This window comes from Tistrella mobilis (genome assembly GCF_041468085.1).
Lineage (GTDB): Bacteria > Pseudomonadota > Alphaproteobacteria > Tistrellales > Tistrellaceae > Tistrella > Tistrella mobilis_A.
On sequence record NZ_CP121017.1, the window covers coordinates 4,127,501 to 4,184,014 of the forward strand.

At 67.8% G+C, this 56,514-nt stretch carries 53 protein-coding genes (2 of these 53 only partly in view); 20 read left to right on the forward strand and 33 right to left on the reverse strand.

Annotated elements, in window-relative coordinates:
- Nucleotides 1-63 carry the 3' end of a peptidoglycan DD-metalloendopeptidase family protein gene (locus P7L68_RS24105; RefSeq protein ID WP_372002352.1) on the forward strand. The gene continues 1,311 nt to the left of window position 1, outside the view, so only the last 63 of its 1,374 coding nucleotides appear in the window; its start codon lies beyond the left edge, outside the window; its stop codon occupies nt 61-63.
- 102 nt (nt 64-165) lie between these two features.
- On the opposite strand, the gene clpB is transcribed toward P7L68_RS24105, so the two are convergent.
- Nucleotides 166-2,763 carry an ATP-dependent chaperone ClpB gene (gene clpB / locus P7L68_RS24110; RefSeq protein WP_372002354.1) on the reverse strand — a complete coding sequence of 866 codons (2,598 nt, stop codon included), beginning with the start codon at nt 2,761-2,763 and terminating at the stop codon, nt 166-168.
- A 239-nt stretch (nt 2,764-3,002) separates the two neighbouring features.
- On the opposite strand from clpB, the gene P7L68_RS24115 reads away from it, so the two are divergent.
- On the forward strand, nt 3,003-3,773 hold the full coding sequence (locus P7L68_RS24115) for an MOSC domain-containing protein (protein ID WP_372002356.1): 771 nt from the start codon (nt 3,003-3,005) through the stop codon (nt 3,771-3,773).
- A gap of 99 nt (nt 3,774-3,872) precedes the next feature.
- Here P7L68_RS24115 and P7L68_RS24120 read toward each other — a convergent pair whose 3' ends face one another.
- From P7L68_RS24120 to P7L68_RS24155, 8 genes are all read right to left on the reverse strand, one after another.
- The gene (locus tag P7L68_RS24120; protein ID WP_372002358.1) at nt 3,873-5,102 is read right to left on the reverse strand and encodes a DUF4167 domain-containing protein; all 1,230 of its coding nucleotides are present in this window, start codon (nt 5,100-5,102) and stop codon (nt 3,873-3,875) included.
- Nucleotides 5,103-5,298: 196 nt separating this feature from the next.
- Nucleotides 5,299-6,195, reverse strand: coding sequence for a peptide chain release factor N(5)-glutamine methyltransferase (gene prmC, locus P7L68_RS24125; protein ID WP_372002360.1), 897 nt, complete (start codon nt 6,193-6,195; stop codon nt 5,299-5,301).
- Nucleotides 6,192-7,280, reverse strand: a complete 1,089-nt coding sequence (gene prfA, locus P7L68_RS24130; RefSeq protein ID WP_372006945.1) for a peptide chain release factor 1 — start codon at nt 7,278-7,280, stop codon at nt 6,192-6,194. Before prfA ends, prmC begins: the two co-directional genes overlap by 4 nt.
- Before the next feature lie 10 nt (nt 7,281-7,290).
- The gene (hisS, locus tag P7L68_RS24135) at nt 7,291-8,535 is read right to left on the reverse strand and encodes a histidine--tRNA ligase (protein WP_372002362.1); all 1,245 of its coding nucleotides are present in this window, start codon (nt 8,533-8,535) and stop codon (nt 7,291-7,293) included.
- 95 nt (nt 8,536-8,630) lie between these two features.
- The gene (ispG, locus tag P7L68_RS24140) at nt 8,631-9,770 is read right to left on the reverse strand and encodes a flavodoxin-dependent (E)-4-hydroxy-3-methylbut-2-enyl-diphosphate synthase (protein WP_372002364.1); all 1,140 of its coding nucleotides are present in this window, start codon (nt 9,768-9,770) and stop codon (nt 8,631-8,633) included.
- Between the two features lie 159 nt (nt 9,771-9,929).
- On the reverse strand, nt 9,930-11,183 hold the full coding sequence (locus tag P7L68_RS24145) for a helix-turn-helix domain-containing protein (protein ID WP_372002366.1): 1,254 nt from the start codon (nt 11,181-11,183) through the stop codon (nt 9,930-9,932).
- Between the two features lie 270 nt (nt 11,184-11,453).
- Complete coding sequence (gene ptsP, locus P7L68_RS24150) at nt 11,454-13,724, reverse strand: phosphoenolpyruvate--protein phosphotransferase (protein WP_372002368.1); 2,271 nt, start codon at nt 13,722-13,724, stop codon at nt 11,454-11,456.
- A 213-nt stretch (nt 13,725-13,937) separates the two neighbouring features.
- A complete protein-coding gene (locus tag P7L68_RS24155; RefSeq protein WP_372002370.1) occupies nt 13,938-15,158 on the reverse strand; it encodes an aspartate kinase in 1,221 nt (406 codons plus the stop codon).
- A gap of 220 nt (nt 15,159-15,378) precedes the next feature.
- Between P7L68_RS24155 and ubiG the strand changes: the two genes are divergently transcribed.
- Nucleotides 15,379-16,131 carry a bifunctional 2-polyprenyl-6-hydroxyphenol methylase/3-demethylubiquinol 3-O-methyltransferase UbiG gene (gene ubiG, locus P7L68_RS24160; protein WP_372002372.1) on the forward strand — a complete coding sequence of 251 codons (753 nt, stop codon included), beginning with the start codon at nt 15,379-15,381 and terminating at the stop codon, nt 16,129-16,131.
- A gap of 26 nt (nt 16,132-16,157) precedes the next feature.
- Here ubiG and P7L68_RS24165 read toward each other — a convergent pair whose 3' ends face one another.
- The 3 genes from P7L68_RS24165 to P7L68_RS24175 are packed head-to-tail and all read right to left on the reverse strand — an operon-like array spanning nt 16,158 to nt 19,328.
- Entirely contained in the window at nt 16,158-17,258 is a 1,101-nt protein-coding gene (locus tag P7L68_RS24165; protein WP_372002374.1) for an ABC transporter substrate-binding protein, read from the reverse strand.
- On the reverse strand, nt 17,255-18,643 hold the full coding sequence (locus P7L68_RS24170; protein WP_372002376.1) for a sensor histidine kinase: 1,389 nt from the start codon (nt 18,641-18,643) through the stop codon (nt 17,255-17,257). Before P7L68_RS24170 ends, P7L68_RS24165 begins: the two co-directional genes overlap by 4 nt.
- A 10-nt stretch (nt 18,644-18,653) precedes the next feature.
- Nucleotides 18,654-19,328, reverse strand: a complete 675-nt coding sequence (locus P7L68_RS24175; protein WP_372002378.1) for a response regulator transcription factor — start codon at nt 19,326-19,328, stop codon at nt 18,654-18,656.
- Between the two features lie 308 nt (nt 19,329-19,636).
- Between P7L68_RS24175 and P7L68_RS24180 the strand changes: the two genes are divergently transcribed.
- Genes P7L68_RS24180 through P7L68_RS24190 form a run of 3 tightly spaced genes read left to right on the forward strand, consistent with a single transcriptional unit; the run spans nt 19,637 to nt 22,667 of the window.
- On the forward strand, nt 19,637-20,638 hold the full coding sequence (locus tag P7L68_RS24180) for a Bug family tripartite tricarboxylate transporter substrate binding protein (protein ID WP_372002379.1): 1,002 nt from the start codon (nt 19,637-19,639) through the stop codon (nt 20,636-20,638).
- A 4-nt stretch (nt 20,639-20,642) separates the two neighbouring features.
- Nucleotides 20,643-21,110: a tripartite tricarboxylate transporter TctB family protein gene (locus P7L68_RS24185; protein WP_372002380.1), complete on the forward strand. Its 468-nt coding sequence runs from the start codon at nt 20,643-20,645 to the stop codon at nt 21,108-21,110.
- 15 nt (nt 21,111-21,125) lie between these two features.
- Complete coding sequence (locus tag P7L68_RS24190; RefSeq protein ID WP_372002381.1) at nt 21,126-22,667, forward strand: tripartite tricarboxylate transporter permease; 1,542 nt, start codon at nt 21,126-21,128, stop codon at nt 22,665-22,667.
- Between the two features lie 40 nt (nt 22,668-22,707).
- Here the strand turns inward: P7L68_RS24190 and P7L68_RS24195 are convergent, their stop codons facing one another.
- The 3 genes from P7L68_RS24195 to P7L68_RS24205 all read right to left on the reverse strand — a co-directional run bounded on the left by P7L68_RS24195 (nt 22,708) and on the right by P7L68_RS24205 (nt 25,469).
- Nucleotides 22,708-23,208: a DUF1178 family protein gene (locus P7L68_RS24195; protein ID WP_372002382.1), complete on the reverse strand. Its 501-nt coding sequence runs from the start codon at nt 23,206-23,208 to the stop codon at nt 22,708-22,710.
- 56 nt (nt 23,209-23,264) lie between these two features.
- On the reverse strand, nt 23,265-24,440 hold the full coding sequence (locus tag P7L68_RS24200; RefSeq protein ID WP_372006947.1) for an MFS transporter: 1,176 nt from the start codon (nt 24,438-24,440) through the stop codon (nt 23,265-23,267).
- A 144-nt stretch (nt 24,441-24,584) separates the two neighbouring features.
- Nucleotides 24,585-25,469, reverse strand: coding sequence for a LysR family transcriptional regulator (locus P7L68_RS24205; RefSeq protein ID WP_372006948.1), 885 nt, complete (start codon nt 25,467-25,469; stop codon nt 24,585-24,587).
- 101 nt (nt 25,470-25,570) lie between these two features.
- Between P7L68_RS24205 and P7L68_RS24210 the strand changes: the two genes are divergently transcribed.
- Together P7L68_RS24210 and P7L68_RS24215 are read left to right on the forward strand one after the other, a co-directional pair.
- Nucleotides 25,571-25,978 carry a CidA/LrgA family protein gene (locus tag P7L68_RS24210; protein ID WP_372002383.1) on the forward strand — a complete coding sequence of 136 codons (408 nt, stop codon included), beginning with the start codon at nt 25,571-25,573 and terminating at the stop codon, nt 25,976-25,978.
- Entirely contained in the window at nt 25,965-26,666 is a 702-nt protein-coding gene (locus tag P7L68_RS24215) for an LrgB family protein (RefSeq protein ID WP_372002384.1), read from the forward strand. Before P7L68_RS24210 ends, P7L68_RS24215 begins: the two co-directional genes overlap by 14 nt.
- A 27-nt stretch (nt 26,667-26,693) precedes the next feature.
- On the opposite strand, the gene P7L68_RS24220 is transcribed toward P7L68_RS24215, so the two are convergent.
- From P7L68_RS24220 to P7L68_RS24230, 3 genes are all read right to left on the reverse strand, one after another.
- Entirely contained in the window at nt 26,694-27,524 is an 831-nt protein-coding gene (locus P7L68_RS24220) for a carbon-nitrogen hydrolase family protein (protein WP_372002385.1), read from the reverse strand.
- The gene (grxC, locus tag P7L68_RS24225; protein ID WP_014743878.1) at nt 27,521-27,781 is read right to left on the reverse strand and encodes a glutaredoxin 3; all 261 of its coding nucleotides are present in this window, start codon (nt 27,779-27,781) and stop codon (nt 27,521-27,523) included. The genes P7L68_RS24220 and grxC overlap by 4 nt, the downstream gene beginning before the upstream one ends.
- A 103-nt stretch (nt 27,782-27,884) precedes the next feature.
- Nucleotides 27,885-28,775 carry a double zinc ribbon domain-containing protein gene (locus P7L68_RS24230; RefSeq protein WP_372002386.1) on the reverse strand — a complete coding sequence of 297 codons (891 nt, stop codon included), beginning with the start codon at nt 28,773-28,775 and terminating at the stop codon, nt 27,885-27,887.
- 87 nt (nt 28,776-28,862) lie between these two features.
- On the opposite strand from P7L68_RS24230, the gene P7L68_RS24235 reads away from it, so the two are divergent.
- Nucleotides 28,863-29,774 (forward strand): methyltransferase domain-containing protein, encoded by a 912-nt coding sequence (locus tag P7L68_RS24235; protein ID WP_372002387.1) that lies wholly within the window; start codon nt 28,863-28,865, stop codon nt 29,772-29,774.
- A 4-nt stretch (nt 29,775-29,778) separates the two neighbouring features.
- Here the strand turns inward: P7L68_RS24235 and mutT are convergent, their stop codons facing one another.
- From mutT to P7L68_RS24250, 3 genes are all read right to left on the reverse strand, one after another.
- Nucleotides 29,779-30,258, reverse strand: coding sequence for an 8-oxo-dGTP diphosphatase MutT (gene mutT / locus P7L68_RS24240; protein WP_372002388.1), 480 nt, complete (start codon nt 30,256-30,258; stop codon nt 29,779-29,781).
- 5 nt (nt 30,259-30,263) lie between these two features.
- Nucleotides 30,264-31,502: a bifunctional glutamate N-acetyltransferase/amino-acid acetyltransferase ArgJ gene (gene argJ / locus P7L68_RS24245; protein ID WP_372002389.1), complete on the reverse strand. Its 1,239-nt coding sequence runs from the start codon at nt 31,500-31,502 to the stop codon at nt 30,264-30,266.
- An 82-nt stretch (nt 31,503-31,584) separates the two neighbouring features.
- The gene (locus tag P7L68_RS24250) at nt 31,585-32,511 is read right to left on the reverse strand and encodes a peptidylprolyl isomerase (RefSeq protein WP_372002390.1); all 927 of its coding nucleotides are present in this window, start codon (nt 32,509-32,511) and stop codon (nt 31,585-31,587) included.
- Between the two features lie 367 nt (nt 32,512-32,878).
- Between P7L68_RS24250 and secA the strand changes: the two genes are divergently transcribed.
- Nucleotides 32,879-35,554, forward strand: coding sequence for a preprotein translocase subunit SecA (secA, locus tag P7L68_RS24255; protein WP_372002391.1), 2,676 nt, complete (start codon nt 32,879-32,881; stop codon nt 35,552-35,554).
- Nucleotides 35,555-35,803: 249 nt separating this feature from the next.
- Here secA and P7L68_RS24260 read toward each other — a convergent pair whose 3' ends face one another.
- From P7L68_RS24260 to P7L68_RS24270, 3 genes are all read right to left on the reverse strand, one after another.
- Nucleotides 35,804-36,640, reverse strand: coding sequence for a ChaN family lipoprotein (locus tag P7L68_RS24260; protein ID WP_372002392.1), 837 nt, complete (start codon nt 36,638-36,640; stop codon nt 35,804-35,806).
- The gene (locus tag P7L68_RS24265; RefSeq protein WP_372002393.1) at nt 36,637-37,590 is read right to left on the reverse strand and encodes an acetyl-CoA carboxylase carboxyltransferase subunit alpha; all 954 of its coding nucleotides are present in this window, start codon (nt 37,588-37,590) and stop codon (nt 36,637-36,639) included. Before P7L68_RS24265 ends, P7L68_RS24260 begins: the two co-directional genes overlap by 4 nt.
- A 184-nt stretch (nt 37,591-37,774) precedes the next feature.
- On the reverse strand, nt 37,775-38,758 hold the full coding sequence (locus P7L68_RS24270) for a CoA ester lyase (protein WP_372002394.1): 984 nt from the start codon (nt 38,756-38,758) through the stop codon (nt 37,775-37,777).
- A gap of 169 nt (nt 38,759-38,927) precedes the next feature.
- Between P7L68_RS24270 and P7L68_RS24275 the strand changes: the two genes are divergently transcribed.
- Nucleotides 38,928-39,701, forward strand: coding sequence for an IclR family transcriptional regulator (locus P7L68_RS24275; RefSeq protein ID WP_372002395.1), 774 nt, complete (start codon nt 38,928-38,930; stop codon nt 39,699-39,701).
- Here P7L68_RS24275 and P7L68_RS24280 read toward each other — a convergent pair.
- From P7L68_RS24280 to P7L68_RS24290, 3 genes are all read right to left on the reverse strand, one after another.
- Nucleotides 39,698-40,645 carry a tyrosine recombinase gene (locus P7L68_RS24280; protein WP_372006949.1) on the reverse strand — a complete coding sequence of 316 codons (948 nt, stop codon included), beginning with the start codon at nt 40,643-40,645 and terminating at the stop codon, nt 39,698-39,700. The two genes, P7L68_RS24275 and P7L68_RS24280, sit on opposite strands and share 4 nt — an antisense overlap.
- Nucleotide 40,646: 1 nt before the next feature.
- On the reverse strand, nt 40,647-42,182 hold the full coding sequence (locus P7L68_RS24285) for a hypothetical protein (RefSeq protein WP_372002396.1): 1,536 nt from the start codon (nt 42,180-42,182) through the stop codon (nt 40,647-40,649).
- Between the two features lie 394 nt (nt 42,183-42,576).
- Nucleotides 42,577-42,726, reverse strand: coding sequence for a hypothetical protein (locus tag P7L68_RS24290; RefSeq protein ID WP_372002397.1), 150 nt, complete (start codon nt 42,724-42,726; stop codon nt 42,577-42,579).
- Nucleotides 42,727-43,081: 355 nt separating this feature from the next.
- On the opposite strand from P7L68_RS24290, the gene P7L68_RS24295 reads away from it, so the two are divergent.
- The 5 genes from P7L68_RS24295 to P7L68_RS24315 all read left to right on the forward strand — a co-directional run bounded on the left by P7L68_RS24295 (nt 43,082) and on the right by P7L68_RS24315 (nt 47,977).
- On the forward strand, nt 43,082-43,636 hold the full coding sequence (locus P7L68_RS24295) for a shikimate kinase (RefSeq protein ID WP_372006950.1): 555 nt from the start codon (nt 43,082-43,084) through the stop codon (nt 43,634-43,636).
- A gap of 64 nt (nt 43,637-43,700) precedes the next feature.
- Complete coding sequence (gene aroB, locus P7L68_RS24300; protein WP_372002398.1) at nt 43,701-44,930, forward strand: 3-dehydroquinate synthase; 1,230 nt, start codon at nt 43,701-43,703, stop codon at nt 44,928-44,930.
- Between the two features lie 39 nt (nt 44,931-44,969).
- Nucleotides 44,970-46,283, forward strand: coding sequence for an HlyC/CorC family transporter (locus P7L68_RS24305; protein ID WP_372002399.1), 1,314 nt, complete (start codon nt 44,970-44,972; stop codon nt 46,281-46,283).
- Nucleotides 46,280-47,179, forward strand: a complete 900-nt coding sequence (locus P7L68_RS24310) for an AEC family transporter (RefSeq protein WP_372002400.1) — start codon at nt 46,280-46,282, stop codon at nt 47,177-47,179. Before P7L68_RS24305 ends, P7L68_RS24310 begins: the two co-directional genes overlap by 4 nt.
- Before the next feature lie 162 nt (nt 47,180-47,341).
- A complete protein-coding gene (locus P7L68_RS24315; RefSeq protein WP_372002401.1) occupies nt 47,342-47,977 on the forward strand; it encodes a DUF2889 domain-containing protein in 636 nt (211 codons plus the stop codon).
- Here P7L68_RS24315 and P7L68_RS24320 read toward each other — a convergent pair.
- Complete coding sequence (locus P7L68_RS24320) at nt 47,940-48,326, reverse strand: ribbon-helix-helix domain-containing protein (protein WP_062761138.1); 387 nt, start codon at nt 48,324-48,326, stop codon at nt 47,940-47,942. The two genes, P7L68_RS24315 and P7L68_RS24320, sit on opposite strands and share 38 nt — an antisense overlap.
- A gap of 164 nt (nt 48,327-48,490) precedes the next feature.
- On the reverse strand, nt 48,491-48,772 hold the full coding sequence (locus P7L68_RS24325) for a BolA family protein (RefSeq protein WP_372002402.1): 282 nt from the start codon (nt 48,770-48,772) through the stop codon (nt 48,491-48,493).
- A gap of 567 nt (nt 48,773-49,339) precedes the next feature.
- On the opposite strand from P7L68_RS24325, the gene P7L68_RS24330 reads away from it, so the two are divergent.
- The 4 genes from P7L68_RS24330 to cobT all read left to right on the forward strand — a co-directional run bounded on the left by P7L68_RS24330 (nt 49,340) and on the right by cobT (nt 53,544).
- On the forward strand, nt 49,340-49,708 hold the full coding sequence (locus P7L68_RS24330; RefSeq protein WP_014743857.1) for a helix-turn-helix domain-containing protein: 369 nt from the start codon (nt 49,340-49,342) through the stop codon (nt 49,706-49,708).
- A 184-nt stretch (nt 49,709-49,892) separates the two neighbouring features.
- On the forward strand, nt 49,893-50,504 hold the full coding sequence (locus P7L68_RS24335; RefSeq protein ID WP_372002403.1) for a J domain-containing protein: 612 nt from the start codon (nt 49,893-49,895) through the stop codon (nt 50,502-50,504).
- Between the two features lie 164 nt (nt 50,505-50,668).
- Nucleotides 50,669-51,658: a cobaltochelatase subunit CobS gene (gene cobS / locus P7L68_RS24340; protein ID WP_041605292.1), complete on the forward strand. Its 990-nt coding sequence runs from the start codon at nt 50,669-50,671 to the stop codon at nt 51,656-51,658.
- Nucleotides 51,659-51,663: 5 nt separating this feature from the next.
- Nucleotides 51,664-53,544 carry a cobaltochelatase subunit CobT gene (cobT, locus tag P7L68_RS24345; protein WP_372002404.1) on the forward strand — a complete coding sequence of 627 codons (1,881 nt, stop codon included), beginning with the start codon at nt 51,664-51,666 and terminating at the stop codon, nt 53,542-53,544.
- Between the two features lie 82 nt (nt 53,545-53,626).
- On the opposite strand, the gene P7L68_RS24350 is transcribed toward cobT, so the two are convergent.
- The 4 genes in view from P7L68_RS24350 to P7L68_RS24365 are tightly spaced (at most 13 nt apart) and all read right to left on the reverse strand, a layout consistent with a single transcriptional unit that may run on beyond the window.
- Entirely contained in the window at nt 53,627-54,886 is a 1,260-nt protein-coding gene (locus P7L68_RS24350) for an amidohydrolase family protein (RefSeq protein WP_372002405.1), read from the reverse strand.
- Nucleotides 54,887-54,899: 13 nt separating this feature from the next.
- Nucleotides 54,900-55,604, reverse strand: a complete 705-nt coding sequence (locus tag P7L68_RS24355; RefSeq protein WP_372002406.1) for an ABC transporter ATP-binding protein — start codon at nt 55,602-55,604, stop codon at nt 54,900-54,902.
- Nucleotides 55,601-56,410, reverse strand: coding sequence for an ABC transporter ATP-binding protein (locus tag P7L68_RS24360; protein WP_372002407.1), 810 nt, complete (start codon nt 56,408-56,410; stop codon nt 55,601-55,603). The genes P7L68_RS24355 and P7L68_RS24360 overlap by 4 nt, the downstream gene beginning before the upstream one ends.
- A gap of 3 nt (nt 56,411-56,413) precedes the next feature.
- Nucleotides 56,414-56,514, reverse strand: partial view of a branched-chain amino acid ABC transporter permease gene (locus P7L68_RS24365; protein ID WP_372002408.1) — the 3' portion only. Its footprint extends 805 nt past the window's final position; the window shows 101 of its 906 coding nt (coding positions 806-906); its start codon lies off the right edge, out of view; its stop codon occupies nt 56,414-56,416.

The window sequence follows — 56,514 nt, forward strand, 5'->3', positions numbered from 1 at the left end:
CGCAGCGCCTCGGCCACCCTGGCCAGCACCACCACCTCGACGCCGGGGCGCTCCACCGAGTGAGCCGGCCGCTCCTCGCGGAACCATCCCGGACAGACGAGAAAAGCCCCCGCCTGATCACTCAGGCGGGGGCTTTCTTAATCCGCAGGTCGGGTCGGATGCCGGTCAGGCTGCCGCCGCCTCCGGCCTGGTGGTCTCGAAGACCAGCGCGCCGTCACGAACATCCGTCCGCACCGTCGAGCCCTCGGGCAGACGGCCTTCCAGCACCATGCGGGCGAGCGGGTTCTGCACCTCGCGCTGAATGGTCCGCTTCAGCGGCCGGGCACCATAGACCGGGTCATAGCCGGCATCCGCCAGCCAGTCCCGGGCAGCCGGGCTCAGTTCGAAGCCGATCTGACGCTCGGCCAGCCGCTTGACCAGATCGGCGATCTGGATGTCCACGATCCCGCCCATATGTTCACGGCCAAGCCGGTGGAACAGGATGATCTCGTCCAGCCGGTTGAGGAATTCCGGACGGAAAGCCGCGCGAACCACCGCCATCACCTGCGCCCGGACATCTTCGGCCGGGGCACCGGGCTCCTGGCCCGCCAGCACCTCGGCGCCCAGATTGCTGGTCAGGATGATGACCGTGTTGGTGAAGTCGACCGTCCGGCCCTGACCATCGGTCAGCCGGCCGTCATCCAACACCTGCAGCAGAACGTTGAACACGTCCGGATGGGCCTTCTCCACCTCGTCGAACAGGATCACCTGATAAGGCCGCCGACGCACCGCCTCGGTCAGCACACCGCCTTCGTCATACCCGACATAACCCGGAGGAGCGCCGATCAGCCGCGAGACGGCGTGCTTTTCCATGAACTCCGACATGTCGATGCGCAGCAGCGCCGCATCATCGTCGAAAAGGAACTGCGCCAGCGCCTTCGACAGTTCGGTCTTGCCGACACCGGTCGGGCCAAGGAACAGGAAGGAGCCGATCGGCCGGCGGGGATCCTGCAGACCGGCGCGGGCACGCCGCACGGCTTCGGACACTGCCGCCACGGCCTCCGCCTGGCCGATGACCCGCTCACCCAGCACCTGCTCCATGCGCAGCAGCTTGGCGCGTTCGCCTTCCAGCATCTTGTCCACCGGCACACCGGTCCAGCGCGACACGATCGCCGCGATATGGCCGTCGCTCACCGCCTCGTCGAGCAGCCGGCTCTTCACCTGCTCCTCGGCCGCCTTCAGCTTCCGCTCCATCTCAGGGATCCGGCCATAGGCCAGTTCGCCGGCCCTGGCGAGATCGCCCCGCCGCTGGGCATTGGCTAGTTCCAGCCGCAGCTGATCCAGCTCCTCCTTCAGCTTCTGCACATCTTCGAGCCGCCCCTTCTCGGCCTTCCACGAGGCGGTCATGTCGGCAGTCTGCTTCTCCAGCCCGGCAATCTCGCCCTCAAGCTTGACCAGCCGGTCCTTCGACGCCTGATCGCTTTCACGCTTCAGCGCCTCACGCTCGATCTTGAGCTGGATGAGCCGGCGGTCGAGCTCATCGATCGCCTCGGGCTTGCTCTCGATCTCGATGCGCAGCCGGCTCGCCGCCTCGTCGACCAGGTCGATCGCCTTGTCGGGCAGGAAACGGTCGGTGATGTAGCGGTTGGACAGCGTCGCCGCCGCCACCACCGCGGCATCGGTGATCCGCACGCCGTGATGAAGCTCATACCGCTCCTTCAGGCCGCGCAGGATCGAGATGGTCTCGGCCACCGTCGGCTCTTCGACCATCACCGGCTGGAAGCGCCGGGCGAGGGCGGCATCCTTCTCGATATGCTTGCGATACTCGTCAAGCGTGGTGGCACCGATGCAGCGCAGTTCGCCGCGGGCCAGCTTTGGCTTCAGCAGATTGGACGCATCCATCGAGCCTTCGGCCGCGCCGGCCCCGACCAGGGTGTGCAACTCGTCGATGAACAGCACCACTTCGCCCGCCGCCGCATCGATCTCCTGCAGCACGGCGCGCAGCCGCTCTTCGAACTCACCCCGATATTTGGCACCGGCGACCAGCGCCCCCAGATCCAGCGCCAGCACCTTCTTGCTGCGCAGGCTCTCAGGCACGTCGCCATTGATGATCCTGAGTGCCAGCCCCTCGACGATGGCCGTCTTGCCGACGCCGGGCTCACCGATCAGCACAGGGTTGTTCTTGGTGCGGCGGCTGAGCACCTGGATGGTACGCCGGATCTCTTCGTCGCGGCCGATCACCGGGTCGAGCTTGCCGTCCCGGGCCGCCTGGGTGAGGTCGCGGGCATATTTCTTGAGCGCGTCATAGCCCTGCTCCGCCTGTGCGCTGTCGACCTTGCGGCCTTTGCGCATGTCGCGGATCGCAGCTTCAAGAGCCTGGGGCTTCACGCCGGCCGAAGCCAGCGCCTTCTGCGCCTCTGTCCGGTCGACGAGGGCAAGCGCGAGCAGAAGGGTCTCGGCCGCGACATACTCGTCTTCCAGCCGCTTGGCCAGCGCTTCCGCTTCGGCGAACACCCGGCCGGTATCCGGCGCCAGATACAGCTGACCGGCACCGCTGCCTTCAACCTTGGGCAGGCGGGCAAGTGCACGCTCCGCCGCCTCGCGCAGCTTCGCGGGATCGCCGCCCGCAGCCTGCACCAGACCCAGCCCCACGCCCTGCTCGTCATCGACCAGGACCTTCAGAAGATGTTCGGGCGTGAACTGCTGGTGCCCCCGGCCCTGCGCCAGCTGCTGGGCGGCCTGGAGGAAACCTTTTGCCCGATCGGTATAGCTCTCGATATTCATGCCGTGGCGTCCCTCGACGATCGTCCGATGGAATGGCGCACGTCCCTGCATTCGTGGCGACGGCACCGACCGACCTGACCCGGCGATCCTCCGCTGCTGCGGCCGGCCGCCGGGCGGGCCGGTTGCCCCCGGCCCACATCCCATGTGGTGAACCGGCAACAGTCGTGCAAGATCGCCTCGCACCATCTTCACGCATCGCTATGATGCGGATCTGACCTGCCCTTCCAGGAGACCGAGGGATGGCCGACGGCGCCTTGATCGACATCAACCGCTTCCCCGTGAAGAGCCTGTCGGTGGACCGGCTGGCGGAAGCCCGGCTGGAGACCGGTGCCGGCCTGCCCGCCGACCGCCGCTTTGCCTTTGCGAAGATCGGCACCCAGCCCAACCCCTTCCAGCCCGAATGGCGGCCGAAAGCCGCCTTCCATGTGATGGTGACCGAAGCGCGCATGGCGGCGATCGCCTGCCGCTACGACACCGCGACCGATCGCCTGGTGCTGACCCTGCCGGATGGCGAGGCGATCGCCGGACAGGGTGATGATCCGGATTTCGCGATCCGTGCCGGCCAGCTGGTCGCGCGCCATCTGGAACTGGCCCCGGCGAAGGCGCCGATGCTGGTGAAGGCCCGGGCGGGCTCGTTCACCGACAAGGAACGCCAGATGCTTTCGATCACCAATCTGGCAAGCGGCCGGGCACTGGCCCATGCCATGGAACTTGCACCCGACGCCCTGGATCCGCTGCGCTTCCGCAACAACCTGGTCGCCGATTTCGGCGAGCCCTGGATCGAACGCGACCTGATCGGCCGCACGATCGACATCGGCGAGGTGGCTGTCGAGGTGGTGGCGCCGGTCATCCGCTGTGCCGCCACTCATGTCCGCCCTGGCACCGCCATCCGGGATCTGGAGGTCCTGCCGGCTCTCTCTGCCACTCAGGGTCACAAGGAGTTCGGCGTCTTCACCGTGGTGACCCGGCCGGGCACGATTCGCGCCGGCGATGCGATCACGATCCGCTGAGCCTTCCCCGGCAACAACCCGCCCCGAAACACGAACGCCGCCGTCGGGACAACCGACGGCGGCGTTCGTTCAGGCGACAATGACAGCAGACCAGGCTCGTCAGCCGGCCTCACCCTCATCCGCATCGGTCGCCTTGCGGCGGGTGCGGGTGGTGGTGGTCGCACGCTTGCGGACCGGCTTCTCGGCCACCGCGGCACCCTCGGCGGCCGCTGCTTCCGCGGCCGCTGCCATCTCCGCCTTGGTACGGCGGGTACGGCGCGGCTTGGGCGCCTCTGCCTCGCCGGCATCTGCCGGCGCGGCCTCGGCGGTCCTGGTGCTCCGGCGACGCGGCGCGGGAGCCGGCTCGGCCGGCTGATCGGCCGCCGGTGCCGAAGCGGCAGGGGCTGACGCCGCGGGGGCCGGGGTCACGGGTGCCGGGGCGACGGGCGCAGGGGCGACGGGCGCCGGAGCAGCAGGCGCCGGAGCGACCGGCGCAGCGGCAGGCTTTTCAACCGGCATCGGCTTCTCGACCACCGGAGCCGGCGCGGGCTGCTCGACAACCGGCTGCGGTGCCGGCACCGGGGGCAGGTCACCCGCCGGGCGCCGCTCACGCAGCTGCTCGCCACCGAACAGGTCGCTCTCTCCGCCCCGCTCGGTCTCGCGATCCTCGCGGCCCTCGCCACGATTGCCACGACGACCACGACGGCGACGACCGCCACGCTCGTCATCCCGATCACTACGGTCCGGCCGATCACTCCGTTCAGGCCGATCACCACGGTCGCCGCGCTCGGGACGGTCACCGCGCTCGGGCCGGTCGCCACGCTCAGGGCGGTCGCCGCGCTCGGGACGGTCGGCACGCTCAGGGCGCTCACCGCGTTCGGTGCGGTCGCCACGATCGAAACGGTTGCCACGTTCGAAACGGTCACCGCGCTCACGATCACCGCGGTCGAAGCGGTCACCCCGGGCCTGGCGCTCCACCGGTTCCACGGCCTCGTCGTCACCCTCGGCGTCGCCGCTCTCGGTGTCGTCTTCGTCGGACTCGGTTTCCGTTCCCGGACGCGAGAACCGATCCTGGACCGGGATCCGGTCGGTACGGTTTTCGTCCTGGGTGCCGTTCATCAGGCGCAGATAGTGTTCGGCATGCTGCAGGCAGCTTTCCGCCAGCACCCGGTCGCCCGAACTCGACGCATCACGGGCTGCGGCAAGATAGCGGTCGATGACCTGGGACAGGTTGCCCTTGATCTTGCCGGCGGGGCCGTTGCTCTCAAAGATCCGGTTGCGGTTGACCGGCTGCTGCGGCCGGGGGCGGCCGCCGCCGCCACCACCGCCGCCACCCTGCTGCCGTCCCATGCGCGTCCGCTTGGAATTCGGGCCGTTCCTCATGTCAGTCCAAGCCGTCCTATCTGTTCTGTGTTACGGCCGAACGGGCCGTCGATGTGCCAGGTGGCAAATACTTTTGCGCCCTCTCCGCAGGGCTGTCATGACCGGGCCAGAGACCGGAAACCGCCGGCCGATCGCAGGCGACGCAGCCGAAGTCCCGTATCGCTCAGGGCGCCACCGCTGCGGCGTGCCGCGCAGTCACGCAGCGTCCGATGCGGCCCAGATCATTCCTGACGGATGTCGTCAATCCCAGGTCGCCGAAGAGGCGCTCCACATCCCGCGCCTGTCCTCGTCCGACTTCCACACATGCGAACCCGTCGGGGTGCAGCAGGCGTGCAATCACGGGCACCAGGGCCCGATATGCCTCAAGACCATCATCGCCGCCATCAAGGGCAAGATGTGGCTCGTGCCGCGCAACCTCCGGATCCAGGGTCCGGATTTCATTGGTAGGTATATAAGGCGGGTTCGAGACGATCAAGTCGAATACGTGGCCGGGAGCAGCCGAAAGCGCGGTTGCCCAGTCACCGACGATCACCGCCGCCCGGCCGGGCGCGATCCGCGCCAGATTGCCCTGCGCCACCCGCGCGGCCGCCTGGGAACGGTCGACCGCAACCGCGCGAGCCTCGGGCAGTTCGGTGAGCAGAGCCGCCGGCAGACAGCCCGAACCGGTGCCGAGATCCAGAATCCGCCAGGGATGACCACGTCCTCGACCATCGTCATCGACGAAATCCAGCACGGCTTCGATCAGCGTCTCGGTATCGGGCCGGGGGGTCAGCACATCGGCGGTGACATCGACGTCGATGGTCCAGAAGCCACGGGTGCCGAGGATCTGGGAGAGCGGTTCACGGGCGAGCCGGCGCGCAAGCATCGCTTCGGCCGCGCTGCGCGCGCCCGGCGAAACCGGCAGATGGCCACGGGTCAGCAGGCCCGCCGCGTCCAGCCCCGTCACCCGCTCCACGATCAACCGCGCTTCAAGGCCGGCATCCGCGCCGGCGATGTCTGCCAGCCGGACCGTCAGCATCCGACGCAGGGCATCCGCGTCACCGCCGCCTGCCCCGTTCATGCGCCGGTCTCGTCCAGGGCCGCCAGCCGGGCGGCCTGATCCTCGGTCACCAGTGCCTCGATCAGCTCGCCCAGCGCCTCACCCGCCACCACCTTGTCGAGCTTGTAGAGGGTGAGACCGATGCGGTGATCCGTCACCCGGTTCTGCGGGAAGTTGTAGGTTCGGATCCGCTCGGATCGATCGCCCGATCCGACCAGGCCGCGCCGCTCTGCCGCACGTGCCTCGGCCGCCGCATCTCGGGCCTGCTCGAACAGGCGCGCCCGCAGGATCTTGAGCGCCTTGGCCCGGTTCTTGTGCTGGGACCGCTCATCCTGCTGCACCACGACGATGCCGGTCGGCAAATGGGTGATGCGGACCGCGCTGTCGGTGGTGTTGACGTGCTGGCCGCCGGCACCGCTGGACCGGAAAACGTCGATCTTCAGATCCGCCGCGTCGATGGCGATGTCGACCTCTTCCGCCTCGGGAAGGACGGCGACCGTTGCCGCCGATGTGTGGATGCGGCCCTGGGCTTCGGTCTCGGGCACGCGCTGCACACGATGGACACCGCTCTCGAATTTCAGCCGGCCATAGACGCCTGCGCCCTCAATCTCCGCGACGACTTCCCGGAAGCCGCCCAGATCGCTCGCGGTCGCCTGCAGCAGCGAGACCCGCCAGCCGGCCTCCTGGGCGTAGCGCTGGTACATGCGGAAGAGGTCAGCCGCGAACAGGGCCGCCTCCTCACCGCCGGTACCGGCCCGGATTTCAAGGATGGCGCTGCGGTCATCGGCCTCGTCGCGCGGCAGCAGCATCACCCGGACGGAGCGGTCGAGCGCCTGGCATTCGGCTTCCAGGCTGCGGCACTCCTCTTCGGCAAGCGCCCGCATCTCGGCATCGGCAGCCGGGTCGCCGGCCATCGCACGGGTTTCGGCCAGTTCGCGCTCGGCCTCACGCTGCCGGCGCACCGCCTGGGCCAGCTCATCCAGTCCGGCGAATTCACGCGACAGGCGCACATAGTCGCCCGACCCGGCAACGGCCGGGTCGGCGAGCCGCGCCGCCAGTTCCTCATGGCGGCGCAGAACCTGATCGAGCTTGGCCTGAAGCGACATGACCTGAAGGTCAGCCCCGGGCAGCGAGACGATCGACGAGATCGGCCAGCGCCACCTCGGTCTGCGCACCGTCGTCCAGGCTCTTGAGCTTTGCGGCCCCCCGGGCGAGTTCGTCATCGCCGAAGATCACGGCCCGCGCGGCACCGACCCGGTCTGCGCGCTTCATGCGCTTCTTCAGATTGCCGCCATAGCCGAGGTCGACCACGATACCCGCCTTGCGCAGGCGGCGGGCCAGAACCATGGCCTCCGCTTCGGCAGCGGGCCCCAGCGGCACCAGCGCCACCGGCCGGACGGTGGCGGCCGGCGGCTCTGCCAGCAGCGACAGCCGCTCGACGCCGGCCGCCCAGCCGACACCGGGGGTCTCGGCGCCGCCCATCTGGCCGATCAGGCCGTCATAGCGGCCGCCGGCCAGGACCGTGCCCTGGGCACCCAGCCGGTCGGTCACGAATTCAAAGGTTGTGTGGCAGTAATAGTCGAGCCCGCGCACCAGATAGACATTGCGGCGGTAGGGGATGCCCAGCCGGTCGAGCCCGGCCAGCACGGTTGCGAAGAAATCGGCCGCATGGGGCGTCAGATAGTCGTCGAAACGGGGGGCGTTCGCCACCACCTCGCGATCGCCGGCATCCTTGCTGTCCAGCACCCGCAGCGGATTGCGGTGCAGCCGCTCGCGGCTGTCGTCGGACAGGCGGTCGATATGGCCTTCCAGATAGGCGACCAGGGCGGTCCGATAGGCGTTGCGGCTCTCCATATCGCCGATCGTGTTGATCTCGAGCATGGTGTCGCCCAGCACGCCCAGCCGATCGAGGATGTCGGCACCAAGTGCGATGACCTCAATGTCGCCGGTCGGCTCCGGCACGCCCAACAGTTCGACGCCGATCTGGTGGAACTGGCGCATCCGGCCCTTCTGCGGGCGCTCGTAGCGGAACATCGGGCCGCGGTAGAAATATTTGAGCGGCACCTGCTGCAGCAATCCGCCCGAAATTGCCGCCCGGGCGACACCGGCCGTGCCTTCGGGACGAAGCGTCAGCCCCTCGCCGCCGCGATCGGCGAAGGTGTACATCTCCTTGGTCACGACGTCCGATGTGTCGCCCAGGGTACGTTTGAACACCTCGGTGAACTCGAAGATCGGGGTCGCGATCTCGCCATAGCCGTAGGTGGTGCCGACATCGGCCACCGCATCGAAGACGTTGCGATAGCGCGGCATCTCGTCGGGCAGGATGTCGTGGGTGCCGCGCACCGGCTGCAGCTTGGCCAAGGCTGGGGTCTCCGTCAGGCAGGTTCTGGACTGTCTTCGAGGGGAAGCGTCGCTTGAAGGGAAAGCGTCGGGCTTGGGCGTCGGGCTTGGAAGGATCAGCCTTCGGCTGCGACCTTGCGCTTCAGCGTGGTCATGGCGGTATCGCCGGCGGCAATCGCCTCGGCGCGGGCCTCGACCAGTTCGACGATATGATCGATCAGCCGGTCGTCATTGACCTTATGGTCGGGCGCGCCGTTGATGTAGACCAGATGATGGCCGCCACCGCCGGTGACACCGATCTCGGTCTCGCGCGCCTCTCCCGGTCCGTTGACCACACAGCCGATCACCGACAGCGAGATCGGCACGGTGATATGGCCAAGCCGCTCTTCCAGCTTCGCGACGGTATCGATGACCTGGAAACGCTGCCGGGCGCAGGAGGGACAGGAGACGATCGTCACCCCCCGCCGGCGCAGCCCCAGGCTCTTCAGGATGTCGTAGCCGACTTTCACCTCTTCGACCGGATCGGCCGACAGCGAAACCCGGATGGTGTCGCCGATACCCGACCAGAGCAGCATGCCGAGGCCGATCGAGGATTTGACCGTCCCGGACCGCAACCCTCCCGCCTCGGTAATGCCCAGGTGCAGCGGGTAGTCGCAGGCCTCCGCCAACCCCTGATAGGCCGCAACCGCCAGAAAGACGTCGGAGGCCTTCACGCTGATCTTGGTCTCGAAGAAATCGTTCTCTTCGAGGATGCGGATGTGGTTGAGCGCGCTCTCGACCATTGCCTCGGGGCAGGGCTCGCCATAGCGCTCCAGCAGCTCCCGCTCCAGGCTGCCGGCATTGACGCCGATGCGGATCGAGCAGCCGTGATCCTTCGCCGCCTTCACCACCTCGCGCACGCGGCTGGCCGAGCCGATATTGCCGGGATTGATGCGCAGACAGGCCGCCCCCGCCTCGGCCGCCTCGATGGCGCGGCGGTAGTGAAAATGGATATCGGCGACGATCGGAACCGGGCTGCCGGCCACGATCTGCTTCAGCGCCGCGGTCGAGTCCTCGTCAGGGCAGGACACCCGCACGATATCGGCGCCGGCCTCTGCCGCCCGACGGATCTGATCGAGCGTGCCGTCCACATCCGGGGTCTGGGTGTTGGTCATGGTCTGCACCGAAATCGGTGCATCGCCGCCGACCTCGACCGGACCGACCCGGATCTTGCGGCTCTGGCGCCGCTCGATATGGCGATAGGCTCTGACGGTCATGATGGCTTCCGTCGCTGATCATGGCCCGCGGACGGCAGAGATGGCCGCGGATGCCGGACGTTGAAGGACTTATCAGCCGCAGCCATGCCCGGCAAGGCTCATGGACGTGAGGCCAGGGATGCAGGCCGCGGAGGCGGAGCCGACACGAGGACCGGCCGATCAGCCCGCCGATGCCTGCAGCGCCTGCCGGTCCAGGACGATGTTGCGCTTCACCACGCCGGCCGCACCAAGCGGCGGCAGGGCACGGCCGTCGACCTGAATCTCGATGCCGCCGGCATTGCCGGTGATCATGCTGGCGCCCATTGCATCGGCCGGCAGGTCATAGGTCTCACCGGCCCGCAGGATGCGGCTGAACACGGTGGCACCACCGGGTGCGCGAATCTGCAGCCAGCTGTCGGCGGTGGCAACGATCCGGATGCCGCTGCCTGACGTCGGCGCGGCAGGCCCCGTGGCCGGCGCTGCGGGCGCAGGGGTGGCCTGGGCCGCAGGGGGCTGCGTCGCAGGCGACGGGGTGGAAGGCGGCTGGGCGGCGGAAGGCGACGAGGCCGTGGCAGTCGGCGCGGTCGGCGCAGCCGTGGCAGGCGCCGGGGTCTGGGCCGCAGGCGCCCGGCCAGCGGGTGCCTGCGGGGTCGGTGCCTGAGTGGTCGGTGCCTGAGTGGTCGGTGCCTGAGTGGTCGGTGCCTGAGTGGTCGATGTCCGGGCGGCGGACGGCGCCTGGGCCGCCGGAGAAGATGTCACCGGTGCCGATGCCGAGGGTGCCGCCTCGGTGGCTTCCGTCTCTTCGGTCTGACGATCGGTCACCTCGGCGGCGGCGCGGTCGTCGGCGGTGGTCGCCGTCTGACCTGCCGTCGTGCCGGCACCGACCTGGGCAGCGTCACGCCCTTCACCACCCGACTGGAGCAGATAGGCCGGAACCTCGGCGACGGTGTCGGCGATCTGGTTCGGGGTCTCGCCGAAATAGCGCCAGCCGCCATAGGCGATCACGGCCAGCACGACCGCGACCACGATCACCGTGAAGCGCGGCATCTGGCCTTCTTCGGCCGGCGTCGGAAAATCGAGCGTATTGGCCTGGGGCACATGCTGCCCTTCGGCCTTGTAGCGCCGCAGCAGCTCCGGCACATCCAGGCCGAGAAAGGCACCATAAGAGCGCAGGAAGCCCATCACATAGGCGGGCGCCGGCAGCTCGGCATAGCGCCCCTCTTCCAGTGCCTCCAGATAGAGACGGCGGATGCGCAGCTGGTCTGCAACCTGAGCGATGTCGTGTCCCTGACGCAGGCGCTCGCGTTTCAACAGCGCGCCAACGCCGGCGTAATCGCCGGATCCGCCGGTGGGGCCACCACCGGACCCGCCGGCCTCTCCGGCGTTCACGTCGTAGAGGTGCAGGCGGCTGCTGTTGGACGTTTGGCGCGCCATCGGCTGTCTCGATCGCTCCGGTCGCAGGGTCAGGATGCAGGCGGCACCCGCGCGAATTTCAAGGTGGGGCAGGGGCAGGCGGCCGTCAATGCGGACGTCATCGCCGCCGGCGCGGCCGGATGGCGGTGCGCAGCGGACGCACCCTCTGTTTTTGCGGTGCCGAATTGCGCAGACCCTACTCCCCGTCGCGCCCGAGCGCAAGGGGAGGCCTCGGATGCCGGGCCGGCTGCCCCGAAGCTCAAGCCTGGGATAAACCAGCGGAAACCGCTCTCAGATCGCGATACCGTGATCGTGGGCAAAAGCCATCAAGCGGTCGCGGACGGAGTGGTCGGGCAGATCGATCAGCGTATCCATATAGGATGCCAGCTGGCCACGGTCGAGGCTGCGGACCATCGCCTTCACCGGCCCGATCGCACCGGCCGGCATCGACATCCGGCGGAAGCCCAGGCCGATCAGCGCCATCGCCTCCAGCGGCCGGCTGGCCATTTCGCCGCAGAGCGACAGCTCCACATCGGCACGGGCGCAGGCACCGACCAGATTGCGCAGGAAACCCAGCACCGCGGGTGAGAGCAGGTCGTAGCGATCGGCCAGTTCCGGATTGCCGCGGTCGCAGGCGAAGAAGAACTGGAGCAGGTCGTTGGAGCCCACAGAGATGAAGTCCACCCGCTCCAGCAGCGGCTTCAGCTGCCAGGCCAGGGCCGGCACTTCCAGCATGGTCCCCACACGCACCTGCGAGGGCAGGCGCTGGTGCTGGCGCCGGGCCCGCGCCACTTCCATCTGCACCAGCCGGCGGGCCGCATCGAATTCCGCCACCTCGGCCACCATCGGGAACATGATGTTCAGCTGCCGGCCGGCGCTCGCCATCAGCAGCGCCCGCACCTGGCGGCGCAGCATCGCCGGGCGATCGAGCGTCAGGCGCAGCGAGCGCCAGCCCATCGCCGGGTTCTCTTCCGGACGGTGGTTGAAATAGGGCAGCTGCTTGTCCGAGCCGACATCGAGGGTGCGGAAATAGACCGGCTTCTCCCCGGACTGGTCGAGCACGCGGGCGTAGAGATCCGCCTGTGCTGCGACATCGGGGATCTGCGATCGCACCATGAAGAACAATTCGGTGCGATAAAGGCCGATGCCTTCCGCCCCGCTTTCGGCCAGCATGCCCATATCGGCAAGCAGACCCGCATTCATCAGCAGGTTCACCCGCACATCGTCGCGGGTGATCGAAGGCATGTGGCGCAGGGCGGCGAAGGCAGCCTTCCGTTCCGCGCGGGCAGCCAGCGTCAGCTGCACCGCGTCGACCACATCCTCACCCGGCCGGATGATCAGCTGGTTGTTGTCCGCATCGACGATCACCGGATCGCCGGGCGTGATCCGGCTGAGCGCCCCGTCGACCCGGCCAAGAACCGGGATGTCGAGCGCGCGGGCCACGATCGCGACATGGGCGGTGGCCGAGCCTTCCTCCAGCACCAGCCCGCGCAGACGGGTCCGGTCGTAGTCGAGCAGCTCCGCCGGCCCCATGGCGCGGGCCACGACCACCATGTCGTCGGGCAGCTGACGGGTCTGGGGCTCCGGCTCGCCATTCAGCAGGTTGAGCAGCCGGCCGGCAATGTCTTCCAGGTCCAGCACCCGCTCGCGCAGATAAGGATCGCCCGAGGCGTTCAGCCGGACACGCATGTCGTCGAGCGTGCGCTTGACCGCAGCCTCGGCAGTCAGGCCGTTGCGGATCGCATCATTGATCTTCGAAATCCAGCCCCGGTCATGGGCGAACATCCGATAGGTCTCAAGCACCTCGCGATGCTCGCCGCCGATGGCGATATCCGGCCGCGCCAGCATGCGGTCGACCGAGGCTCTGAGCCGCTCCAGCGCATCGGCAAGACGCTCCGCCTCGACATCGGGGTCTTCGGCCACCAGCTGGCGGACCTCGATCGCCTGGCGATGCAGCACCGCGATGCCCATCGCAACACCATCGGCCAGCCGCACGCCTTCGGCGCGCTGCGGCAGGGTGGCATTGCCTTCAGCCTCCAGAAACTCGGATGGGTTGACCAGATCGCCGGCGCCGATGAGCTCGGCCAGGACCATGGCGACGGTCTGGAGGGCCTCAAGCTCCTCCTCGGCATAGTTGCGCCGGGTGCGGTTCTGGACCACCAGCACACCGACCACCCGCCCGGAGCGCAGGATCGGCACCCCCATCAGGGAGTGATAGATCTCTTCGCCGGTCTCGGGCCGGTAGGCGAAATCGGGATGGGACTGCGCGTCGGAGAGCGAAAGCGCGGTCGCCTGGGCGGCGATATGACCGACCAGGCCCTCGCCTACCCGCAGACGGGTCTTATGGACGGCTTCGGGATTGAGGCCTTCGGTCGCGAAGAGTTCGAGCACGTCGCCCGCGCGGCGGACGTAGATCGAGCACACTTCGGCAACCATGTCGGCGGCAATGACCAGCACGACCTGGTTCAGACGGGACTGCGCGGTCCCGGGCGCGGCCATGACGTCGCGCAGCCGCCTGAGCAGGCGGCGCGGTCCCGGGATGGCCGACGCCGGCGCGGTCATGTTCCGTCCGCAAGTATCAGGCGGTCGCCGCCACGGGCAGCCAACCGACGTGCCGGCACCGGGAGGTGCACGGAAATTTGCGACACGGCACCGAAGGCGCGCGCAGGGCACACCTTCCCGGACGCCGTGTCGCGGCGCCACATCTGGTCAAGCCTTGAGCGGCCCCGATTCTCGCCGCGGGTCATCTCCGCGTCGGGCCGCGCGGCCGGCCGATCAGGCGGCATCCAGACCATACTCCGCATGCAGGGCGCGCACCGCCAGCTCGGTATACTCCTCGGCCACCAGCACGCTGATTTTGATCTCGGAGGTCGAGATCACCATGATGTTGATGCCCTTGCGCGCCAGCGCGTCGAACATCTGCGAGGCGATGCCGGCATGGCTGCGCATGCCCACGCCGATGGCCGAGACCTTGGCGACGTTGGGGTCGCTGTCGATGCGCTCGCAGCCGATCTCGGCACGGGCGTCGTCCAGCACCTTCAGCGCCCGCTCCATATCGGCCTTGCCGACCGTGAAGGTCAGGTCGGTCGCACGGCCGTCTTCCGACACGTTCTGGACGATCATGTCGACATTGACGCCGGCTTTGGCAAGCGGGCCAAAAACATGCGCTGCAATGCCCGGATGGTCGGGCACACGCACCAGGGTGATCTTGGCCTCATCGCGGCTGTACGCGATGCCGCTCACCAGCTTCTGTTCCATGATCTCGTCCTCGTCAACGACCAGGGTGCCGGGCGCGTCCGAGAAGGTGGAGCGAACCTGTACGCGTACACCATGCTTCATGGCCATCTCGACCGAGCGGGTCTGCAGGACCTTCGCTCCGAGAGAGGCCATCTCCAGCATTTCCTCGAACGTGATCTTATCAAGCTTCCGCGCCTTCGCAACGATGCGCGGATCAGTTGTGTAGACGCCGTCGACATCGGTGTAGATGTCGCAGCGGTCTGCCTTGAGGGCCGCAGCCAGCGCCACGGCCGACGTGTCGGAGCCGCCACGGCCGAGCGTGGTGATGCGGCCGGTGGGCGACACGCCCTGGAAACCGGCGACCACCGGCACCTCGCCGCGGCCCATGCGGGCGATCAGCTCGCCACCCTCGATCGCCTCGATCCGGGCGCGGCCATGGGCATCATCGGTGCGGATCGGGATCTGCCAGCCCAGCCACGACCGGGCATGGACGCCAATCGCCTGCAATGCGATCGACAGCAGGCCGACGGTCACCTGCTCGCCCGAGGCGACCACGGTGTCGTATTCGCGGGCATCGTGAACCAGATCGGCCTCACGGCACCAGGCGACCAGCTGATTGGTCGTCCCGGCCATTGCCGAGACCACGACGGCCACCTCGTTGCCGGCATCGACCTCGGATTTGACGCGCCTGGCGACATTCTTGATCCGCTCGATGTCGCCGACCGAAGTGCCGCCGAACTTCATCACGATGCGCGCCATGTGGGTCCGCTCCGTCGTGTCGGCCGATCCCGCCGGGCAAGGCAGGAGATCAGGGCCGTTTTCTGGTGTGAGGGCCGTTTTTTCGGGCCGTTTCCGCGAATGCCGCCGCCGTCAAGCCCTTGTCGCTTGCAGGGCGCATATTCATACTCTCCCCTGCCGGGCCGTGCAAGGATGCGCACCGGTGATCCAGCCGATGCCGAGCCCGAGGAAAATTCAGGTCATGACCTCTGCCCCCGCCGCCGGAACCGTCGACGCCCGCGAGATCGACACCTTCACCCGGATGGCCGAGGAATGGTGGGATCCGGCGGGTCCCTTCGCGCCGCTCCATGCGCTCAACCCCGCCCGGATCGGCTATATCCGGGACACGGTCTGCAAGGCGCTGAACCGGCCGGCCGACGGCATGCGCCCGCTCGACGGCCTCGCGATCATCGATATCGGCTGCGGCGGCGGTCTGGTTTCGGAACCCCTGGCACGGCTTGGAGCGACGATGACCGGCCTCGATGCCGGGGCGCGCAACATCGCCGTCGCCGCCGCACATGCAGCCGATGCGGGCCTCGCTATCAACTATCGTGCCGCGGCCGTCGAAGACCTGGTCGCCGCAGGCGAGACCGAAGCCTTCGACGTCGTGCTCACCCTCGAAATCGTGGAGCATGTCGCCGATCCGGACCTCTTCCTCAACAGCGCCGCCCGCCTGCTCAAGCCCGGCGGCGTGCTGATCGCCTCGACGCTCAACCGCACGCCCAAAAGCTTCCTGGGGGCGATCGTGGCGGCGGAGTATGCGTTGCGCTGGGTGCCGCGCGGCACCCATGACTGGCGCAAATTCCTGCGCCCCTCGGAGCTCGCCCGTGGCCTGCGCAATGCCGGTCTCAGGCCGTTCGAGGCGGTGGGGCTGAATCGGGATCCAGTGGCAGGCTGGCGGACCGGCGGATCGCTCGGCATCAACTACTTCATCGCCGCTCGCAAGCCGGGCTGAACGCCGGCGGCCCGTCACATCACGGATCATGGCGCAGGCGGCACCCCCATCTCGACCATCGACCGGCTCCAGTCGCGGATGAAGCGGCGACGCTGCGCCGCATCCTGCACCGCAAGCAGGGCCGGACCGATCCGGATCGGCCGGGCAACGCCACCGTCGTCGAGCGCCCGCGGCCCGACGACGCCCTCGGGCATCGGCCCCGCCTCGGAGAAAAAGAAGGCTTCGTTCCGCACCACCTCCTGACCGCGGGCCGACAGCAGGTAGTCGAGGAAGCGCCGGGCGAGATCCGGCCGTGCGCCATGTGCGGGGATCAGGGCGCCGCGGGCCAGCACCAGCGCATAATCCGTCGGCACCACGACCCGGATCGACGGATCGGCCCGGGCCGCGGCATAAGCGTAGGAGCCGAGCATGTTGTAGCCGATCAGCAGCCGGCCCGATGCCACCTCTCCCACCACCTCGGAGGTACAGCAGCGCACCACCGCAGAGGCCCGCCCCAGGCTTTCCAGCAGCCGGCCGAAGATTGTGGTGGTCTGTCGGGCATCGTTGAAGGCGAAGAGATAGCCGATGCCAGAGACCCGGATGTCATAGGTGCCGACACGGCCGGCATAGCGGTCGATCCGCCGGCGCAGAAGATCGGCCAGTTCGACATGGGTGTGCGGCACCTCGGCCTCGGGCACCAGCCGGGCGTTGTAGACGAAGACCGCAGGCTCGATCGAGAAGCCGAAGACCTCGTTGCGCCAGTTGGCCCAGTCGGGCACCCGCTCAGTCTCGGGCGAAAGATGGGCGAGCGCGCAGCCGTCATTGGCAAGCTTCAGCAACTGGTCGACCGAGGGTGAAATCAGCAGGTCGCCGAGTGGTTCACCGGCCGAACAGGCTGCGATCGCCGCCGCCTGCAGATCATTGCTGACGTATTCGATATAGTCGACCGTGATGCCGGGATTGCGGGTCTGAAAATCCCGGATCAGCGGCGTCATCGCCGTCACATCCGTCGCGGCATGGATCACCAGCCGGTCGGTCTCAACCGTCGGGGCGGCAAAGACCACCGTCTCGCCTTCAAGGGCCGCCGCCGGCACAGCGGCGAGCAGAGCCCAGGCCAGTGCGGCAATCGCAGACGCCCGGCGGATCATGCCTGCCCTCCCTTGCCCGGCAGCAGCGGCAGGGCCGCGACCACCACGAAACCGCCGGCCTCCACCCGGCGGAAACCAAGCTCTCCGCCATGGGCCGCCATCACCTCGGCGGCGATGGCAAAGCCGAGGCCGGTACCGCCATCGCCGGCGCGGGTGGTGGCGAAGCGCTGGAGCATATGCGGCCAGTCCTCTTCCGGAATGCCCGGGCCGTCATCCTCGACCTCGATCATCGCCCGGCCGTCGCGGGCCACAACCCGCACCTCCAGCCGCGAGACCACGCCATGCGTCAATGCATTGTCGATGCAGTTGGCCACCGCCTCGCGCAGGCTGACCGGATCGCCCAGCACCATCACGGGCCCCTGGGGCGCATCGAAAGAGACGAGCGTGTCATGATCGATGGTGATCGGGATCGCCGAGCGGAAGGCGCGGCGGGCCACCTCGGCCAGATCCAGCGCCTTCAATTGCACCACGTCGGCACGATGAATGACCATGGCATGGCTGAGCAGCTGGTTGGTCAGCCGCGACAGCTCGCGCAGCCGGTCCTGCACCCGGGCGAGATGCCGGCGCCCGTCCTCTCCTGCGACCGCGGGCTCCAGCAGGTCCAGCTGCGCCGAGAGTGCCGTAAGGGGAGTGCGGATCTGATGGGCGGCATCAGCGATGAAACGCTGCAAGCCGCCCACCCGCTGATCCAGCCGTCCCATGAAATGGTTGATCGATCCCACGAAGGGCGCAAGTTCGCGCGGCACCTCGGGCGAGAGCGGTGTCAGGTCATGGGGATCGCGCTGGCCCAGCGCCTCGCCCATGCCCCGCACGGGGCGGAGCGCATAGCGAATCGCCAGCATGGTGGCCGCCACCGCCGCCACCGCCATCACCACCACCAGCCCGACCACCCGAAGCGTGAGTTCACGGGCGAGGTCCCGGCGGGCCCGCTCGGTCTGCGCCACGACCACCCGCGCAGTGCCGCTGATGGCAGAATCGGTCAGGCGACGCACGGCCACCGCCATCCGCACCGCTTCCCCGCCATGGCGGCCGCCGGTGACCAGTGGCTGATCACCCGCGACCTCCGCGGCGGCGGGCGGCAGCGTCAGGTCGTCATAGCCGGTCAACGTGCGGCCGTCGGTATCGATCACCCGATAGAAGATCCGGTCCTGGCCGGCCAGCCCCAGCAGTTCGAAGGCCGAAACCGGCAGGGAGACGGTAAGCTCGCCCTCTTCCACCGCAAGACTCTCGGTCATCTGCAACACGGCACCGACCAGCAGCCGGTCATAGGCGTCATCGGCCGCCGCGCGGGCATAGTACCAGGCGGCGGTGACCAGAATGACCGCGCCGGCCGCCAGCAGCACGCCGATGCGCAGCATCAGTCTGGATGCGAGAGAGGGGCGCATCTCCCCCGTCTCAGACCTGGTCATCGGTCACCAGCTGATAGCCGGCCCCCCGCACGGTTACGATGCGCACCTTCGCCCCCTCCAGCTTCTTGCGCAGGCGGCCGACATACAGCTCGATGGCATTGGGGTTCGCCCCCTCGCCGAAGCCGAACAGCTGGTCGAGCAGTTCGTCCTTGCCGAAGACCCGTCCGGGCCGGGCGGCGAAGAGTTCGAGCAGGGTCATCTCCCGCCGTTTAAGGGGGATTTCGCGGGTGCCGAGCCGGACCTGCCGGGCGGCACGATCGATGATCACGTCGCCACAGGTGAGCAAATTCGTCGCCTCACCCGCCGTACGGCGCATCAGCACGCGGGCCCGGGCTTCGAGTTCGCGGAAATCGAACGGCTTCACCAGATAGTCGTCGGCGCCGAGATCGAGCCCGCCCACCCGGTCCTCCACCTCGGATCGCGCAGTCAGCAGCAGCACCGGCGTGGTGTTCCCGGCCCGCCGCAGCCGCCGCAGGATCTCGAAGCCGTCGAGCCCGGGCAGCATCACATCCAGGATCACCAGCGCATAGTCGGTGAAGTCCAGGATCTCGGCCGCCGCCGCACCATCGATCTCCCAGTCGACGCTGTGACCGATCGCTTCGAACCGCCGGCAGATCGCCTCGCCGACGTCGTGGGTGTCCTCCACCAACAGGATACGCATCGCGCTCTCCCTTGCCGCGAGAAGCACTGACCTGCCTTGGCTATCTCCGGTGTCAGACAGGATCCTGACAGCTTCGCCCGCCATCATGCGGAACAATCCGCAGAGACGGATCCGTCAGAAGATGAAGGGGAGGATATCATGTTGCCCGACGCGGCAAATATCTAGTTTTCCGAAAAATCGCAAATCAAAGCACCTGAAGTCCTGTCATTTTCAGGACGGCATTTGCCTCGTCATGCCTCAATCTCTTCATAATCATGAAGAGAAACGGCTCCTTTTGGCCAAAAATCCGAATAATCGGAGACCGGAAGATGCACCGCAACGCCCCGCGCCGCCAGATCACCACCCTGCTGTCCTCTCTTGGCCTCGGTCTCGCCATCGCCGCGACGACCATGCCCCTGCCGGCCATGGCCGCGCCCGACCGGCCGGAATGCCTGGCCGGCGCCAAACCGGGCGGCGGCTTCGATCTCACCTGCCGGCTGATCGCCAATGCGATGCTTCAGGCAAAGCTGATCTCCAAGCCGATGATCGTGACCTATATGGAAGGCGGCGTCGGTGCCGTGGCCTACAACCACGTGATCGGCAAGCGCGCCACCGACGGCAACCTGGTTTCGGCCGCATCCTCGGGCTCGGCGCTGCTGCTTGCCCAGGGCAAGTTCGGTCGCTATGACGAAACGGCGGTGCGGTGGGTGGGCGCGCTCGGTACCGATTACGGCGTCCTGGTGGTGACCGCCGACTCGCCCTACAAGACCCTGGCCGAACTGATCGCCGCCTATGCCAAAGATCCGACGAAATTCCCGGTCGCGGGTGGCGGTGCCGTGGGCTCGCAGGACTGGATGAAGGGCGTGATGCTGGCCAAGGCGGCCGGCCATCCGGCCCGCGACATGCGCTATGTGGCGCTGGAAGGCGGCGGAGCGGTGCTCACGGCGCTTGAAGGCGGCCATGTCGCCATCGGTGCCGGCGATGCGGCCGAAATGGCCCGTCATCACGCGGCGGGCAAGGTCCGCATCCTGGCGGTGATGGCACCGGAACGCCTGCCGGGGGAACTGGCCGGGGTGCCGACCGCACGCGAGCAGGGCATCGACATCGAATGGCCGGTCTGGCGCGGCTACTACATCGGCCATGATGTGTCCGAAGACGACTATCGCTGGTGGGTGGATCAGTTCGCGGCCCTGTCGAAGACCCCCGAATTCGAAGCGGAACGCACGGCCCGCGGGCTCTACCCCTTTACCCTGCTGGGCGCAGATTTCGAAAAGAAGGTTCAGGCCGACGTCGCCCGCTTCAAGCAGATCGCCGCTGAAGCCGGGATGTGACGTCATGAGCGGTGCAACCGGTTCCGGCCGCGGCCACCTGCCCACCGGCAGGGTCGCTGCGGCCTGCCTTTTCCTCCTGGCCATCGCCTATGGCCTGATCGGCGCGCGGATCGACTATGCCTTCGCCTCGGATCCACTGGGCCCCAGGGTCTTCCCCGTCGCGCTCGCCATCGCGCTTGCCGTGCTGGCCCTGCTGTTCGCACGCCGGCCTGAAGGCGCCGAGGACCTGCCGAAGGGGGCCCTGCTCGGCCGCACGCTCGCCATCCCGATGCTGGCGGTTTCGGCCGTGCTGCTGATGGAGCCGCTGGGCTTCCCGGTCGCCATCTTCATTCTCACCACCGGCGTCGCCCGCGTCTTCGGCGCCGCATGGATCAGGGCGGCCTTCGGCGGCCTGCTGCATGCGGCCCTCTGGTGGGCGGTGTTTGTCGCGGCGCTCGAAGTCTATCTGCCGACCGGCACCATCTTCGGCTGACGGGAGTTCGTCACCATGTCCTTCGACTATCTCTGGGACGGGTTCTCGGTTGCGCTCAGCCTCCAGAACCTGCTGATCGGCCTGATCGGCTGCTTTCTCGGCACCATGATCGGCGCCCTGCCGGCGATCGGCCCGATCAACGGCATCGCCCTGCTGCTGCCCATCGCCTATACGATGGGCCTGCCGCCCGAGAGCACCATGATCCTGCTCGCGGCCATCTATTGCGGCGCCGAATACGGCGGACGGATCTCCTCGATCCTGCTCAACGTGCCGGGGGATGCCGGTGCGGTGATGACGGCGCTCGACGGCTATCCGATGGCCCGCCAGGGACGCGCCGGCGAAGCGCTGATGTTGAGCGGCCTCGCCTCCTTCACCGGCGGCATGATCGGCGCCACCGGCCTCGCCCTGTTTGCCCCGGTACTGGCCGGTCTCGCCACAGGCTTCGGCCCGGCGGAGTACTTCGTGCTGATGGTCTTCGCTTTTGCGACCCTGGGGTCGATGATGGGCGCCCGGCCGGTGAAGACCCTGATCGGCTGCGTGCTCGGCCTGATGCTGGCAACGATCGGGCTGGATGCCACTTCGGGCGCCTATCGTTTCACCTTCGGCGAGCCGGAACTGGGTGACGGCATCGAATTCGTCGTGCTGGTGATCGGCCTGTTCTCGATCTCGGAAGCGCTGATCCTGCTGGAGAAGCAGGCGGCCGGGGCCGAGATCATCCGCAGCCTGGGGCGGATGACGGCGCGGCTTTCGGACATCCGTCGCAGCATTGGCACGGCGCTGCGCTCCAGCGGCATCGGCTTCGTGGTCGGCGTACTGCCGGGCACCGGTGCCTCGGTCTCAAGCGCCATCGCCTACATGACGGAGAAGCGGATCTCGGACCGCGAGGGCAGTTTCGGCAAGGGGGACCCGCGCGGGCTGGTGGCACCGGAAGCCGCCAACAACGCCACCTCCTGCGGCGCCTTCGTGCCCATGCTGACACTGGGTGTGCCGGGATCCGGCACCACGGCGGTGATGCTGGGGGCGCTCATGCTCTACAACATCCAGCCGGGCCCGACGCTGATGACCGACCGGCCGGAGATCGTCGGCGGGCTCATCGCCTCGCTCTTCATCGGCAACATCCTGCTGCTGGCGCTGAACCTGCCGCTGGTCCGGATCTTCACCCGCGTGCTGACGGTGCCCAACTGGGTGCTGGTACCGGGAATCCTGGTGCTGTCCATCGTGGGCGTCTACTCCACCCACGCCTCCGCCTTCTCGGTGCTGCTGATGCTGGGCATCGGCATGGTCGGCTGGCTGCTGCGCAAAACCGGCTTCGATATGGCGCCGATCATCCTGGGCTTCGTGCTCGGCCGGGTGATGGAGGTCAATCTGCGCAATGCGCTCGCCATCAGCGGCGGCGACCTCGGCATCCTGTTCGAGAGCACCATCTCGATCGTGCTCTGGATCGCGGCTGCCCTGGTCGCGGTACTGCCGCTGGTGCTGGGCCGACGGCTGAAACGGGCGACCGCCCCCAAAGCACCGGGAACGGACACACCGGCAACCGAGGGGCGGCCGGCCTGATATCACCAGACGAAAGCCTGAGATCACGAGACGGAAGCGGTCACCCGTCTTCGCGCGGCAGCCAGGGGATGGCGGCGAAGGGCACGCCATCCTCGCGCAGGCTTTCCGCTTCGGCCTCGGTGGTCTGGCCATAGATCGGACGGGCCGGGGTCTCGCCCAGATGCATGCTGCGGGCCTCTTCAGCAAAGCGGTCACCGACGAAGTCGCAATTCGCCTCCACCTCGCGGCGGATCTCGCGCAGCCGCTTCATCACTTCGCCCTGAACGGCCATCAGCCGCTCGGTGGCCGGATCGGCCGGCGCAGGCGGCTGCACGGGCGGCACCTCCGCAGCAGTCGTCGGCACGGGCGCAGGTGCGGCCTCGTCGCGGGCATGGGAACGCACATTGAGCCGGGGGGCCATCAATGCCTTCTCGACCTTCTGGTCACCGCAGACCGGGCACGCGACCTCACCTGCCGCAGCCTGGGCCGTGAAGGTGTCGCTGTCCCTGAACCAGGCCTCGAAACGATGGCCCGCGCTGCACTTGAGGTCGAAGACGATCATGCCGCCGATCCGCTCTCCCGCTCTTCTTCTCCCACGGATTGTGGGACAGATGGGGTTTAGATGGCACGAGCGGGGTCTTCAGGCAAGAGCGGCATGCGATCCAGCCGATGTGACACCACCGCGAGCCCCATGCCGGCCGCAGCCAGCCCGACACCGATCCAGGGGATCTGAGCATAGGGCAGGCCGTGGGTGATGGCGACACCGCCGGCCCAGGCGCCGATGGCATTGCCGAGATTGAAGGCGCCCTGGTTCAGGGTCGAGGCCAGGTTGGGGGCGCCGCGGGCCTCGTTGACCACCCGCATCTGCAGCGGCGAGACCAGCGCGAAGGCCACCGCGCCCCAGAGGATCACGCAGATCACCGCCGGCACGACGGCATGGACGCCGATGGTGAAGGTGCCGAGCACCGCCATCACGGCGGCAAAGAGGCCGATCACCGCCGGCATCAGCCGCCAGTCACCCAGCCGGCCGCCGATCAGATTGCCGATGGTCAGCCCCACGCCCAGCAACAGCAGAACGATGGTGACCCGCGCCGGCGCGATGCCGGTCACATCCTGCAGCATGGGGACGATATAGGTAAAGACGCTGAACAGGCTGGCCGATGCAAGCACGCTGATCGCCATCGCCAGCAGCACCTGAGCACGCCCCAGGCTGCGCAGCTCCCCCAGGAAGCCGGCCGAGCCGGTGCGCAGCCCCTTGGGCAACCAGGCCCAAAGGCCTGCGGCCGCGAAGATGCCGATCGCGACCACCGCCCAGAAGGTCGCGCGCCAGCCCAGCGCCTGGCCGAGCGCCGTGCCGAAAGGCACACCCAGAACATTGGCGAGGGTGAGGCCCGAGAACATGATCGCGATCGCCTGCGCCCGCTTCTCGGGTGCGACCACCTGGGCCGCGACCACGGCGCCGAGGCCGAAGAAGGCGCCATGGCAGAAGGCGGTGACCACCCGCGCCGCCATCAGCAGCGCATAATCGGGCGCGATCGCGCAGAGCAGATTGCCCAGGATGAAGATACCGATCAGCAGCAGCAGCGCCGTGCGCCGCTCCAGCCGCGCGGTCGAGATCGCCAGCACCGGCGCCCCGAAGGTCACCCCCAGGGCGTAACCGGTCACCAGCAGCCCGGCGGCCGGAATGTCGACCCCCAGATCACGGGCGACATCGGGCAACAGGCCCATGATGACGAATTCGGTGGTGCCGATGCCGAAGGAGGCGATCGCCAGCGCGATCAGGGGCAGCGGCAGGGACAGGCGGCGGGCCATAGGCTTTGGTCTTCCTGTGGGTCTGGGGCGGCTTGTCGCCTGCACCCTGGCCGTTCACAGTGCGCCGCAGCAAGTCCGGTTTAAAATGAATTGTTCGAATACGACCCATGCCCGGTGGGCATGCGGTCAGCCGTGTCCGTGAACCTCGCGGGTCAGCGCCAGCCAGGCCCGCGCCGCATGGGAGAGATAGCCGCCGCGGCGCCAGATCAGCGCCATGTGCCACTGCGCTTCCGGATCGTCGAGCGGCACCAGGCGCACCGCCGCATGGCGGCGCTGCTCGGCGATCATCCGCGGCAGAAAGGCGATGCCGAGGCCGGCCGCGGCCAGTTCGACGATAAAATCGATCTGGCCGCTGCGTGCGGCGATGTTGGGACGGAAGCCGTGGCGCCGGCAGCCATCCAGGATGATCTTGTTCAGCGCAAAGCCGCTTTCGAACAGGATCAGCGGGTGCTCGGCCAGCATGGACAGGTCGATCCTGGGTGCCTCGGCCAGCGGATGGTCGAGGGCGAGCAGCGCCGTAAGGGGTTCGGCGCGGATGGCCTGCCAGTCGAATTCTTCCGAGACCGGCAGCAGGGACGCAGCCATGTCGACCTCACCCGCCAGCAGCACCTCTTCCAGCCGCTTGCTGCCATGTTCCACAAGCCCGATGTCGATACCCGGATAACGGCTGCGGAAGATTGCGAAGAGCGGTGCGAAGAGGGTCGCGGAGCCGAGCGGCGGCAGGCCAAGACGGAGCGTGCCGCGCTTCAGCCCGCGCAGCTCATCCAGTTCAGCGATCATGTCGTCGCGTTCGGCGAGCATCGACAGGGCCCGGCGATAGACGATCCGCCCCGCCTCGGTCAGCTCGCTGCGATGACCGACCCGGTCGAGCAGCGGCGTGCCCAGATCGTCCTCCAGCTGCTTCACCGCCTTACTGATGGTCGGCTGGGTGGTGTTCACGACCTTGGCCGCCTGGGAGAAGCCTCCCTGGCGGACCACCTCGACAAATGCTCTGAGCGTGCGCAGTTCCATGGGCATTCCTTATACGCATCCTTAGGATGCAATCAATTCATTTTCGCCATGCCGCAATGCAGCATAGACTGTCCCTCGTAAACCCATGGAGGGTCCGTCCCATGCGTCGCCAGCGTCTCGCCGCCGCCATCCGCCTCACGCTCCACCGCAACCGCCTGGTGCAGATCGCGCTGCTGGCCGGTTTCTGGGCCATGGGCGAGACTGCGGTGCGCCAACTGGCGCTGCCGGTGCCGGGCGGCATTCTGGGCATGGCCGCGGTACTGGTTCTGCTGGCGACCCACCGCATCCGGCCCGACAGCCTGGGCCGGGGCGCGAAATGGCTGCTGGCCGAGATGCTGCTGTTCTTCGTGCCTGCGGTGATGGCCGTGCTCGACCATCACGAGTTCCTGGGCACGCTGGGCCTGAAGCTGCTGGCCGTGATCATGACCGGCACGCTGATGGTGATGGTCTCGACGGCACTGACCGTCGAACTCTTCTTTCGGATGAGGACGCGCCATGACCCTGCCTGAGGATCCGGCGACCCTGCTCTTCTGGCCGGCAGCCACCGTCGCCTTTTATATCGGCGCCCGCGCCCTGAACCGCATCCGGCCGCGCTGGTGGAGTTCGCCACTGCTGGTCACCCCCGCCCTGCTGATCCTGCTCGCCACCATCATGCAGGCGGGATATGGCGACTACAACCGCGGCAGCCACTGGCTGACCCTGATGATCGGTCCCGCCACGGTCGCCTTCGCCCTGCCGATCTGGGAACGGCGGGCAGTGATCCGCCGCTATTGGCCGATCCTGACGCTGGGTGTGGTGATCGGCAGCGCGATCGCCATGGCCAGTGCCTGGGGCATGGCCCATCTGCTGGGCCTGTCGGACCAGCTGGCGCGCAGCCTGATGCCGCGCTCGGTGACCATGCCCTTCGCCATGGCGGTCTCGGGCGATATCGGCGGCCTGCCCGATCTGACGGCGGTGTTCGTGATCCTGACCGGCGTCTGCGGTGCCGCGATCGGCGAGATCATGCTGACCTGGCTGCCGCTCCGCTCCAGTCTTGCCCGCGGCGCGCTGTTCGGCATGGGCGCCCATGGCGCCGGCGTCGCCAAGGCGCACCAGATCGGCACCGAGGAAGGCTCGATCGCCGGCCTGGTGATGGTGCTGGCAGGATTGTTCAACGTGCTGATGGCGCCGGTGCTGGCGGTGATGCTCGCCGCCTGACTGTCCGCACAGCCGCCTTGCCTTGGGTCAGGGGCCGGTGAAGCGGCGCCGGTTAGCGAGCGAGGGCACCTTGCTGCGCGCCGCCGTTACCGCATCGGTATCCAGCTCGGCCAGGATCACGCCTTCGCTCTCCCCATCGGCCTCTGCCACCACCTCGCCCCAGGGCGAGACGATCAGGCTGTGGCCATAGGTGCGGCGGCCGGGATAATGCTCGCCGGCCTGGGCAGGGGCCATCACCCAGCAGCCGGTCTCGATCGCCCGTGCCCGCATCAGCGCATGCCAATGGGCCCGGCCGGTCGGCACGGTGAAGGCGGCAGGAATGGCGAGCACGCTTGCCCCGGCATCGGCCAGCGCCTGATAGAGATGGGGAAAGCGCAGATCATAGCAGATGCTGAGCCCCATCCGGCCGGTAGGGGTGTCGATCACCCTGGCCTGATCGCCCGGACGATAGCGGTCGCTTTCGCGATAGCTCTGGCCGTCGGCCAGATCGCCGACGTCAAAGAGGTGGATCTTGTCATAGCGGGCGACGATCGCCCCGGTCTGGTCGAAAACCAGCGTCCGGTTGGCGAGCCGGTCATCGCCTGCGGCCGGTGCGCCGACCGCGATCGATCCGCAATGCAGCCAGATCCCCGCCTCTCGTGCCATGCGCGCAAAGGCCGCTACCGCCGGATGCTCCGCTTCGGCCAGGGCGGCCGCGCGTTGTTCGGGGCCGGGGGCCAGCATCGCCGACATTTCGGGCAGCATCACCAGCCGGGCGCCCTGGCCTGCCGCATCGGCCACGAAGCCGGCGATCCGGTCGAGCCCCGCCGCCATGTCGGGCGTTGCCGTGGTCTGGATGCAGGCGACGCGGGTGATCACGCCGCCCCCAGCATCGGATCCAGCTTGCCGGCACGCTCCAGCGCATAAAGATCGTCACAGCCGCCGACATGGGCGCCGTCGATGAAGATCTGCGGCACGCTGGTCCGCCCGCCGGCCTTCTCGGTCATTTCCGCACGGAGCGACCGGTCGCCATAGACGTCGATATCGGTGTAGCTCACGCCCTTCCGCTCCAGCAGCGCCTTGGCGCGTGCGCAATAGGGGCAGATCGGCGTCGAATAGATAATGACCTCGGCCACGATGAACCTCGGATCCCTTCGGCAGATGGACGGGAAGCCGCACGCGCAGCAGCGCCCGCGACCATTGGAAACGTTCCAATGATATAGGGATGATCGCGCCGTCTCAAAGCCTCTCGGATGCCTCTCCCTCGGCCGACAGCGTTGCAGGATCCACCATGTGGCGGATCCCGTCGCCGGGGGCCGGCACCCGGGCCGCGGCGATGACCACCACACCGGCGGCGCCGGCACGGATCAGGGCACGGCTGCAGGCATCCGCCGTGGCGCCCGTGGTGAGCACGTCGTCGACCAGCAGCACCCGCGCACCCGCCAGCCGCGCCCGCAACGCCCTTCCCGTCGGCACCCGCATGGCGCCGGCGACATTGCGGGCCCGCGCCTCGCGGCCCTTGTTGCCCTGGGATGTGGTGAAGCGCGCCCGTCGCAGCAGCCGGGGTTCGTGGGCCAGCCCCAACTCACCCGCCAGCGCCCGGGCCAGTACGGCCGCCTGATTGTCTCGACGCTTCAACCGCCGCCGCCAGTGCAGGGGCACCGGCACCACCAGATCAACCGCCCCCAGCCCCCGCGCCGACGGTGCCATCAGCCGGCCGAGCATCGGCGCCAGATGCCCGGCATCTCCATGCTTCAGCGCCAGCACCAGCCGCTTCGAGGTTCCCTCGTAGATCAGCGGCGCCCGGGCCATGGCAAAGGCCGGCGGTTTCGCCGCACAGCCGCCGCAGACGGCCGGGCCACCCGGATCCGACGGCAACGGCACGCCGCATCTTTCGCAGACCGGGCCGGTGACGAAGACCAGTCCGGACCAGCAGGCGCCGCACAACCCCGGACGATCGACGGGTGCGCGGCACAACCCGCAGAGCGGCGGCAGGGCCGCATCCAGCAACACCCGCCCCACCCCGGCGAGCAGGCCGACCATCCGGCGGGCCAGAGCCGTGGCCCGCGTGCCGTCACCGACCGCCTCCTCAACCACGGCATCACCTCCCTCAAGGATATTTATCGCCATGCGATCATGATGCCCGGCACATGCGCGCGCAAGTCTCATCCCGCACCGGCTGTTGCCGCCGCCGGCCGGCCATGCCATATAGCGGCCATGACCGATCCCATCCGCCTGTTCGACCGTGCGCTCCTGCGCCGCCGGCGCGACCGCGCCGCCCGCGCCGGCGGTGATCACGGCTTCCTTGTTCGTGAAGTCGCCGAACGTCTGGCCGAACGGCTGGACGATGTGCTGCGGGATTTCCCCCGGGCGCTGATGATCGGCTCACGCGATGGCGCAAGCCGCGACGTTTTTCAGGGGCGGCGGGGCATCGAGACCCTGATCGGGCTGGACCTCTCCCCAGCCATGGCTGCCGCCGACCCGGGACCGGTCGTCGTGGCCGATGAAGAGCTGCTCCCCGTTGCCGACGGCTCGATGGACCTGGTGCTCGGCCTGTTTTCGCTGCACTGGACCAACGACCTGCCGGGCGCGCTGATCCAGATCGAACGCGCCTTGAAGCCCGACGGACTGTTCCTGGGCGCCATCGCCGGCGGCTCCAGCCTCAAGGAACTGCGCGAGGCGCTGACCATGGCCGAGATCGAGATCGACGGCGGGCTCTCGCCCCGCGTCTCGCCCTTCGCCGAACTGCGGGATGCAGCCGGGCTGATGCAGCGGGCGGGCTTTCAGCTGCCGGTGGTCGATGTCGACACCATCACGCTGACCTATGCCCATCCGCTGAAGCTTCTGACAGAGCTGCGGATGATCGGCGCCACCAACGTGCTGCACGATCGACGCCGGGCGCCGATGAAACGCGCCACCCTGATGCGGGCGATGGAGATCTATGTGGAGCGTTTTGCCCGCCCCGACGGTCGGGTGCCGGCAACGCTGGATCTGATTCACCTGGCCGGCTGGAAGAAGGCCGCCGGCCAGCCCCAGCCGCGCCGCCGCGGAACAGCCGATACGGCCATGAGCGACATGCTGGCACGGCTCAGGGCAGAGCTGCCCGGCGCAGACGGCAAGACAGGCTGAGAGATCAGCCGCCGATCATGTCGCGGAGCATCGCGATCAGCGGCAGATCGGCCGGCGGCATCGGATAGTCGCGCAGCTTCGAGATCCGCACCCAGGCGAGTTCCTGCCCTTCACGCGGGATGGGCGTACCGCGCCATTGCCGGCAGACATAAACCGGCATCAGCAGGTGGAAATCCGGATAGGCATGGCTCGCGAAGGTGGCCGGCGCCAGACACGAGGTGCTGGTGTCGATGCCCAGCTCCTCGTGCAGCTCGCGCACCAGCGCCGCCTCGGGGCGCTCGCCCGGTGCCACCTTGCCACCGGGGAACTCCCACAGCCCGGCCATCGCCTTGCCTTCCGGGCGTTTGGCGATCAGCACCCGGTTGTCGGCATCGAGAAGTGCGACCGCAACCACCAGAAGCAGCTTTGCCGGACCGGCCGGCAGAGCCGGTGCCGCGGCACAGCCGTAGAGCTCTTCATCGCCGGCAGGTTCGGTCGCCGCCATGCCGCTCAGCTCCGGTAGTCGGCGTTGATGTCGATATAGCCGTGGGTCAGGTCGCAGGTCCAGACCGTGGCCACGCCCTCGCCGATACCGACATCGACCGCAATGTCGATCTCCTGTCCCTTCATATAGCCGGCGACATAGGCCTTCTCGTCATAGTCGGGATGAACCGCGCCGTTCTCGGCGACCAGCACGCCGCCGATATGAATGCGCAGCCGGTCCTCGGCCACCCGCTCGCCCGATCGGCCGAGGGCTGCCACGATGCGGCCCCAATTGGCGTCGGAACCGGCGATGGCGGTCTTCACCAGGGGCGAGTTGGCGACAGTCAGGCCGATGCGGCGGGCGGCGCCGTCATCCTCGGCGCCGGTGATCTTCAGGGTGACGAATTTGGTCGCCCCTTCGCCATCGCGCACCACCTGGCGGGCGAGGTCCGAGAGCACGGCCTCCAGCGCCTCGGCGAAGGCCGCGCCGTCCGCATCCTCTTCGGCCAGCACCGGATTGCCGGCGGCACCGGTCGCGAACAGCATGACGCAGTCATTGGTCGAGGTATCGCCATCGACCGTGATGGCGTTGAACGAGCGATCGACACCGCGGGCGAGCAGGCGCTGCGCCAGCGTCGCGCCGATCGCGGCATCGGTGAAGACGAACCCCAGCATGGTCGCCATGTTCGGTGCGATCATGCCGGACCCCTTGGCGAAGCCCACCACCGTGACGCTGCGGCCGCCGATGGTCACGGTGGCGGCCGCGCCCTTCGGGAAGGTGTCGGTGGTCATGATCGACTTCGCGGCCGGCGCCCAGGCATCGGCCGCATCGCTGGCGCGGCCCGACAGATCGGCCATCATATCGACGATCGGCTTCGGATCGAGCGGCACGCCGATCACGCCGGTCGAGGCCACGAAGACCTCTTCGCGGGCGCAACCCAGCACGGCCGCGGCACCATCGACTTCGGCTGCAACCGCACGGGCGCCGGTCGGCCCGGTGAAGGCGTTGGCGTTGCCGGCATTCACCACCAGCGCCCGGGCACGACCACCCGCGAGTGCGGTCTCGCACCAACGCACCGGCGCGGCACGGGTCGACGAGGTGGTGAAGCACCCGGCCACGACCGTGCCGGGGGCGAATTCCGCCCAAAGCAGGTCGTCGCGGCCCTTGTAGCGCAGACCGGTCATGCCGGTGGCGAGACGGACCCCCGCAACCTGGGGCAGATCGGGGAAGGCGGCAGGGGCCAGCGGCGACGTCTTGGCGCTCATGGGCAATCTCTCCGGACGGTATGACGGCGGAGGATGATGTCATCCCCCGCCGTGTGGATCGGCAGACTGAAGATGGCGCGCGTCAGCCCTGGGGCTTCGCGGCCGGGGTCTGGGCGGCGGGCGCCTCGGATGCGGGCGCTCCGGCGGCAGGGGCGGCAGCCGCGGGGGCCGCCTCCTCGACACGCTCGATCTTCGCATCCTTGCGCAGCGCCTCAAGCGTCTGATCGACGGTCTTGCGCTGCAGCTCCATCTCCAGCTCCTGCTTCTTCTCGTCGAAGGAGGGGACCGGCTGCTTGCGGCGCTCTTCCAGCTTGATCAGATGCCAGCCGAACTGGGTCTGGACGGGGCCGGAAACCTCGCCCGGCTTCATCGCGAAGGCGGCATCGGCGAAGGGCTTCACCATCCGGTCGGCGGTGAAGAAGCCGAGATCGCCGCCATTGGCCGCTCCGGGGTCGGTCGACTTCTCCGACGCGAGCTTGGCGAAATCCGCCCCCTTGTCGAGTTCGGCCTTGATCGCCTTGGCCTCGTCCTCGCTCGCCACCAGGATATGGCGGGCATGAACCTCGTCCTCGGGCTGGAAATCCTTCTTGAAGGCTTCGTATTCGGCCTTCAGCGCATCCTCGGTGACCGCATCATCGATCAGCTTCGTCAGATACGACTCGGTCAGCACCCGGTCGGCGGCGCGCTGGATGCGGGTCTTGATCTCCGCATCCTCTTCCAGACCCTGCTTGCGGGCGGCTTCGACCATCAGCCGGCTGCTGATCACATTGTCGAGCAGCGTATCATAAAGCTGCGCGAAGGGCAGCGAACGATAGGGCGGCGGCAGGGTTTCGTACGCCGCGACCACGTCCGAGCGATGGATCTCGGCGCCGTCGACGCGGGCAACCACCGGATCGTCGGCTGCGGGCTTCGCCTCGTCGGCGCGCAGCGCCGGGACATGGGTGACCGAGGCGAGAAGCAGGGCGGCGAGGGCGGCAGTGATCGGCCGGCGCGCGCTGCGGATGAGCATGCGGACAGTCTCCCTAAGGGTCGGTCGGGGCGCGGGGATCGGGCAGAGGTCGCCGGCCCGTCAGGACGCCTGCCGACGACTTCGCCGCCAGCAGATCAGGACGCTCATGATGCACAGGCCAACGCTGATCACAAGTGCCGAAAACCCATGACCTTGCAAGCGTGCAGCGCCATCGGCGACGAAGCGCCGGCCGCACCCCCCGCGTGATTGACAGGGCACCCACGACCCCTTATTTGAGGAACGTTCGTGGAGGCGGGTTCCGCTCGCATCCATGTTCAGTCGCGCGCATGATGACGTCGCCGTCCGCACCCCGCATGCTCCGGTCCGGACGGTCTCGCGTGTTTCGTGGAGCAGGTCAGGGGATTACATGTTCGGCGCTCTTGCCCGGCGGGTTTTCGGAACCGCCAACGATCGGACGGTGAAGTCGCTCCAGCGGGCGGTGCAGGCCATCAACGCCAAGGAGCCCGAGGTTCAGGCCCTCGACGATGCGGCGCTGCGCGCGCGCACCGACCAGTTCCGCGAGCGTCTCGCCAAAGGTGAGACGCCCGACTCCATTCTGGTGGATGCCTTCGCAACCGTGCGCGAGGCCGCGCGACGGGTACTGGGCCAGCGGCATTTCGACGTCCAGCTGATCGGCGGCATGGTTCTGCACCAGGGCAAGATCGCCGAGATGAAGACCGGCGAAGGCAAGACCCTGGTTTCGACGCTTGCCGCCTACCTCAATGCGATTGAGGGCAAGGGCGTGCATGTCGTGACGGTGAACGATTATCTGGCCCGGCGCGACTCGCACTGGATGGGTCAGGTCCATCGCTTCCTGGGCCTGACGGTCGGCGTGATCCTGCCCGGCATGGACGACCATTCCCGCCGGCTCGCCTATGCCGCCGACATCACCTACGGCACCAATAACGAGTTCGGCTTCGACTATCTGCGCGACAACATGAAGTACGGTCTGGACCAGATGGTCCAGAGGCCGTTCAACTTCGCCGTCGTCGACGAGGTCGACAGTATTCTGATCGACGAGGCACGCACGCCGCTGATCATCTCGGGGCCGACCGAGGACAATTCCGACCTGTACCGTCTGGTCGACACCTTCATTCCCGGCCTGGGCGATGAGGATTTCGAAAAGGACGAGAAGCAGCGCACGGTGATCCTGACCGAGGCCGGCCAGGAGCGGATCGAGACCGGGCTGCGCGAGGCCGGTCTGATCCAGGGCGGGCTCTACGACGTCGAGAACGTCGCCATCGTCCATCACGTGAACCAGGCGCTGCGCGCCCACAAGCTGTTCACCCGCGACGTGGACTACATCGTCAAGGATGACAAGGTCATCATCATCGACGAGTTCACCGGCCGCATGATGGACGGACGCCGCTATTCCGAGGGCCTGCACCAGGCTCTGGAAGCCAAGGAGCGGGTGACGATCCAGAACGAGAACCAGACGCTGGCCTCGATCACCTTCCAGAACTATTTCCGCCTCTATCCGAAGCTGTCGGGCATGACCGGCACGGCGCTGACCGAGGCGGGCGAGTTCGGCGAGATCTACAAGCTTGAAGTCGTCGCCATCCCGACCAACCGGCCGGTGCAGCGCAAGGATGCCGATGACGAGGTCTACCGGACCGAGCGCGAGAAGATCCAGGCGATCGTCGCCGAGGTGAAGCAGGCCTCGGCCAAGGGCCAGCCGGTGCTGATCGGCACGGTCTCGATCGAAAAGTCGGAACTGATCTCGCGGCTGTTCACCGAGGCCGGCGTGCCCCATCAGGTGCTGAACGCCCGCTATCACGAGCAGGAAGCCCAGATCGTCGCCCAGGCCGGCCGCCCGGGTGCCGTGACCATCGCGACCAATATGGCCGGCCGCGGTACCGACATCCAGCTCGGCGGCAATCTTCAGATGCGGGTCGAGGTCGAACTGGCCGACGTCACCGACGAGGCGGAGCGCACCCGCCGCACCGCCGAAATCGCAGCCCAGCTCGAAGAGGCCAAGGCGAAGGTGATGGCGGCCGGCGGCCTCTACGTCATCGGCTCGGAACGCCATGAAAGCCGGCGCATCGACAACCAGCTCCGCGGCCGGTCGGGCCGTCAGGGCGATCCCGGTGCGTCGAAATTCTTCGTCTCGCTCGAAGACGACCTGATGCGCATCTTCGGCTCGGAGCGCATCGACGGGATGCTGAAGCGGCTGGGTCTGGAAGAGGGTGAGGCGATCACCCATCCCTGGATCAACAAGGCGCTGGAAAAGGCCCAGCAGAAAGTCGAAGCCCGCAACTTCGACATCCGCAAGAACCTGCTGCGCTATGACGACGTGATGAACGACCAGCGCAAGGTCGTCTACGAACAGCGCCGCGAGATGATGAATGCCGAGCGCGTCGACGACACCGTGCTGTCGATGCGCCACGAGGTCATCGGTGAGATCGTCTCGGAATACGCCCCCGAGAAGTCTTACCCCGAGCAGTGGAAGGTCGACGATCTGACCGAGCGCTGCCGCAAGGTGCTGGCGGTCGACCTGCCGATCAAGGACTGGGCGGCAGAGGAAGGCATCGATCCCGACATCCTGCGCGAGCGGATCACCCAGGCATCCGATGCCGTGATGGCGCAGAAGATCGAGGCCTATGGTGCCGAGACCATGCACCGGGTCGAGAAGAGCCTGCTGCTTCAGATCATCGACCACCATTGGAAGGAGCATCTGCTCCAGCTGGACTATCTCCGCCAGGGCATCGTGCTGCGCGCCTATGCGCAGAAGGATCCGCTGAACGAGTACAAGCGCGAGGCCTTCTCGCTGTTCGAGGCGATGCTGGATCGCATGCGCGAGACCGTGACCCAGGTGCTGTCGCATCTGGAGATCCGCATGGCCGGCGCCCAGCCGCAGGAAGCGGAACGGCCGATGCAGCCGACCGCCGAAAGCCTGCCCGGCCCGGCGGCCGTGACCGATGCCCCGGGCGAGGATGCCCCGCCGGAGGCCCTGCCCGCCGGCTGGGAGCGCACGCCCCGCAACAGCAACTGCCCCTGCGGTTCCGGCAAGAAGTTCAAGCACTGCCACGGCCGGCTGGTCTGAGACGGATCCGCTGCAGACGACGCGCAAACGCCCGCGGCATCATGGATGTCGCGGGCGTTTGCGTTGGAAGAGCCGCCCGTCCACCGTGGCGAGGGTGAGCAGCAGTGCCCAGGCCCTGCCATCGAGTGCGGGGGGAGCGGAAGACATGGGGCGCGCGCACCTCGGCGATGGTTGAAACCACCACAAGCTGTCACCCGAAACCGTGGATCCCGCCATCCGCGGGCGGACGGCACATCCGGCGGATCCGGATCAGGCGTCGAAACGCCAGACCGCGTCCGCCGCGCCAGGGGCCAGGGCAAACGGGTCTTCTGCAGAACCGGTCATCAGAACCGCGGTGTCATGGATGCCCAGATCGGCCAGCTGGTGGGGCGTGCCGTTGCCGAAGGCGAGATGGCCGCGACCGATGATGCCCAGCACCACCGCCGGCGGCTCCGCATCCCTCAGCGCCCGGGCGATATTGCAGGCGAAGGCCCGATCCCAGACCTGCTGAGCCATGACGAAGCGATCAAAACGCCGGGCAGCTTCGGGATCAGCTGCCGGATCGGCCATGACACGGCCGGTCATGGCGGCAAGCTGGCGCCGGTAGGGATCAGAGGCGGGCGCCGGACGGGAAATGCCCTCGGCCGCAGCAAATCCTGCGGCGGCATCCCACCCCTCGCGCCCCACCTGCCGCACCAGATCGCGCGGACAGTTGAGCGCCAGCATCCTGACACCCGGCCTGCGGCAGAAGCGGATCAGCGGCCGATAGAGTTCCGGATCGAACCCCCAGACCGCCTTCCAGTCCACTTCCTCAAGAAAAGCTTCGAAGCTGGGGATCGCCCCGCGCGTCCAGGCATCGAGCACGGGCTGGACGCGGGTCGGAAACATCTCAAAGCCCACCGCCATCCGGCCCGCACGATCACAGCCGTGGCGGTCGTACAGCAGATGGCCGAGATAGGCCTGCCAGTGATGAATGGCGGCATCGTCATGGCGCTCTCCGGCGAGCACCACCCTGGCCCGCCCGATCCGGTCGAGCAGGGTGGCTTCGCCCAGCGGCGCACCGGTCGCGGGATCGACCCAGTCGCCGGGAACCAGCCGCGTACTCAATCGAGATCGCGGCCCATGGCGATGAACTTGTCGCGGCGCAGATTGCGCAGCTCGTCGCCACTCTTCGTTTCCAGATCGGCCAGCGCCGCCTCGATCGCGCGACCGACGGACGCCATGGCGGCGGCCGGGTCGCGATGGGCGCCGCCCATCGGCTCGTCGATGATCTGGTCGATCAGCTTCAGGCGGAACAGGTCCTGCGCGGTCAGCTTCAGCGCCTCGGCGGCATCCCTGGCATTCTCGCCCGAGCGCCAGAGGATCGAGGCGCAGCCCTCGGGGCTGATCACCGAATAGATCGAGTGCTCCAGCATCATGACCTTGTTGGCGGCCGCAAGCGCGATCGCGCCACCGCTGCCGCCCTCGCCGATCACGACCGCAATCGCCGGCACCCGCAGGTCCAGGCCGACCTCGATCGAACGCGCGATCGCCTCTGCCTGGCCGCGCTCTTCGGCGCCGACACCCGGATAGGCACCGGCGGTGTCGACGAAGGTCACCACCGGCAGGCCGAAGCGGTCGGCCATGCGCATCAGGCGCTGGGCCTTGCGGTAGCCTTCCGGACGGGCCATACCGAAATTGTGGCGCACCCGGCTCTCGACGTCATGGCCCTTCTCCTGGCCGATGACCATCACCGCCCGCTCGCCGATCCGGCCGAGGCCGCCGATCACCGCCTGGTCCTCGCCGAAAACCCGGTCACCCGCAAGCGGGGTGAAATCCGTCACCAGCGCCTGGAGGTAGTGGCTGAAATGCGGCCGTTCCGGGTGACGGGCGACCTGGGTCTTCTGCCAGGGGGAGAGCTTGGCGTAGATCTGGCGCAGCAGCCGGTCGACCTTGGTCTCGAGCTTGCCGACCTCCTCGACGATGTTGACCCCGGTCTCGCCCGACAGATGGCGAAGTTCCTTGATCTTCCCTTCGAGCTCCGCGATCGGCTTCTCGAAATCCAGGAAATGGTTCATGGAGGGCTCTCGGCTGGTGGCTGGGACGTCGCGGCCATACATGCCCCCTCAAAACGGGAGCGACAAGGGTTGAGACGGCCGGAAACGACGGTTTCCCGATGTCGGGCGGCACCTTAGCCCAAAAAAAACGGCGGTGCCAGATCCGGCACCGCCGCAGAAGCCTGCCCCCGGGGCCGGCAGGGGCTCAGCGCCCGGCGATCTGATCAGCCTTGGCGACGATACCCTGGGCCTGACGGATCGAAGCGATGTCGATCAGCTTGCCGTCGAGGGTAACCGCACCGCGGCCTTCCTTCTGGGCCTGCTCCATCGCTTCCAGGATACGGCGGGCCTTGGTGACGTCCTTCTCCGACGGCGACATCACCTCGTTGGCGATATCGACCTGCGACGGATGGATCGCCCATTTGCCCTCGCAGCCGAGCGCCGCCGAACGCAGCGCCTGGGCGCGATAGCCGTCCGGGTCCGAGATGTCGCCGAACGGGCCGTCGATCGGGCGCAGACCGTTGGCGCGGGCGGCAACCACCATGCGCGAGATGGCATAATGCCACTGATCGCCCCAGTGATAATCGCGCTTGCCCGAAGCGTCGGCCTCCGTCAGCACACCGTATTCGGCATTGGCACCGCCGATATTGGTGGTACGGGCACGGGTAGAGGCGGAGTAGTCGGCCACGCCGAAATGCAGCGACTCAAGACGCGGGCTGGCCTTGGCGATCTCGTTGATGTTGGCCATGCCGAGCGCGGTCTCGATGATCAGCTCAAAACCGATGCGGTGCTTGATGCCCTTGGCCTGCTCGATCTGGGTAACCAGCATGTCCAGCGCATAGACGTCGCCGGCGGTGCCGATCTTCGGGATCATGATCAGGTCGAGGTTGTGGCCGGCCTGCTCCACCACATCGACGACGTCACGATACATGTAATGCGTATCGAGGCCGTTGATGCGCACGCTCATCGTCTTGCCGTTGCCGCGCCAGTCGATGTCATTCAGGGCCTGGATGACGTTCTTGCGGGCCTGCTCCTTGTCGTCCGGCGCCACGGCATCTTCAAGGTCCAGGAAGATCACATCCGACGGGCCCTTGGCCGCCTTCTCGAAGAATTTCGGGCTCGAACCCGGCACGGCGAGTTCGCTGCGGTTGAGGCGCGGGGTCGCCTCCTTGACGATCGTGAAGCTCATGGGTCTCGCTCTCCGGATGTTCGTGTCCGGGCGCCCGGCAAGTGAGAGGGGAGAAACGCCGCGCCCGTTGTCGCGGTGCACCATAACAAAGCCCCTGCGCCCCTGCAAGAAAATGGAAGGCCTTTCCATTCTATGGAAAACACGGCAAGGACGTGCTATGGCTTGGAGCATGACCACGCCCCCTTCTCTCACCTCCGCCGCAGATGCGCCTTCGGCGCCGGGTCCTGACGGGGCCGGCACTGCCGGCGGCGTGCAGGCCGTGCTGCGCGCGCTCGACCTGATGGCGGTACTGACGGCCATGCCGGACGGCATCGGCCTGTCCGATGCCGCGCGCCGCGCGGGTCTTGCCGCCTCCACCGCGCATCGACTGCTGAACACGCTGGCCAATCGCGGCTGGGCGCGGTTCGACAGCGGCTCCGGCCTCTGGCAGGTCGGCCCCGAAGCCTTCGTCACCGGCCAGGCCTTCGATCCGGCCCGCCATCTGGTCCAGACCGCCCGGCCGGTGATGCAGCGGCTGATGGAACGATCCGGCGAAACCGTGAACCTCGCGATCCGCGCCGACGACCGGATGCTCTATCTGGCCCAGGTTGAATGCGCGGAGATGATGCGTGCCTTCGCCCGCCCGGGCGCGCGGGTACCGATGGTCTCGACCGGGGTCGGCAAGGCCCTGCTCGCGGCCGGCTCCCTTCCCACCCCCGCCGGCGCAGATGCGATCGGCACCGAGCTGGATCTGATCCGCCGCCGGGGCTGGGCCCTCGACGACGAAGAGCAATCGGTGGGCCTGCGCTGCGTGGCGGCGGCCATCCCCGCCGGCCGTGCCGGCGGCACGCCCAAAGCCGCGATCTCGATCAGCGGCCCGACGGCACGGATTTCGGATGACCGGCTGGATCTGCTGGGGCGCATGGTCGGCGACGCGGCAGCAGAGATCGGGCGGGCGCTCTAGCTTTCCAGGTCACCCGTCGCAAGCGGATGCGCCCGCTCGATCGCCCGGCGCAGATCTGCATCCAGCACATGGGTATAGATCTGGGTGGTGGTGATGTCGGCATGGCCGAGCAGCTGCTGCACCACTCTGAGATCGGCTCCACCCGACAGCAGGTGGCTGGCGAAAGCGTGGCGAAGCACATGGGGCGAGACCCGGGCCGGGTCCAGCCCGGCCCCCAGCGCCAGCAGTTTAAGCAGCTGGCCCACCCGCTGACGTGTCAGATGACCTTCCGCCGCGCGCGATGGGAAAAGAAAGGCCTGTGCCGTGCGGTCCGGCGGCAGGAAGCCGCCCCGCACCTCAAGATAGGCACGTGCCGCCGCCCTGGCCGGCGCGCCAAGCGGCACCAGCCGGTCGCGGCCGCCCTTGCCCCGCACCATCAGCACCTGCGGATCGCGGGCAAGGGCCGCCGCCGGCAGGGTGACCAGTTCCGTCACCCGCAGACCCGAGGCATAGAGCAGTTCGACGATCGCCGCCAGCCGCCGGCCTTCCGGCCCGGGCATGGCATGAGCGGCCGCGATCAGCCGGTCGACCTCATCTTCAGACAGCAGCTTGGGCAGCGGCCGGCGCCGGCGCGGTGCGTCCAGACGATCGGTCGGCTGATCGGGACGGCGGCCCTCGCTCGCCAGGAACCGGAAAAAGCGGCGCAGGGCCGACAGCCGCCGCGCCTGGGTCTCGGCCGTCAGCCCGCGCGCCTCCAGCACCGCCAGATAGCGGGCAAGCGCATCGGCCGCGGCGGCGACCAGCCCGCCATCCGCACTCAAAACCCGGGCGGCATCGTCCAGGTCCGTGGCATAGGCGATGAGGGTGTTGTCGGCAAGCCCGCCCTCGGCACCCAGCATCTCAAGGAAGGCCTCGATCGCGCGACGGTCAACCGGCAGCGGCTCCCGCGGCGGCACTGCCGGCATATCAGACACCCGGCGCCAGCCCCGAAACCACGCCGGCCGCAATCATCATCTCGACCGCAAGCCGGCGGGACTCGTCGTCGAAGCCTGCAAGACGGAAGCCTTCCAGTGCCGTGGCCAGACCGATCGCACCGATCTCGGGCCGGGCTTCCAGCAGCACCAGCGACAGCGCGGCCGTCTCGCCCAGCCTGCCGGCATCGGCCGCCGCCCTGAGCGCGAACCAGACGGCGGGTATGGGCGCAACCGCATCCTCCACGGCCGGCGCCGCCGGATCCGGGGACGGCAGGGCTTCGGGCGAAAACAGGCCGATCGCAGCGGTCGCCACCTCCCGCGCCGGCCCCGCCAGACCGGCAAGCCAGCTGCTGATGTCGACCGTCCGCAGATCACGTCCCAGCACCGCCGACGGTTCCTGAAACGCGACCAGAGACAGGGCAGTCAGCTCAGGATCGGCTGCGATCGCGGTGCTCAGCACGTCCGGACGGTTCTCCGGGATCCCCAGCATCGCGGCAGCGGCATCGACAGCCCCGCCGGCGATGGCGATCCGTGCCGCCATGATCCGACTGTCCGGGTCCAGCCCGCGAATGGCGGCCGGTTCCAGGAGCGGCGCCGCGGCAGCCGCCGCGGTCGCGGTCAGCAACGGATCGGCCTCCGCCGCCGCCTTGACCAGCGTAGCGATGCCGTAGAGCCGTGCCCCCGGGTTGCGCTCGGCCGCAGCGGTCGCAAACAGCCGTGCCCGCCGCCGCTCGGGCCGGGATTCGCCGGCCGGGCCGTGGCCCGAGAGGGCGGCACTGCGTTCGGCCGCCGCTGCGGCCAGCCAGGCCCCGGCCAGGCGTTCGCCGGCAAGCAGGCCGCGGGTGGCAGCCGCTTCGGCCAGGACCAGGCGATGGAAAGGCGTGATCGCGCCGCTCATCACCAGCCGCGACAACCCGGCATCGCCGAGACCGGCGGCAAATTCCGTAACCGTATCGGCTGTGGCCTCGGACTGAATGCCGCGCCACGCCAGCACCGCCAGATCCGCCGGGGTCAGCACTGCCGGATCAAGGCCGTCAATCGCGATCGGCCCGGGCGTGGCCGCCGCACGGGCAATCGCACCGGCGACCGGCTGTCCGGCCGACACCAGCTCGGCCGCGGCGGTCCCGTCGGCGGCCGCAAACAGGCGGCAGGCCAGGACATCCGGGGCAGCAGCTGCCTCACCTGCCGGAATGGCGGCACCCGACACCCCGGGAAGGACCGCGGCACAGGCACGCTGCTCCTCCCCGGCCAGGAACAGGGCCCCGGCAGGTGGCGGACGACCGGCATCGTCGGCCACATCGACCGCGGCCGCCGGATCGCCCAGCATCAGCAGCGCCTTCGCCCGACGATCGGCAAAGACATCGGCGTCCTCTCCCGCCGGCGCCGGTCCGTCGGTTGCGAGCAGATCCCGCAGCATCTCGCGCGCCGTGGGCCAGGGCGCAGTGCCGCCGAGGGCCGCCAGCGCCCCATCGATCCGCGCCGCCGTGCTGCCCTGCCAGAGATCCGCCGGCACATCCTCTGCATCCACTGCCGCCGGCTCATCATCCGTCGTCTGAGGCGGCAGAGGGGTGGGCGGCGGCGGCGGAGGGGGCGGAGGCGGCGGGGGCGGAGGCGGAGGGGGCGGAGGTGGAGGCACCGGCCGCAGCTGGTCGGGTGTCGCCTGGATCCGCGGCGCCGTCGGCGGGGGTGGGGGCGGGGTCAGGTGCGGCGCCGGCTGGACGGGCGGGCGGACCTGCACCCCCGGCGCCGGAACAACCGGGCGCGGGCGCGTCTCTTCGGCCTGCGGCTCGTCGGGCACCAGCCTCAAGGGCTGCGCCACGGCCGAAGGGGATACCGCCGCCAGGACCAGCGCGAGCACGACACCGAGCGATCGCCCGGCCGATGCGCTCACCGGCGGGCGTCCCCCTGTCTGGTCGCCGGGCTCAGCGGAGCAGTTTGTCATTGGGCACGACCTTCTCCACCGTGCGCACCGGCGCCGGCATGTCGAAGGTCATGAGGAAGGCCCCGCCGCCCAGAACGGCAACGAGGAGAATGATCAGGATGAAGCGGATCAGCACGCCTGCGCCTCGCATCGGGGGTTCGCAACTGCCGGGAAGATCGATGGTCCTCCGGCCTGCACGATTGCCGCGACTGCCGGACCTGTGCTTTATTTCTGGCCGGGTCGGGCGCCGTCGCCCGAAGCCTATCGGTTCGGTGGGATGGTTTCAACGGTTGCGCACCGCACCATCCGCCGCACGCCGGTCTGCCGCTCCCATTCCAGGGGCTGCGGCACCGGGCCCGCATCCGGGGGACGGCCCCGCCACAAGAGTCCGGTTCACCGCTTTGACCGACGACGACGACCAGCCATCCACCATCGAACACGCGAGTTCGGCAGACGATACCGCCGGCGATGACGCGACAGGTGCCGCCCCCGCCTTCGATCGGCGGATGATCGACCGCTCCATCGTCCTGGTCGGGTTGATGGGCGTGGGCAAGAGCAGTGTCGGCCGCAGGCTCGCCCAGCGTCTCGGCATCGATTTCGTCGACGCCGATACCGAGATCGAGAAGGCAGCCGGCCTGCCCGTCCCCGAAATCTTCCGCCTGTATGGCGAGGCCGAATTCCGCCGCGGGGAACGCCGGGTGCTCGCCCGCCTGCTGGAAGAGCGCCCGCGGGTGATTGCAACCGGTGGCGGCGCCTTCATGGACCCGGAAACCCGTGCCGCCATTGCCCGCGACGGCATTTCAGTCTGGCTGAAGGCCGAACTGCCGGTGATCGCCCGCCGTGTGCTGAAGCGCCGTCACACCCGGCCGCTGATCGCCGAGGGCGACGCCATGGCAACACTGGAACGGCTGATTGCCGAGCGCCACCCGGTCTATGCCGAAGCCGATCTGACGGTGGAAAGCACCGAGGCCCCGCATGAAGTGGCCGTGAATGCGATCATCTCGGCCCTCGCTGCCGAATGGCCGGGCCTTACCGCCACCCGCCCACGCCGTTCCGCATGACGCAGGCCCCTCCGTCACCCGCCAGAATCATCCCCCCGTGCCCCGCTCCGGAGCCCGTCAGCCGATGACCGCCCAGACCGCCACGCCCCTTTCCGACACCAGACCCCGACTGTCCGACGACGGCGAACTGGTGACCCTGCCCGGCGTCGCGGCCCCCGCGCGGCGGGTCCGGGTGCCACTGGATGATCGCGCCTACGATATTCTGGTCGGGGACGGCCTGCTGCCGGTGACCGGCCGGCTGATCCGCGAGACCATGGGTGCCCGCCGGGCAGCGGTGGTGACGGACGAGACCGTGGCCGGCCATCACCTGGCCGTGCTGTCCCGCGCGCTCGATGATGCCGGGATCGCCCATGGCACCATCATCCTGCCGCCGGGCGAAGGGACGAAACGCTTCGGGTCGCTCGAAACCCTTCTCGACGGATTGCTCGCCTCGGGTATCGAACGCGGACAGCCGGTGATCGCGCTCGGCGGCGGCGTCGTCGGCGATCTCGCCGGCTTCGCGGCCGCCGTGCTGCGGCGTGGCACCCGCTTCGTTCAGGTGCCGACCACCCTGCTCGCCCAGGTCGACAGCTCGGTCGGCGGCAAGACCGGCATCAATACCAGCCATGGCAAGAATCTGGTCGGTGCCTTCCACCAGCCCGGGCTGGTGGTCGCCGATACCGGCCTGCTTTCAACCCTGCCACGGCGCGAACTGCTTGCAGGCTATGCCGAGGTGGTGAAATACGGCGCCATCGACGATGCCCCGTTCTTCGACTGGCTGGAACAGCGCGGGGCCGAGGTGATCGCAGGCTCCGGCCCGGCACGCGACCAGGCCGTGGCACGCTCCTGCGCCGCCAAAGCGCGGATCGTCGCCGCCGATGAAACCGAGACCGGCCAGCGCGCATTGCTCAACCTGGGCCACACCTTCGGCCATGCCTTCGAAGCAATGGCCGGCTATGACGGTCGCCTGCTTCATGGCGAGGGGGTTGCGATCGGCATGGTCGCCGCCTTCAGGCTGTCGGTGCGCCGCGGGCTCTGCCCCATGGCCGATCTGGAACGGCTGACCATCCATCTGGCCTCGGTCGGCCTGCCGACCCGTCCACAGGATGTGGCTGAGGTCGACTGGACGGTCGACGGGCTGATGGCACCGATCGCCCAGGACAAGAAGGCCCGCGAAGGTCGGGTACGCTACATCCTGGCACGCGGCATCGGCCGCTCGTTCATTGCCGACGACGTCGCACCCGATGAAGTGGCCGCCCTGCTCGACGACATCCTGGCCGACCGCCCCGAGGGCCCGGCCATCCCTGCCGGGTGATACCCGCCCGATCCGACCAGGAGAGAGACCCACCCGCCGATGCCTGCCGAACTCTGGCTGTCACTTCTTGCCATCATCGTCCTGATCGCCGCATCTGCCTTCTTTTCCGGCAGTGAAACGGCCTTGACCGCCGCCTCCCGCACACGCATGCATCAGCGTGCATCCGAAGGCGATATCCGGGCGCTGAGGGTAGAAAAGCTCACGGCCGATCGCGAGCGATTGATCGGTTCGATCCTGCTCGGCAACAATGCGGTCAACATCCTCTCCTCGTCGATCGCCACCAGCGTGCTGATCGGGCTGTTCGGTGATGCCGGCGTCGCGATGGCGACACTCGGCATGACCCTGCTGCTGCTGATCTTTGCGGAGATCCTGCCCAAGACGGTCGCCCTGCATCAGCCGGACCGGATGGCGCTTGTCCTTTCGGGCCCGCTCTCAGTGGTCGTGCGGATCCTCAGCCCGTTCTCCAGGGTGATCGGGTTCATCGTACGCGGCGTGGCGCGGGTCATCGGGATCAGGCTCGAAGGCGATCGGCTGATGGTTTCGGCCGATGACCTGCGCGGGGCGATCCGGCTCTATGACGACCCCGAAGCAACGGCGGCGGAAACCCGCAACGAGAAGGAGATGCTGGCGAGCATCCTGGATCTCGGCGATCTGACGGTGGGCGAGATCATGATCCACCGCCGGCAGATGACCACCATCGACGCCGACCAGCCCCCCGCCGCGATCCTGGCTCAGGTCACCACCAGCCCGCACACCCGGCTGCCGATGTGGCAGGGCGATCCCGACAACGTCATCGGCGTGCTTCATGCCAAGGATATGTTGCGGGCATTGACCGAGGCCGGCGGCGATGTGGCCAGGATCGACGTGCCGGCACTTGCGCGCACGCCGTGGTTCATCCCCGACAGCACCACGCTGCACGACCAGCTGCATGCCTTCCGGCAGCGCCATGCCCATTTTGCCCTGGTGATCGACGAATACGGCACCATCCAGGGGCTGGTGACGCTGGAGGACATTCTTGAAGAAATCGTCGGCGAGATCGTGGATGAACACGATATCGCGGTCGAAGGGCTGGAGCGTCAGGCCGATGGCGGGGTTCTGGCCGACGGCACCGTCACCATCCGCGACATCAACCGCGAGACCGGCTGGCGCCTGCCGGACGACGAAGCGACCACCATCGCCGGTCTCGTCATCCACGAAGCCAAGGCCATCCCCGAGGTCGGCCAACGCTTCCGCATCGCCGGCATAGAGGCCGAGGTGCTCCGCCGTCACCGCAACCGGGTGACCAAGCTGCGCCTCTCACCTGTCGGGGGCCGCCCCCCCACAGGTGCCGTCCACGATACCGGTCGGCCATGATCGGCGAGCTGATCACCATCATTGCCCCGATCCTGGTCTGTGCCGCGATCGGCTTTTCCTGGATCCGGGTATTCCGGCAGCCCTATGACACCGGCATGATCACCAATCTGGTGACCAATATCGGCGTCCCCTGCCTGATCTTCTCCAATCTGACCAATGGCCAGGTGGCGCCTGGCGCCTTCGGCGAATTCGCGCTCGCCGCCGCCTCGACCATGGTGATGATGGGGTTCATCGCCTGGCCGATCCTGCGGGCGGCCGGCCTGCCCTGGCGGACCTGGCTGACGCCGATCATCTACGGCAATGCCGGCAATATGGGCCTGCCGCTCTGCCTCTTCGCCTTCGGACCCGAGGGGCTGGGCTATGCCATCGGCTATTTCGCGGTCTCAGCCGTCAGCCAGTTCACGATTGGCGCCTGGGTGCTGTCAGGCGAGCCGGCCGGGCGCTTCATCCTGCGCCAGCCCGCCCCCTGGTCGGTGGTGGCGGCGCTGATCTTCGTGCTTGGCGGGATCCCGGTTCCGAAGTTCCTGAGCAATACCACCCATCTCATCGGCGGTTTCACCATTCCGCTGATGCTGATCACGCTGGGCGTAAGTCTGGCCCGGATGAAGGCGGTACGGCCGCTCGGCACGCTGGGTCTGGCCCTGTTGCGCAGCCTGGGTGGCTTCGTGGTCGCGCTCTTCCTCGGCATGGTGGTCTTCCGTTTCGAAGGTGTGGAACTGGGCGTTCTGCTGGTCGAGGCCTCGATGCCGGTCGCCGTGTTCAACTATCTCTTCGCCCAGCGCTACGACCGTTCCCCGGCCGAGGTGGCGTCGCTGGTGGTGACGTCCACCCTGCTGGTCTTCCTGCTGCTGCCCGGGCTGCTCTGGGTCGCACTGCATCTGGCAGGCATGAACTGAGCGGGCGGGGCCCTGCGCCCGTCGGCCCATACGGCACCGCAGATGACGAACGCGTGGTCGCCGCGTATAGTGGCGGCATCGAAATTGGATCGAACGTTCGTCTCAGATGCGAGGCACGGCCCTGGTCATGCGCCGCGGCCGTACCGAGGAGAAGCCCGCCCAATGCCCCTGTCCCAGCCCGTGAACCGCCGCCACATCCACACCCGCCAGATCGATCTCCGCGGCTATGAGCGCGAAGACGGGCTCTGGGACATCGAGGCACATCTGACCGACGTGAAGACCTATCCGATCGACAACCGCTGGCGCGGCCAGATCGACCCGGGCACGCCGATCCACGATATGTGGATCCGGCTGACCATCGATATCGGCTTCGAGATCAAGGCGATCGAGGCAGTGATGGATCACACGCCCTATTCGATCTGCGGGGATGTCGCCATCAATTTTCAGCGTCTGGTCGGGCTGAAGATCGCCCCGGGCTGGACCAAGGCGATCCGCCAGCGGGTCGGCGGCGTGCATGGCTGCACGCATCTGGTCGAGATGATGCGCCCACTGGGCACCGTCGCGTTTCAGACGCTCTATCCGGCACTGGAACGCCGCCGTCGCGAGGCCAATGACCGCGTCGCGGCCATGGCCCATACCGAGACCGTGGCCCGTACCGGAACAGACGATACGGCGCCGGCCGCCCTGCCGCCACGACCGGCACCGAAACCGCCTGCTCACCTGAATACCTGTCACGCCCTGGCAGCGGACGGAGAGGTTGTCAGGCAGCATTATCCTGAGTGGTATACGGGCGGCTGACCGGCGCCATCGGCCGTCCGTCACCGCCGCGCGCAGCCGCCAGACGCTCCAGACGCCGCTGCACCGCCGTCCGATCCGCCCGCCCCGGCCGCATCGCCTTGCCGTGACCCGCACGCGCATGCCCCTGCTCGGTCGATGCCGCCCGGTAGTAGTTCATGATGAACACCCGGATCGCCGCCGTCAGGGTCGATTCGCGCCGGGTCGAGTTGACCATGGTGGCCAGCTCGTGGATCCGGCAGCCCTCACGCTGGCAGATCTCGGTCAGCGCGTCCCACATATCCGCCTCAAGACGGATGCTGGTACGGCGCCCTTCGACGACGACGTTGCGGTTGATAAGTGAACTGGACATCGTGCCTATCGCCCCCCTTAAGTCCCCGGCCCCTCCGGCCGGATGTCTCCCCGACGACACCTTTACGCGAAAATTGGTCGATCTTTTTATTTAAGGTTGTATTAGCACAACCGCGACGCGTTTCAAAGGGCAATCGCATGCCGGTTGCATCCGGCAGCGGTTGCCTATCTGCTCTGCCCGGCCTCAGCCGGCGTGCGGGTGACGAGCGCCAAAGCGTGAACCCGCTCCGCCAATTCCTCGGCCAGAACCTCGTAGACCCGGCGCTGACGCATCACGCGGGTCAGACCATCAAAGGCCACGGTCACGATCTCGACCCGGAAATGTGTTTCGCCGCCGGGCTGATGGCCCGCATGGCCGGCATGGCGGTCACTCTCATCGGTGATCACCAGCCGCTCAGGCGCAAAGGCGGCCGTCAGCTTGGTCTCGATCCGCTCCCTGATGGTCATGTCGGCACAGGCCTCCGCATTCTCAAGGTCATATCCCGATGATACTGCAATTCCCGTCGCCGCGCGCGGCCCAGGCGATGTATCAAGCCTGATGCGCGCACCGGGGCCGGGTCGCCTCACGTATAAGTATCATACCGGGACAATCTGTCTCATTTTGGCACAAGCGTTTCACGATCAAACAGGGACAGGAACACAGCCGCACAGCGAATGCCTCGGCGAAGCACAGGATGGGAAACCCTTTTCTCCCGAAGTGGACATCCGGGGAACCCGATCCACCGGCAAACGTTAAGCGCACATTAACCGCAGCCCTGATGATCCTGGCGCGCGCGCCGGAAAATCGGTCCCGAACGCGCGTTTCCAGTCGCACATCATACCACTGGAACGCAAGCAGGTCTTGCGCAGGGGTTTTTGGCACACCCTTTGCTTGTAAACCGGCGGAGCAGGGGCGACCAGCCGGGAACACGGAACCGCACCCAGGCCGACACTACGGACGAATTGCGGACGAGGCGGAACGCTCCCCACGTCAATCTCTCAACCAACACCCTGATCAAAGAGGGATCCCTCCCCATGAAGACCACCAAGAGCCGGGCCCAGGAAGTCGATCGTTACGTCGGTGCGCGGATCCGCGAGCGCCGCATCATGCTGGGCCTGACCCAGCAGCAGCTGGCTGACATGATCGGCGTGACCTACCAGCAGGCCCACAAGTACGAGCGCGGCATCAACCGCATCGCCGCCGGTCGTCTCTACGACATCGCGCAGGCCCTGGGCGTCACCATCTCCTACTTCTTCGAGGGTCTGGAGCAGGGCGGTCAGGTTGAGATGACCCCGCGTCAGCGCATGTGCCTGGAACTGGCCCGCAACTTCTCGATGATCCAGAACGGCAAGCATCAGGAAGCGCTGAGCACTCTTGCCCGCAGCCTGGCCGACGCCTCCTGATTCCACGCACGACCGACACGGGCGCCGCGGCGCCCGGTGCAGATCCGGAACGCCCGCGTGACCGCCCGAACGGCCGGTCGCGCGGGCGTTCGGCGTCTGGATGGATCGCTTGCGCATTTTTCCCGACGGCCGGCATTGTCCGGGCACTTGCCGCACCGCACCCCGTGACGCATATTTTGCCGTCATGGCGATCGACCTCTTCAGCATCCGGCGCACCGCCGCCTACGCTCCCGACGGAACCCGGCTCTGCGATTGCGAGGGCTGCGGAGAGGAAGGTGCGTTCCGCGCGCCCAAATCACGTGACCGGCTGCGGGACTACTACTTTTTTTGCCTGGAGCATGTCCGCGCCTACAACAAGGGCTGGGACTACTTCAAGGGATTGAGTTCGGCCGAGATCGACCGTCACCTGCATGACGACATGACCTGGCACCGTCCGTCCTGGCCCTTCGCCAGCGCCGATCGCGACCAGGCCGACGAGATTGCCCGTGCGGCGGCCCAGATGTTCCGTGAAGGCCGGACCAGTGACCCCTTCGGCATGTTCGGTGCTGCCGGTCGCGCGGCCGAGCGCGTGCGCGCCGCCGCCGAAGCGCGCTTCACGCCCGATGAGCGCCAGGCCTTCAAGACACTGGGCATCGACCCGACCCGCGATCTGCCGCAGATCAAGGACCACTACAAGAAACTCGCCAAACGGCTGCACCCCGACGTCACCGGCGGCGACGCCGCGTCGGAGGAACGCATGAAATCGGTGAACCAGGCCTATTCCTTTTTGATGCACCGCGCGTCAGACTGGACCTGAACCGGTGCCGTTCCCCGACCGGATGGGGATACGCGTGCCGAGATCAGGAGTTGCCCGCCGACGGCCCTGTCGGCCGCGGCCTTCACCTGCACCTCCCCGTGCGGGGCCGGCCGTGTCGTCCATCCGTTTCGTCCCCGCCTTCCCCAGTGGAGATCCTCTTCATCATGGCTTCCGAGACCCTGGCCGCCCCGACCCCGAACACGCCGGATATCAAGGTGTCTGTGCGACAGGTCTTCGGCATCGACAGCGACATGGAGGTGCCGGCATTCAGCGACCGCAGCGAGCATGTGCCCGATCTGGATCAGACCTACCGCTTCCAGCCCGACGTCACCCTCGCCATTCTTGCGGGTTTCGCCTTTAACCGCCGCGTGATGATCCAGGGCTATCACGGCACCGGCAAGTCGACCCATATCGAGCAGGTCGCGGCCCGGCTGAACTGGCCCTGTGTGCGCGTCAACCTCGACAGCCATATCAGCCGCATCGACCTGATCGGCAAGGACGCCATCGTGCTGCGCGACGGCAAGCAGGTGACCGAATACAAGGAGGGCATCCTGCCCTTCTGCCTGCAGCGTCCGACCGCGCTGGTCTTCGACGAATATGATGCCGGTCGCGCCGATGTGATGTTCGTGATCCAGCGCATTCTGGAAAATGAGGGCAAGCTGACCCTGGTTGAACAGAACAAGGTCATCCGCCCGCATCCCTATTTCCGGATCTTCGCCACCGCCAATACGGTGGGCCTGGGTGATACGACCGGCCTCTATCACGGCACCCAGCAGATCAACCAGGGCCAGATGGACCGCTGGAACGTGGTGGTCACGCTGAACTATCTGGCGCCCGACGAAGAGAGCGCGATCGTGCTCTCCAAGCTGCCGGAATTCGACAATGCCGACGGCCACAAGACCGTGCGGTCGATGGTCGCCCTGGCCGACCTTACCCGCAGCGCCTTCATCAATGGCGACATCTCGACCGTCATGTCGCCGCGCACCGTGCTGACCTGGGCCGAGAACTACCGGATCTTCAAGGATCTGCAGCTCGCCTTCCGCTTCACCTTCCTCAACAAGTGTGACGAAGTGGAGCGCCCGCTGATCGCCGAGTACTACCAGCGCTGCTTCGGCACCGAGCTGCACGTCCCCGGCATCCGCCACATGGGTTGAGGGATATGCGCAAGCGCAACGATCCGCAATCCGTCGAGCAGTTCAAACGTGCCCTGACCAGCACCGTGAAGGCGATGGCCGGCACGCCTCAGCTCGAAGTCGCCTTCACCTTCGAACCGCCGCGGCTGCGTGGCGATCGGGTGAACCTGCGCGCGCCGATGCGTAACCTGCCGGAACAGCAGGTCGCCCGCATCCGCGGCGAGGCCGACCAGATCGCGCTGCGCGTGCGCCATCACGATGCCCGCATCCACATGGCCCGCCAACCCCAGGGCGAGCTGTCACGCCGGCTCTATGAAAGCTGTGAACAGCTGCGCATCGAGGCCCTGGGCGGGCGCAACATGACGGGCGTGCGCGGCAATCTGGCCCGTTTGCAGGAAGACCAGCTTCGCGAGCAGCCGCAGCGCCTCGCCGTCGACGGCAGCCCGGAATCGCTTTGCGAAGCGGCTCTGCTGCTGCTGCGCGAGCGCCTGACCGGGGTCCCGACGCCGGAGATCGCCCAGGAACTGGTCGAACACTGGCGCCCGGTGATCGAGAGCAAGGCCGGCGACGACCTGGCCCGCCTGCCCGAGATCATGGCCGACCAGAAGCGCTTTTCCGAAGGGGTACGCGACCTGCTGTCGGACCTCGACATCGAGGCCGAGACCGAAGGCGAGCTCGATGAGGATCGCGAGCCCGACGAGGCCGATGACCAGGCCGAAGCGGAAGCTCAGGAACAGCCCGACGGCGAAGGCGGTGAGCAGTCGCAGGACGGCGACGACAGTGGCCAGTCGAGCGAGGGGGCACCCGAGACCGGCGACGGCGAGGCCGATGCCGACATGGCGGCCAGCGACCCCGACTCCGAAAGCGGCGCCGGTGGCGAGGACAGCTCGTCCCGGGTCCGCCCCTGGATGCCGCCCGGATCCAACGAGAACGAAACGGCAGCGGACGTCTATCATCCCTACACCACCGAATTCGACGAGGTGGTGGAGGCAAGCGAGCTTGCGACCGAAGACGAGTTGAACCGGCTGCGCGGTCTGCTCGACCAGCAGATGACCAATCTGCATGGCGTGATCACCAAGCTCGCCAACCGCCTGCAACGCCGCCTGCTGGCCAAGCAGTCGCGCGGCTGGGAGTTCGATCTCGACGAAGGCCTGCTCGACAGCTCCAAGCTTGCCCGCGTCGTTGTCCAGCCGCTCTACAGCCAGACCTACAAGCGCGAGCGCGACACCGACTTCCGCGACACGGTGGTCACGCTGCTGATCGACAATTCGGGCTCGATGCGCGGCCGGCCGATCTCGGTGGCGGCGATGAGCGCCGACATTCTTGCCCGCACGCTGGAGCGCTGCGGCGTGAAGGTCGAAATCCTGGGCTTCACCACCCGGGACTGGAAGGGCGGCCAGTCGCGCAAGAAGTGGCTCGACGGCGGCAAGCCGCAGACGCCGGGCCGGCTCAACGACCTGCGCCACATCGTCTACAAATCGGCCGACTGGCCGTGGCGGCGGGCGCGGAAGAATCTGGGCCTGATGCTGCGCGAAGGCCTGCTCAAGGAGAATATCGACGGCGAAGCGATCCTCTGGGCCCATAACCGCCTGCTGGCCCGGCCCGAGAACCGCCGGATCCTGATGGTGATCTCCGATGGTGCGCCGGTCGACGACAGCACCCTGTCGGTCAACAGTTCGAACTATCTGGACCGCCATCTGCGCCAGGTGATCGAGTGGATCGAGAGCCGTTCGCCGGTCGATCTGGTGGCGATCGGCATCGGCCACGACGTCACCCGCTACTACAAGCGCGCGGTAACCATCGTCGATGCCGAACAGCTGGGCGGCACGGTGATGAACCAGCTGGCCGAGCTCTTCGACGAAGACCAGGGCGGCCGCAGCAGCCGCCCCACCCGCCTCAGACACTGACCGGCCGTCACCGGCAGGACGACGGAAAGGGCGGGCCTCTGTGGAGGCCCGCCCTTCTTCCTTCAGGCACTGTCGAAGCCGCTTACCGCGCCACCAGCACCCGCCCTTCCTTCATCACCAGCCGGATGGTCTCGTCGGGTCGCGACCAGGGCGCGATATCGTGAAGGACGTCGCCATCGACCACGATCAGGTCGGCGAGCAGGCCCGGTTCGACCCGGCCGATGCGGTCGGCCATGCGGAACAGATCAGCGGCAATTGTGGTTGCCGAGCGGATCACGTCGATCGGCGCCTGGACCTGGGCTCGCAGGGCGAATTCGGTCAGCTGGCGGCGATGCATGATACCGAGCAGATCGGTTCCGAAGGCAATCTTGACCCCGCCCGCATGGGCAAGGCGCAGCGCCTCACGGCCGGCATCCAGCACGTCATAAACCTTGCGATGCAGATCGGCCGGCATGCCTGCCGCCAGCCCCTCCTCGGCCAGGGCCGAATAGGTCGCGAGCGTCGGCACCAGCCAGCGGCCCTTCTCCACGAACAGCCGCACCGAGCTTTCGTCGAGCAGATTGCCGTGCTCGATCGAGGTGATGCCCGCCTCCAGCGCCCGGTTGATTGCGCGGGCGGTATAGGCATGCCCCATGACCGGAATGTTGGCGGCCTCGGCCTCTTCCACCGCCGCGTAGAGTTCTTCCATCGCGAACTGGGTGCTGTCGATCCGGTCGGTCGGCGAGGCGACGCCGCCCGAGACCATCAGCTTGATATGGGTGGCGCCGGTGCGGATCAGATCACGGCAGGCCCGGCGCATCTCGGGCACGCCGTCGCAGACCCGGCCGAGACCTGCACAGCAGAAGCACTCGCCCAGTTCCTGCTGGCCGGGCCCGCGCATGTCGGCATGACCGCCGGTCTGCGAGAGCGCCTTGCCGCAATAGAGCAGCCGCGGACCGGGCAGCGCGCCTTCCGCCACCGCCCTGGCCAGCCCCCAATCGGCGCCACCGGCATCTCGCACGGTGGTAAAGCCGCGCTCCAGCATGCCCTTCAACACATCGGCGGTGTGGACCGTGACGTAGAAGGGCGACATCCGGCCGAGTTCGGCGAAGTTGGGCGTGATCGCCGTGACATGGACATGAGCGTCGCACAGGCCCGGCATCAGCACCTTGCCACCAAGGTCGATCACCTCGGCATCGGCGGCGGCCATGCGGTCGGCATCGGGGGCGACGGCGCGGATCACGCCCCCCTCGACCCAGACCGACTGACCGTCGAGATAGCGGCCGGCAACCACATCAAGTACCCGGGCATTCCGGAAGACTGTACCGGCCCGCCGGGGCTCGGTCTTCAAGGCGGAGGTCATGAATGGATCATCCTCAATGGGTGCCGAGATAGAGATCGGCCATACGTTCATCGGCAAGCAGGCGTTCGGCGGTGTCGTGGATCACCACCCGTCCGGTATCCAGGATGTAGCCGCGATCGCTGATCGCGAGCGCCTGACGCGCGCGCTGTTCGACCAGCAGCGCCGAGACCCCCAGCCCCGGCAGGCCGCGGATCAGCTCCAGCACCTCGTGGACCAGGGCGGGCGACAGCGCCGCCGTCGGCTCGTCCAGGATCATCAGCTTCGGTGCCGGCATCAGGGCCCGGGCGAAGGCCAGCTGCTGACGTTCGCCGCCCGACAGGGCGCCCGCGCGGGTGCGGCGGCGTTCGGCCAGGGCGGGGAAGCGGTCGAACATTTCCCCGATCCGGCGGCGACGATCGGCCACGCCCTCCACCACCTGGAGGTTCTCGGTGACGGTCAGGGTCGGGAACACGTTCTCAACCTGCGGCACATAGACCACCCCCAGATCGATACGCTTCTCGGCCGGGACACCCAGAAGCGGCACATCACCCAGGCGCATCTCGCCGCGCACCCGGGTGAGCAGCCCCATCAGCGCCTTGACCAGGGTCGACTTGCCCGAACCGTTGGTGCCGGCAATGGTTACGATCTCCAGAGCATCGACATGGAGCGAGATGCCCGAGACGATGTCGACCTCGCCATAGCCGGCGGCCAGATCCGAGACGGTGAGCAGCCGGCTCATACCGCACCCCCCATATAGGCTTCGCGCACCCGGGCATCCGCCAGCACCGCCTGGGGCGTGCCCTGGGCCAGCAGACGGCCACGGTCGATCACGATCATCCGCTCGACCAGAGCGGAGAGCGAGGGCAGGTTGTGTTCGACGATCAGGAAGCCGATCCCGCCGCTGCCGTCGACGCCGGTCTCGCGGATCGCCCGGATCCGGTCGGCGATCTCGTCGATCAGCACCGGGTTGACGCCGGCGAACGGCTCGTCGAGCAGGATCATCTTCGGCCGGACCATCAGGGCGCGCCCCAGTTCCAGCAGCTTGCGCTGACCGCCCGACAAGCCGCCGGCCGGCTTATCCGCCACCCGGGTAAGGTTCAGGAAGGCCAGGATGCCCTCGGCGCGCCCGGCGATCTCCGCCTCCTGCCAACGGATGCGGGCGCCGCGGAAGAACACGCCTGCCAGCGTCTCACCCGCCTGCCCCGGCGCCGCCGCCGCCAGATTCTGGCGCACGCTCAGGCTGGCGAAGACCCGTGGCACCTGGAAGGTGCGGCCAAGGCCGGCACGCACCCGCTCCACCGGCCCCATCCGGCTGAGATCGCGGCCGGCGAAGCTCACCCGGCCGGCATCGCCGGGCTGGAAGCCGCTGATCACCGAGAACAGCGTGCTCTTGCCGGCACCATTGGGGCCGATCAGCCCCGAAAGCCCCGAGACCGGCACCGAGAAACCGACATCGGTCAGCACCTGCACGCCGCCGAAGCTTTTGGAGATATCCTCGACCGTCAACTGGTGATCGGCCGGGGAGATGGTATCAGGATGGCCCATCGCTCAGCCCTCCTTCTTCGTACCGGCAGAGGGCGCGCCAAGGATGCCGTCCGGACGGAAGCGCATCAGCAGCATCAGAGCGACACCGACCACGCCCAGCCTGA

Coding starts and splice junctions, on each gene's coding strand:
- cobS (WP_041605292.1), top strand. CDS start 50,669: ATGGCTTCCGAGACCCTGGCCGCCCCGACCCCGAACACGCCGGATATC.
- P7L68_RS24280 (WP_372006949.1), bottom strand. CDS start 40,645: ATGCCGGCAGTGCCGCCGCGGGAGCCGCTGCCGGTTGACCGTCGCGCG.
- P7L68_RS24205 (WP_372006948.1), bottom strand. CDS start 25,469: ATGGAACTGCGCACGCTCAGAGCATTTGTCGAGGTGGTCCGCCAGGGA.
- P7L68_RS24115 (WP_372002356.1), top strand. CDS start 3,003: ATGGCCGACGGCGCCTTGATCGACATCAACCGCTTCCCCGTGAAGAGC.
- aroB (WP_372002398.1), top strand. CDS start 43,701: ATGACCGCCCAGACCGCCACGCCCCTTTCCGACACCAGACCCCGACTG.
- P7L68_RS24275 (WP_372002395.1), top strand. CDS start 38,928: ATGACCACGCCCCCTTCTCTCACCTCCGCCGCAGATGCGCCTTCGGCG.
- P7L68_RS24230 (WP_372002386.1), bottom strand. CDS start 28,775: ATGGCGATAAATATCCTTGAGGGAGGTGATGCCGTGGTTGAGGAGGCG.
- P7L68_RS24195 (WP_372002382.1), bottom strand. CDS start 23,208: ATGATCGTCTTCGACCTCAAGTGCAGCGCGGGCCATCGTTTCGAGGCC.
- P7L68_RS24295 (WP_372006950.1), top strand. CDS start 43,082: ATGATCGACCGCTCCATCGTCCTGGTCGGGTTGATGGGCGTGGGCAAG.
- P7L68_RS24330 (WP_014743857.1), top strand. CDS start 49,340: ATGAAGACCACCAAGAGCCGGGCCCAGGAAGTCGATCGTTACGTCGGT.
- P7L68_RS24310 (WP_372002400.1), top strand. CDS start 46,280: ATGATCGGCGAGCTGATCACCATCATTGCCCCGATCCTGGTCTGTGCC.
- P7L68_RS24305 (WP_372002399.1), top strand. CDS start 44,970: ATGCCTGCCGAACTCTGGCTGTCACTTCTTGCCATCATCGTCCTGATC.
- P7L68_RS24270 (WP_372002394.1), bottom strand. CDS start 38,758: ATGAGCTTCACGATCGTCAAGGAGGCGACCCCGCGCCTCAACCGCAGC.
- P7L68_RS24315 (WP_372002401.1), top strand. CDS start 47,342: ATGCCCCTGTCCCAGCCCGTGAACCGCCGCCACATCCACACCCGCCAG.
- P7L68_RS24355 (WP_372002406.1), bottom strand. CDS start 55,604: ATGAGCCGGCTGCTCACCGTCTCGGATCTGGCCGCCGGCTATGGCGAG.
- cobT (WP_372002404.1), top strand. CDS start 51,664: ATGCGCAAGCGCAACGATCCGCAATCCGTCGAGCAGTTCAAACGTGCC.
- argJ (WP_372002389.1), bottom strand. CDS start 31,502: ATGAGCGCCAAGACGTCGCCGCTGGCCCCTGCCGCCTTCCCCGATCTG.
- P7L68_RS24180 (WP_372002379.1), top strand. CDS start 19,637: ATGCACCGCAACGCCCCGCGCCGCCAGATCACCACCCTGCTGTCCTCT.
- P7L68_RS24350 (WP_372002405.1), bottom strand. CDS start 54,886: ATGACCTCCGCCTTGAAGACCGAGCCCCGGCGGGCCGGTACAGTCTTC.
- P7L68_RS24170 (WP_372002376.1), bottom strand. CDS start 18,643: ATGCGCCCCTCTCTCGCATCCAGACTGATGCTGCGCATCGGCGTGCTG.
- P7L68_RS24165 (WP_372002374.1), bottom strand. CDS start 17,258: ATGATCCGCCGGGCGTCTGCGATTGCCGCACTGGCCTGGGCTCTGCTC.
- ispG (WP_372002364.1), bottom strand. CDS start 9,770: ATGACCGTCAGAGCCTATCGCCATATCGAGCGGCGCCAGAGCCGCAAG.
- prfA (WP_372006945.1), bottom strand. CDS start 7,280: ATGTCGCTTCAGGCCAAGCTCGATCAGGTTCTGCGCCGCCATGAGGAA.
- P7L68_RS24190 (WP_372002381.1), top strand. CDS start 21,126: ATGTCCTTCGACTATCTCTGGGACGGGTTCTCGGTTGCGCTCAGCCTC.
- prmC (WP_372002360.1), bottom strand. CDS start 6,195: ATGAACGGGGCAGGCGGCGGTGACGCGGATGCCCTGCGTCGGATGCTG.
- P7L68_RS24265 (WP_372002393.1), bottom strand. CDS start 37,590: ATGAACCATTTCCTGGATTTCGAGAAGCCGATCGCGGAGCTCGAAGGG.
- secA (WP_372002391.1), top strand. CDS start 32,879: ATGTTCGGCGCTCTTGCCCGGCGGGTTTTCGGAACCGCCAACGATCGG.
- P7L68_RS24335 (WP_372002403.1), top strand. CDS start 49,893: ATGGCGATCGACCTCTTCAGCATCCGGCGCACCGCCGCCTACGCTCCC.
- ptsP (WP_372002368.1), bottom strand. CDS start 13,724: ATGACCGCGCCGGCGTCGGCCATCCCGGGACCGCGCCGCCTGCTCAGG.
- P7L68_RS24175 (WP_372002378.1), bottom strand. CDS start 19,328: ATGCGTATCCTGTTGGTGGAGGACACCCACGACGTCGGCGAGGCGATC.
- P7L68_RS24155 (WP_372002370.1), bottom strand. CDS start 15,158: ATGGCGCGCATCGTGATGAAGTTCGGCGGCACTTCGGTCGGCGACATC.
- clpB (WP_372002354.1), bottom strand. CDS start 2,763: ATGAATATCGAGAGCTATACCGATCGGGCAAAAGGTTTCCTCCAGGCC.
- mutT (WP_372002388.1), bottom strand. CDS start 30,258: ATGGCGGCGACCGAACCTGCCGGCGATGAAGAGCTCTACGGCTGTGCC.
- P7L68_RS24250 (WP_372002390.1), bottom strand. CDS start 32,511: ATGCTCATCCGCAGCGCGCGCCGGCCGATCACTGCCGCCCTCGCCGCC.
- P7L68_RS24210 (WP_372002383.1), top strand. CDS start 25,571: ATGCGTCGCCAGCGTCTCGCCGCCGCCATCCGCCTCACGCTCCACCGC.
- P7L68_RS24320 (WP_062761138.1), bottom strand. CDS start 48,326: ATGTCCAGTTCACTTATCAACCGCAACGTCGTCGTCGAAGGGCGCCGT.
- P7L68_RS24290 (WP_372002397.1), bottom strand. CDS start 42,726: ATGCGAGGCGCAGGCGTGCTGATCCGCTTCATCCTGATCATTCTCCTC.
- P7L68_RS24360 (WP_372002407.1), bottom strand. CDS start 56,410: ATGGGCCATCCTGATACCATCTCCCCGGCCGATCACCAGTTGACGGTC.
- P7L68_RS24120 (WP_372002358.1), bottom strand. CDS start 5,102: ATGGGACGGCAGCAGGGTGGCGGCGGTGGTGGCGGCGGCGGCCGCCCC.
- ubiG (WP_372002372.1), top strand. CDS start 15,379: ATGACCTCTGCCCCCGCCGCCGGAACCGTCGACGCCCGCGAGATCGAC.
- P7L68_RS24145 (WP_372002366.1), bottom strand. CDS start 11,183: ATGGCGCGCCAAACGTCCAACAGCAGCCGCCTGCACCTCTACGACGTG.
- P7L68_RS24235 (WP_372002387.1), top strand. CDS start 28,863: ATGACCGATCCCATCCGCCTGTTCGACCGTGCGCTCCTGCGCCGCCGG.
- P7L68_RS24185 (WP_372002380.1), top strand. CDS start 20,643: ATGAGCGGTGCAACCGGTTCCGGCCGCGGCCACCTGCCCACCGGCAGG.
- P7L68_RS24215 (WP_372002384.1), top strand. CDS start 25,965: ATGACCCTGCCTGAGGATCCGGCGACCCTGCTCTTCTGGCCGGCAGCC.
- P7L68_RS24325 (WP_372002402.1), bottom strand. CDS start 48,772: ATGACCATCAGGGAGCGGATCGAGACCAAGCTGACGGCCGCCTTTGCG.